We start from the raw sequence: 54,498 nt of genomic DNA, 5'->3' as shown, positions 1-54,498 counted from the left end.
GCGCCCGGCTTGCTGTCGTCACCGTTCCACAGGGCCTGGGCCACTTGCTTGTCGTACTGGTGCGGCTGGTCCTTGGGGTCATTGGCCGGCAGGGACTTGAGATAGCGGGCAATCGCCGTCAGGTCGGAATCGGACATGTACTGCATGCTGTGGACCACCACATCGCTCATGCCGCCGAACACCGCGCTGCGATCACTGCGACCGGTCTTGAGGAACTGCACCAGTTGCTCTTCGCTCCAGCTGCCCAGGCCATCCTTGTGATCGCCACGCAGGCTTTTGGCGATCCAGCCCTCCAGCGGCGCGCTGCCAGACAGGAAGTCGCTGCCATCGCTGGCGCTCAGGGCCTTCTCCTGCATGGTCAGGGCCCGTGGCGTGTGGCAGGCGCCGCAGTGGCCCAGGCCTTCCACCAGGTAGGCACCGCGGCTGATCACCGGATCGCTGCCAGCCACAGGTGCCGGGGTCTCCACGCTCGGGGCGAACATCCAGCGCCAGATGGACAACGGCCAGCGCATGCTCAGGGGCCAGGGAATGTCACTGTCCTGGTTGTCCCGGGCCACCGGTGCCACGCCCTTCATGAAGTAGGCATACAGCGCCTGCATGTCGGCGTCGCTGACTCGGGCGTAGGAAGGAAACGGCATGGCCGGGTACAGGGTGCTGCCGCCCTTGGCCACGCCATGGCGCACGGCTTTGTCGAAGTCCTCGAAGCTGTAGTCGCCGATGCCGGTCTTGTCCGGGGTGATGTTGGTGGAATAGATCACGCCGATGGGGGTCTCCATCGGCAGCCCGCCGGCGAACGGCTTGCCGTCCTTGGCGGTATGGCAGGCTACGCAGTCACCGGCGCGGGCCAGGTATTCGCCCTGTTGCACCAGGGCTTGCTGATCCGCTTCGGCAGCATTGGCGGCTGCGCTGCCCAGCAGCGCCAGGGTGGCGATAACGAGTGCTTTCATGGTCATCGCTCCTTATGCCTGAACCAGCGGGCCGGGGTTTTTCAGGTACTGCTCGCGGATCGCCCGGGCCGACCAGTAGGTCAACGCTGCCACCAGGCCGGTAGGGTTGTAGCCCAGGCCTTGAGGGAAGGCCGAAGCCCCGGGCACGAAGACGTTGTGCACGTCCCAGCTTTGCAGGTAGCGGTTCAGGGCGCTGGTCTTGGGGTCGGTGCCCATGATCGCGCCGCCGTTCAAGTGGGTGGTCTGGTAGGACGCAGTGTTGAAGTGCTCACCGACCTTCTTGCCCAGCAAGGCAATGGCCTTGGGGTTCATCGCCTCGGCGATCTTGCCCATTTTCTCCACCATGAAGCGGTTCATCTTGATGTCGTTTTCCTGCCAGTCGAAGGTCATCCGCAGCAGGGGCAAGCCGTAGGCATCGCGGTACACCGGGTCCAGATCCAGGTAGTTGCCACGGTAGGACTGATGCGCTCCGTGGGCGTCCATGGAGACCTGATGGGTGTAGTAGTCGGCGGTGGCTTTCTTCCAGGCACTGCCCCAGGCCGGGGTACCCGGCGGGTTGGAGGTGCCGGCGATGGGCCGGCTGCCGGCCTGGTTGACCCACATCGGCGAGCCGCCGACAAAGCCGTGGGGGCCGTGGTCGAAGTTGTCGGCGTTGAAGTCGTCCACCGCCACGCCGTTGCCGCCGGCGCCGATGAAGTTGTTGGTGTGCACGTCCTTGTCGAAGTAGGCCTTGATGGTGGCCATGTTCTGGTAGGCGAAGTTCTTGCCCACCACGCCTTCGCCGGTGATCGGGTCGTAGGGCTTGCCGATGCCCGACAGCAACATCAGGCGCACGTTGTGGAACTGGAAGGCGCCGAGGATCACCAGGTCCGCCGGCTGCTCGATCTCGCGGCCCTGGCCATCGACGTAGGTGACGCCAGTGGCGCGGGTCTTGCTGCTGTCGAGGTTGACCCTGAGCACGTGGGAATTGGGCCGCAGCTCGAAGTTCGGCAGCGGCTTGAGGGCCGGCAGGATGTTCACGTTGGGCGAGGCCTTGGAGTACATGTAGCAGACGTAGCCGCTGCAGAAGCCGCAAAAGTTGCACGGCCCCATCTGTGCGCCATAGGGGTTGGTGTAAGGCCCCGAGGTATTGGCCGACGGCAGGTTGTAGGGCTTGTAGCCCACCTCATTGGCCGCTTTCTGAAACAGCTGTGCGGAATAGGTGTTCTTCTGCGATTCCAGCGGGAAGTGGTCCGAGCGATCCGGCGCATAAGGGTTGCCGCCCTTGCCGTCGCCCACCAGTTGGCCCTTCACGGTCCAGGCCTGGCCCGAAGTGCCGAAGACCTTTTCCGCGTAGTCGAAGAACGGCTCCAGCTCTTCATAGCTGACGCCGAAGTCCTGGATGGTCATGTCCTTGGGGATGAAGTTCTTACCGTAGCGTTCTTCGTAGTGGCTGCGCATGCGCAGCTCGATGGGGTCGACCCGAAAGTGCACCCCGGACCAGTGCAGGCCGGCGCCGCCCACGCCATTGCCCGGCAGGAAGGCCCCCAGTTGCCGGTTGGGCAGGGCCACGTCGTTGACGCTGTGGCGGATGGTCACCGTCTCTTTGGAAATGTCCTGGAAGAGTTTCTTGCGCACGCTGTAGGTGAGTTCGTCGATCACCTGGGGATAGTTGCCATCCGGGTAGGTGTCCTGCATCGGCCCGCGTTCCAGCGCCAGCACATTGAGCCCGGCCTCGGTCAGTTCCTTGGCCATGATCGCGCCGGTCCAGCCGAAACCGACGATCACTGCGTCGACCTTCTTCATCACTGTTGCCATGCTCAAGCCCTCTCGCCGCGAATCGATACAGCCGGGAAGGGGTATTGCTCGTTGCGTTCCACCCAATCCATGAAATCGGCGCGAGCGCCGGGAAAGCCGATCAGGGTCCAGCCCACCAGGCCTTTATTGCCCCCGTGGATCGGATCGCTGAAGAAGCCTTCCTTGGTGTTCTGCAACAGCAGATTGAAGAAAAGCTTGGCCGGGACCGCGTCGAACTGCGGGGTTCCGGCCTCCAGTTGCTTGAGCAAGTCGTCTCGGGTAGCGCTGTCTTGCACAGCAAATGTTTGCCCCTTGAGCTCTTTGCACCACGCATCCGTGGCGGCAATGCCCAGGCGATAGATGTCCTTGGGCACCAGTTTGCTCTGCCAGCCCATCTCCGGTGCGGCATCGGCCTTGAACGGGCCTTGCATGTACCACAGGGCGCCAGCGGCGTAGGGGGTATTCATCTGCCGGTCGATGTATTCCGGCACGCCAGCTTCCAGGGCGCCCGGGCCCATTTCATCGGCCGGGATCAGGCGTTCCACCGCGGCCTTGATGAAGGCCCACTCCTCGGCGGTGAAATAGCCCGGCTCATAGCCCTGGCCGCTGCCGGCGGGCTGCTTGCCCGGCGTGGCCGGTGTGGCAGCGGCGGCCGTTTCAGGTGCAGCCGCCAGCAGGGAGCCGCCCAGGCCGGTGCTGGCGACGGTGACCACAGGGATCAAGGTCAGGGATTTACGCAAGAACTCACGCCGCGGGTTGTCTCGATCTTGATCAGACATGGGTGCACCTCATCAGGCATTGATGGATTGGTCAGCCGCGTCATGGCGCGACTTTGTGTTTTGGCAACGCAAAAGGCCGGGAAGACCCGGTTTTATGAACACATCAGCAAACTTTAGTTACAAATGGTAGCAGGCTAAGCATCCAGATGAATCGTTTCAGGCGGAAAAAAGATCAGAAACCGCCGGAAAAAGCGGATCAGCTTCACGATTCTTTGACAGAGGGCTCACGGGGCTTTGACCCCGGCAAATCGATACTGCGCGGCATTGAATCCCCTCATCGGTGATCCCGCGCATGTCGAGCATTCGTTTCATCCCGGCCCTTTGCCTGTCGTTGCTGGCGCTGCTGGCCGGGCCCCAGGTACAAGCCGCAGAGGCCCCCTCCAGCCGCCCGGACCAATGGGCGCAGCCAGTGGAAAAGCAGTACAACCTGTACCAGATGTCCCCGACCCTGTATCGCAGCGCCCTGCCGGACAAAGGCGCGGTGCCGCTGCTGCAGCAGCTCAAGGTGGCAACGGTGATCAACTTCCTGCCGGAATCCGACGCCAGCTGGCTGTCGGCACCGGGCATCAACCAGGTGCAGTTGCCTTATCGCACCAACCATGTGGACGACGCCGATGTGCTCAAGGCCCTGCGCGCAATCCAAAGCGCCGAAGCCCAGGGCCCGGTGCTGATGCACTGCAAGCATGGTTCGGACCGCACCGGCCTGATGTCGGCCATGTACCGGGTGGTGATCCAGGGTTGGAGCAAAGAAGAAGCGCTGAATGAAATGACCCAGGGTGGGTACGGCGACAGTTCACACTTCAAGGATGGCATTCGCTACATGATGCAGGCCGATGTCGACAAACTGCGCACCGCCCTGGCCAATGGCGATTGCAGCACCAGCGTATTCGCCACCTGTTCGGTGAAGAGCTGGTTCGAGACGGTGAGCGCGACCAAGCCGCTGAGCAACTGAGCGCCACACCCTGTGTAGGAGCGAGCCTGCTTGCGAAAACGCAGGGGGCGAGGGAAGGGCGGCGAAGCGCTTCGCCGGCAAGCCGGCTCCTACGGGGGAGCCGGCTTTTTACTGCGGGGTCAGTCAGTCTTTTTCTTCAACTTGGGGTTGGGGAAAAACTGCACCGATTGCACCTTGATGTCCGCCACCTTGGGCGTCGCGCTGTTGACCCGGGTCCCGAGTTCCTTGGGCACCGACAGCCCCTGTTCGTTGAGGGTGTCGGAGTAGCCACAGGCCACGCACTCGCGATGAGGCACATCGTCCTCACTCCACATCATCAGCTTGTCCTGCTCACTGCACGCCGGGCATACCGCCCCGGCGATAAAGCGTTTCTTGGTCTTCACGGGTGCGTCACTCATGCTGCCGCGTCCTCGCTGAGGCCGCTGTGGCGCAAGAGTGCGTCAATCGACGGCGCGCGTCCGCGGAAATCGACGAACAGCACCATAGGTTCCTGGGAGCCGCCACGGGCCAGGATCGCCTCGCGGAACGCACGCCCGGTGGCCGAATTGAGCACACCCTCTTCCTCGAACCTGGAGAAGGCGTCGGCCGACAGCACTTCCGCCCACTTGTAGCTGTAGTACCCCGCGGCGTAACCGCCGGCGAAGATGTGCGCGAAGCTGTTGGGGAAGCGGTTGTAGGCCGGCGGGCGCATCACCGAGACTTCGTCGCGCACGGTTTCCAGCACTTGCAGCACGCTGCGGCCGTCGCCGTGGGTGGCGTGCAGTTCGAAGTCGAACAGGGAAAATTCCAGCTGGCGCACCATCATCAGCCCGGACTGGAAGTTCTTCGCCGCCAGCATCTTCTGCAGCAGGTCCTGGGGCAGCGGTTCGCCGCTTTCATAGTGGCCGGAGATCAGTGCCAGGCCTTCCGGCTCCCAGCACCAGTTTTCCATGAACTGGCTCGGCAGCTCGACGGCGTCCCAGGCCACGCCGTTGATCCCGGACACTCCGGCGTGCTCGACCCGGGTCAGCAGGTGGTGCAGGCCGTGGCCGAATTCGTGGAACAGGGTGGTGACTTCATCGTGGGTCAGCAAGGCCGGCTTGCCGCTGACCGCCGGGGTGAAGTTGCACACCAGGTTGGCTACCGGGCTTTGCAATACCCCGTCCAGCGTGCGACGGCGATCGCGGGCACCGTCCATCCAGGCACCGCCGCGCTTGTTGGCGCGGGCATAGAGGTCGAAGAAGAAGCGGCCGACGTGCTGGCCGTTTTCCTTGATCTCGAACAGGCGCACGTCCGGGTGCCAGGTATCGAAACCTTTCTGCTCGGCGATCTCGATGCCGTACAGGCGCTGGACAATGGCGAACAGCCCGCTCAGCACCTTGTCGATGGGGAAATAGGCGCGCAGGGCTTCCTGGGAAACGCTGTAGCGCTGCTCACGCAGCTTCTCGCCGTAGAAACCGCTGTCCCAGCTTTGCAGGTCGGGGCAACCCTGTTCGGCGGCGTAGGCCTTGAGCTGCTCCAGGTCCTGGGCGGCAAACGGCTTGCTGCGCTTGGCCAGGTCCCGCAGGAAACTCAGCACCTGGTCGCTGGACTCGGCCATCTTGGTGGCCAGGCTCAACTCGGAGAAGCTGGCGAAACCCAGGAGCTTGGCCAACTCCTGACGCAGGTCGAGGATTTCTTCCATCACCGGACCGTTGTCGTTCTGACCGGCGTTAGGGCCCTGGTCCGACGCGCGGGTGCTGTAGGCGGCATAGACTTCTTCGCGCAGGGCACGGTCCTGGGCGTAGGTCATCACTGCGTAGTAGCTGGGGAATTCCAGGGTGATCAGCCAGCCTTCCAAGTCCTTGGCCTGGGCGGCGGCAGCCATTTGCGCCTTGGCCGAGTCGGTCAGGCCGGCCAGGGCGGCTTCGTCGGTGATGTGCTTGGTCCAGGCCTGGGTGGCATCCAGCAGCTGGTTGGAGAACCGGCTGCCCAGCTCGGAAAGCTTGCTCTGCACCTCGGCATAACGCTTTTGCTGCTCGGGCGGCAGGTCGATGCCCGACAGGCGGAAGTCCCGCAGGGAGTGTTCGAGGATAGTCTTCTGCGCCACGTCGAAACCGGCGGCTTCCGGGCTCTTGGCCAGGGCGTCGAAGGCCTGGAACAGCTCGCGGTTCTGGCCCATTTCCGTGGAATAGGCGCTCAGGGCCGGCAGGCAGGCCTCGTAGGCTTCACGCAGTTCGGCGCTGTTGCACACTGCGTTGAGGTGGCTGACCGGGCTCCAGGCAGCGCCCAGGCGATCATTGAGCTCGTCCATGGCCAGCACCAGGCCAGCCCAGGTCGGCTGGGTGGCTTGGGTCTTGAGGATGTCAGAGATGGCGGCGCGGTTGTCAGCCAGGATCTGTTCGATGGCCGGTTGCACATGCTCGGCGCGGATCGCCGAGAACGGCGGCAGGTCGTAGGGCTGCAGAAGAGGGTTGTTCACACTCACGGAGGGCACCTTGGCTGGAAGAAACATTGAGCCATCTTAATTACAATCGACGCCCACCGCAGCTATAGCCCCCATTAATAAATCTCAGAGAGGGATTCGCACTTGGCCATTCGCAGCTACCAGAACCACACCCCGAACCTGGGCGAGCGGGCCTTTGTCGACCACTCGGCGGTGGTCATCGGCGACGTGGAAATCGGCGCCGACAGCTCGGTCTGGCCGCTGACCGTGATCCGCGGCGACATGCACCGCATCCGCATCGGCGCGCGCACCAGCGTGCAGGACGCCAGCGTTCTGCACATCACCCACGCCGGCCCGTTCAACCCCGACGGCTTCCCGCTGCTGATCGGCGACGACGTGACCATCGCCCACAAGGTCATGCTCCACGGTTGCAGCATCGGCAGCCGGGTGCTGATCGGCATGGGCAGCATTGTCATGGACGGCGCGGTGGTGGAGGACGATGTGATAGTCGGCGCCGGCAGCCTGGTGCCGCCGGGCAAGCGCCTGGAAAGCGGCTTCCTGTATGTCGGCAGCCCGGTGAAGCAGGCGCGCCCGCTGACCGACAAGGAGCGCGCCTTCTTCACCTACAGCGCCGCCAACTACGTGAAGCTCAAGGACCTGCACCTGGCCGAAGGCTACGACCGGCCCTGACCCCCCTTGCACAGCCCAGGAATCCCCATGCATTACCAAACCGTACTGTTCGACCTCGACGGCACCCTCACCGACCCTCGCGAGGGCATCACCCGTTCGATCCAGTTCGCCCTGGGCAAACTGGGCATCGACGAGCCGGACCTGAGCAAACTGGAGCACTTCATCGGCCCACCGCTGTTGCAGGCCTTCATGCAGTTCTACGGCTTCGACGAGGCCCGGGCCTGGGAAGCGGTGAACTTCTATCGCGAACGCTTCAAGGTCACCGGCCTGTATGAAAACCGTGTCTTCGATGGCGTCACGCCGCTGCTGGAAACCCTCGGCGGGCAAGGGCGGCAACTGTACATCGCGACCTCCAAGCCCTGGGTCTTCGCCCGGGAGATCGCCCGTCACTTCGACTTCGCCAAGCACTTCAAGGTGATCTACGGCAGCGAACTGGACGGCACCCGCACCGACAAGGTGGAGCTGATCGCCCATCTGCTGGAGCAGGAGCAACTCGACCCTGCCAGCACATTGATGATCGGCGACCGCAAGCACGACCTGATCGGCGCCAGGCGCAACGGGCTGGATGCGGCGGCGGTGGGTTATGGCTTTGGCAGCCATGAGGAATTGACTGCCGAAGCCCCGGCCTATCACTTCCAGACCCTGGGCGAGCTGCACCAGGCGTTTTTGCCGCGTTAGGGCAGAGGCTTCGCCGGCAAGCCGGCTGCTACAGGCCCGAAGCAGGAGCCGGCGCCAGGGCGACGGTGTCCTGCAACCGGATCAGGGCCGCCTTGCGCTCCTCGGCCGGCAAACGTCCCAGCGTCTCCACGGCGGCGAAGAATGCCGGCCAGTCCCCCTTCACCTGCCTGAACAAGGCGGCAAACGCCGGCACCCATTGGTCATACAGGCCGAAGGGCAGCAGCCGGGCATTGTTCAGTGGGGCGTTGACCCAGGCGTCATAGCGCTTGGAACCGGCCCACTGGCTGTCGCGCAACTGCCGATACTCGCTGCGCATGCGCTCGAACTCCGCGGCCTTGCGCTGGCGCATCTGCTCGGCGGGCAAGGGCAGGGCATACAGCTGCTCCAGGCGCTTGCGGGTATCGAGCACCAACTGGGTGAACTGGTCACGCTGGCGCAACTCGCCGTCGCTCAATGGCGCCAGCCCGCGATAGGCGCGCCACTGGCGGGTGCCTTCCTGCTCGACGAAGGTGGCGTAGGACTCGTTGAACTCGGTGTCGTCCTTCACATAGAAGCGCTGGTGCGCCAGCTCGTGGAAGATCAGGGTCGCCAGGCGCTCGTCGCCCCAGTGCATCATCGAACTGATGATCGGGTCGTCGAACCAGCCCAGGGTGGAATAGGCCTCGACCCCGCCGATCGCCACGTCCATGCCCTTCAACTGCTGCAACGCCGCCTCGCCCCGGGCCGCGCCCTGGCTGTAATAGCCGCGGTAAGCCACGCAACCGGCAATGGGAAAGCAGTGGGTTTGCGGGTTCAGGGAAAACTCCGGGGTGGCGAACACGTTCCACACCACATAGGGCCGCCCGATGTCGACGTACAGCCGATAGCTGCGGTTGTCCGGCAGGTGCAGGTGCTCGCTGGCAAAGCGGCGTGCCTGCTGCGACTGGGCCAGATGGGCGCGCAGGCTCGCATCGCGGCTCGGGTCGGCGACGACTTGCGCCACCGGCACACGGGCTCGCAGCAGCTGCAATTGGCCACTGGCCAGCTGGCTGTAATAACCGACGCTGCTGCAACCGTTGAGCAGCAAAAGCATCAGTGCCGGAAACAAAAGCCGTAAAAGAGGATCAAGTAACCCATGGCTTGAACACGGCCTAGTCAAATCGAATCATCCACAGAGAGTCTGTCCGCAAGACTATCTCGCCAGCCTGGAGTTTCGCCATGCGCGTGTTGCTGTTGACCACCGGCCTGCTGACCCTCGGCGGTTGCGCCGGCCTGCCCGACCCCGACCCGGCCCAGGCCTGGGTCGACCTGGCTCCGCCCCGGGACACCCACCTGCAGGCATTGGAGGTGGACGCCAAGAACATCGATGATCCGCGCTATTTCCAGGTCCAGCCCGGCAGCCATGAACTGACCCTGCGCTACCAGTTCGCCGTGCAACCGAGCAACATCGGGCCAGACGCCGAGCCGCTGTGGCGCGATTGCCAGCTGAACGTGAAATTCAAGGATTTCGGTGCCGGCCAGCGCTACCAGGTACAGGCCGGGAACATCGGTTTCCACCCCTGGGCCAGGCTCTACGACGAGCAGCACACCCTGCTCGACAAAGCCCGGCCGGCAGGCTGCCAGCGCAGTTGAACGGCGCTATGCTGAGGGCCTCTCGCTCACTCGGCCCCAGTCATGCGTCCATTTCTACTGTTTCTCGCCCTTGGCACCCTCAGCGCCTGCACCACGCCCCTGCCGGGCGTCGATCCGCAACAGGCCTGGATCGACCTGGCCACCCCGACGCCCGGGGGCAAGCTGGTCATGGCCGAACGCCTGGACAACCAGCGCCTGGACGACGGGCGCTTCTTCCAGGTCAGCCCCGGCAGCCACGAATTGATGGTGCGCTTCGATTTCGAAGTGTTCGCCGGCGGCATGGGCATGAACAACGATCCCCAGGAGCGCCTGTGCTACCTGAGCCTGCGCTACGACCATTTCCAGGCCGGCCACCGCTATCGCCTGGAGGCGCGCAACCTGGGGTTCACCCCCAGCGCCCGGCTGTACAACGCCCAGCGCGAAATAGTCGCCGAGGAGCGCATGATCAACTGCGTGCCCTGAGTCGGGTCAGCGATCGTTCTTCTGATAGATGATCTTCCTGGTGCCGTTTTCACAGCTGCCGACCACCATGTTGTTGTCGTGGACCTCGTCGTTGGTGACGATTTCCAGGGTGTAGGAAGGTACGCCCTGGGCCTGGATCTTGGCTTCGATCTCGGCCTTGAGTTCCTCGCAGGGCTTGGGCGCGGCCAGGGCCGATGTGGCCAGCGCACAACTAACAACCGCCAAGGCAAAACGTTTCATGATCTAAAGCTCCCTTGCTGCGGTGCACACGGGGGTGCGCTGAAGCCGCAGTCGCGTATTCGACCACAGGTGCTTGTCCGCCGCACAGGCGCATTCGCCGGCAAGCCCGCTCCTACGGACCGGTGCAGGAGCCGGCTTGCCGGCCAAGCAGTTGCCTCAACTCAGCAGCGTCGCATCCAGGCTGATCTTGGCGTTGAGCACCTTGGACACCGGGCACCCTTCCTTGGCCTTCTTGCTCAGCTCATCGAACTGCTGCTGGCTGGCACCGGGGATCTTCGCCTTGAGGATCAGGTGCACCGCGGTAATGGCAAAGCCGCCATCGACCTGGTCCAGGGTCACTTCTGCCTGGGTGTCGATGCTGTCCGCCTTGAGCCCGGCCTCGCCAAGGATCATGGAAAAGGCCATGGAGAAACAGCCCGCGTGGGCCGCGCCAATCAGTTCCTCCGGGTTGGTCCCCTTGCCGCCTTCGAAACGCGCCTTGAAACCGTAGGGCGCCTCACGCAACACGCCGGTTTCGGTCGAGATCGAGCCAATGCCGGTTTTCAGGTCACCTTCCCAGTGCGCCGAGGCTTTCTTTTTGATGCTCATCGCTTTCTCCTCAAGAACCGGTGCGAAAGTTCGCACCCTGATGTTTTTTGTTGCCTAAGGGTTCTGAGGATAGATCCGATGGCAAAGTTCAGCCGTTGTCGCCGATGCCCGTTTACCCGACAAATTCACTCAGGCTATTGAAACTCGGGTATATGCCCACATTGCATAGATCTGACTTACAGACTTCGGCAGGTTTTGGCTCATGACAAAAGCCTGCGCACCCCAAGGAGAAGCAGGCTTATGAAACCGCTGTCCGCTGTTAAATACTCGACCCTCGACCTGGTGCCCGTGCGTGAAAACGGCAGCCCGGGGCAGTCCCTGCGCAACTCCCTGGACCTGGCGCAGCATGTGGAGAAGCTCGGTTACACGCGCTTCTGGGTCGCCGAGCACCACAACATGGACGGTATCGCCAGTTCCGCTACCTCGGTGCTGATCGGCTACCTGGCGGGTGGTACTTCGACCATTCGTGTCGGTTCCGGCGGGGTCATGCTGCCCAACCACGCGCCCCTGGTGATCGCCGAACAGTTCGGCACCCTGGAAAGCCTGTACCCGGGGCGCATCGACCTGGGACTGGGCCGCGCCCCTGGTTCCGACCAGATGACCGCCCGCGCCCTGCGCCGGGAACGTTCCGGCAGCGCCGACGATTTCCCTGAGGACGTGGCCGAACTGATGGCCTACCTGGGCCCGCGTACCCCCGAACAACGGGTGATCGCCATGCCGGGCACCGGCACCAACGTGCCGGTATGGCTGCTGGGCTCCAGCCTGTTCAGTGCACAACTGGCCGGGGAACGGGGCTTGCCTTACGCCTTCGCCTCGCATTTCGCACCGCGCTACCTGCACGAGGCGATTCGCGTCTACCGCAACCACTTCAAGCCTTCGGCGGTGCTCGACAAGCCTTATGTGATGCTTGGCGTGCCGCTGGTGGCAGCCGACACCGACGAACAGGCCGATTACCTGGCGACTTCGGTGTACCAGCGCATCCTGGCGCTGATGCGTGGCCAGAGCCTGGTCCAGCGCAAACCGGTGCAAAGCATGGACGGCCTGTGGCTACCCCATGAGAAGGAAGCGGTCGCCAGCTTCCTCGGCCTGGCGATGGTCGGCAGCCCGGCGAAAGTCCGCGCCAAGCTGCAGGTGCTGATCGAGCAGACCGGAGCCGATGAGCTGATCTTCACCTGCGATCTGTACGAACACGCCGATCGGCTGCACTCCTACGAGCTGCTGTCACAGGTGATGAAAGGCTGAAACGACAGGCATGAAAAAGCCGACGTTCTGCGTCGGCTTTTTTTTGACCATCCACAAGGCTCAACCGCGCTTGTAGACAATTTCCTTGGTACCGGCTTCGCAGGAGCCGACTACCTTGCCATCCGCCGCCGCGCCCTTGTCCACCACTTCCAGCGAGTAGTGCGTGGCGCCGTTGGCGTCGATCTTGGCGGCAATCTCGCTCTTGAGTTCTTCGCACGGCTTGCCAGCGGCAAGGGCTGTTCCCGCAAGACTCAACAAAGCAGCAGCTAATACTAGTTTTTTCATCGGTCACATTCCCTGGTCGGATCAAAAGAGGCGGCATTGACGCCTGCCTGACAGAGGCTCAAGACACTTGTAGCGCTTTGCCATTTCCTATGGCACTCGGCCAGCGCACAAGTTCCAGAGCCTAGCTCAAGCCTTCAACTATTGGCAATTCGGAAGCCCACCTTGAGCGTGACCTGAAAATGCGCCGCTTTGCCGTCCTTGATATGGCCCCGGGTTTCAGTCACTTCGAACCATTCCAGGTGCTTGATGCTCTTGTGCGCTTCCGCCAGCGCGTTGTTGATCGCATCTTCGATGCTGTTCGGCGACGAACCCACCAGTTCGACTTTCTTGTAAGTGTGATGATCAGTCATGGCGCTCTCCTTTTTAGCTGTGAATTACAGCCTAGCAGTGATTTTTCTTATTACTTGTGGCGCCTGCGCCCAAGGCTAAGTTCAGATTTTCTGCACTTTCCCAACACGCCGCAGTCGGAACCTACACAGCCCATTCACCACCCTGCAGGAGAGCCGACATGGCCAACACCTCGTTACGCAAAGCCTCACTGGAAAGTATGGAAGCCGAGATCTCCAGCCTGCTCAAATCGCTGGAAAGCCTGAAGGACGATGCGTCCGACGAGTCGCGCAAGACCCTCAAGGCGCTCAAGAGCAATGCCGAAAGCGCGCTGAAGCATTCGCGCAGCCTGCTCAGCGATGCCTATGAAGAAGTCAAAGTGAAAACCCGTGAAACCGGGATCGCGACCCGCGACTATGCCCAGGAACACCCCTGGACCACCGCCGGGGTTGCCGTGGGTGCCATCGGCCTGCTGGCCGCCTATCTGCTGTGCAAGCGCGGCGACTAAAGCTGCTGGCGCAGTTCGTTTTCCAGCCACTGCGCCAATTGCCGGGCGCGCCCATCAGCGGCGCGCTTGGGTAACCACAGCGCCAGTTGCCCCGGGGTGTCGGAAAAACCCCAGGGCGCAACCAGCCTGCCCGCCAGCAAGTCCTCGGCCACCAGCGGCTGCGGGGCAATTGCCACCCCCAGGCCCGCCACGGCCGCCTCCAGCAAATAATACAGATGCTCGAAACCCTGCCCGTACTTCAACGTTTCGGGATTCAGGTCGTTGCGCCGTGCCCAACTGGGCCAGGCCTGGGGGCGGGAAGTAGTGTGCAGCAGGGCCTCGCTGGCCAGGACGCCAGCCGGCGCCTGCCGCAGGCGTGGATAACCGGCATAGCGCGGGCTGAGCACCGGGCCGATGCGTTCGCTGGCCAGTTCATAGACCTGCATGTCCGCCGGCCAGGGCGGCTCGGCAAAGACCAGCAAGGCATCCAGGCCCGGGCGCCGGGGGTCGAGGTCGCCTTCACCGGCCGAAAGGTGCAGGCGCAGGTCCGGCAGGTCGGCGTTCAGGCGCCCCAGGCGCGGGATCAGCCAGCGCGCCAGCAGGCTTCCGGAACAGCCCAGGACAAAGGGCGCATCGGCGCTGCCCTGGGTCAGCTCGGCGCAGACATCCCGCAGGCGCTCGAAGGCCTCGCTGCTGGCATCGCGCAGGCGAATGCCGGCATCTGTGAGTTTAAGGCCACGGCCTTCCTTGACGAAAAGGCTCAGCCCCAGATGTTCTTCAAGCACCTTCAACTGCCGACTGACCGCGCCGTGGGTGACGTGCAGCTGTTCGGCCGCCTGGCTGACGCTATTGAGCCGGGCAGTGGCTTCGAAGGCCCGCAGGGCATTCAGGGGAGGCAGGTCGCGGCTCATTTTATCTGTGAGTTTTCCTGACAGGTTGCGGCGATCTTATCGGTTTTCAGCATCGGATGTCAGGGGTAGAGTGGGCTCCATTGTGTTTCTACGAAGCGGTCTTTCCACCAGGCCTTCTTTCTCCAAACTTCCCCCGGGAGCGCTGCAATGACCCAGTCCCAATTACGCAATGGCCCTGACGACAACGGCCTGTTCGGCGCATTCGGCGGCCGTTACGTGGCCGAAACCCTGATGCCGCTGATCCTCGACCTGGCCCGCGAATACGAAAAGGCCAAGGAAGATCCCGAATTCCTCAAGGAACTGGCCTACTTCCAGCGCGATTACGTGGGCCGCCCCAGCCCGCTGTACTTCGCCGAACGCCTGACCGAGCACTGCGGCGGCGCCAAGATCTACCTCAAGCGTGAAGAGCTGAACCACACCGGCGCGCACAAGATCAACAACTGCATCGGCCAGATCCTGCTGGCGCGGCGCATGGGCAAGAAACGCATCATCGCCGAGACCGGCGCCGGCATGCATGGCGTGGCCACCGCCACCGTGGCCGCGCGTTTTGGCCTGGATTGCGTGATCTACATGGGCACCACCGACATCGAGCGCCAACAGGCCAACGTATTTCGCATGAAGCTGCTGGGCGCCGAAGTGATCCCGGTGGTGGCCGGCACCGGCACCCTGAAGGACGCGATGAACGAAGCCCTGCGTGACTGGGTGACCAACGTCGACAGCACCTTCTACCTGATCGGCACCGTCGCCGGCCCGCACCCGTACCCGGCCATGGTCCGCGACTTCCAGGCGGTCATCGGCAAGGAGACCCGCGAGCAGATGCAAGCCCAGGAAGGCCGCCTGCCGGACAGCCTGGTGGCGTGCATCGGTGGCGGTTCCAACGCCATGGGCCTGTTTCACCCGTTCCTTGACGACAAGCGCGTCGAGATCATCGGCGTCGAAGCCGCCGGCTACGGCATCGAGACCGGCAAGCATGCCGCCAGCCTCAACGGCGGCGTACCCGGCGTACTGCACGGCAACCGCACCTTCCTGCTGCAGGACGACGATGGCCAGATCATCGACGCCCACTCGATTTCCGCCGGCCTCGACTACCCCGGCATCGGCCCGGAACACGCCTGGTTGCACGATATCGGCCGCGTCGAATACACCTCGGTGACCGACGACGAAGCCCTGGCCGCGTTCCACCAGTGCTGCCGCCTGGAGGGCATCATCCCGGCCCTGGAAAGCGCCCATGCCCTGGCCGAAGTCTTCAAGCGCGCGCCAACCCTGCCCAAGGATCACCTGATGGTGGTCAACCTCTCGGGCCGTGGCGACAAAGACATGCAAACCGTCATGCACCACATGCAACAGTCCCAGCAGGAGAAACACTGATGAGCCGCCTGCAAACCCGCTTCGCACAGCTTAAAGAACAGAATCGCGCCGCCCTGGTAACCTTCGTCACCGCCGGCGACCCGAACTACGACACCTCCATGGCGATCCTCAAGGGCCTGCCCGCAGCGGGCGCCGACGTGATCGAACTGGGCATGCCCTTCACCGACCCGATGGCCGACGGCCCGGCGATCCAGCTGGCCAACATCCGTGCCCTGGGGGCCAAGCAAAACCTGGCGAAAACCCTGCAGATGGTTCGCGAGTTCCGCGAAGGCAACAGCGACACCCCGCTGGTGCTCATGGGCTACTTCAACCCGATCCACCACTACGGCGTGCCGCGCTTCATCGCAGACGCCAAGGCCGCCGGTGTCGATGGCCTGATCGTGGTGGACATGCCGCCGGAACATAACAGCGAACTGTGCGACCCGGCCCAGGCCGCCGGCATCGACTTCATCCGCCTGACCACACCGACCACCGACGACGCCCGCCTGCCCAAGGTGCTCAACGGCAGCTCCGGTTTCGTCTACTACGTTTCCGTGGCCGGGGTCACCGGTGCCGGTGCCGCCACCCTGGAACACGTGGAAGAAGCCGTGGCCCGACTGCGTCGCCACACCGACCTGCCCATCAGCATCGGTTTCGGCATCCGTACTCCGGAGCAGGCAGCCGCCATCGCTCGCCTGGCCGACGGCGTGGTAGTGGGCTCGGCGCTGATCGACCACATCGCCAGCGCCGAGTCTGCCGAGCAGGCGGTGGATGGGGTGCTGAGCCTGTGTGCGGCGCTGTCCGAGGGCGTACGTAAGGCCCGCGTCAGCTGAGGGTAAAGTTCCTGATACAGAGGAATTAGCGCCTCGAGACACAGACTAAGCAGCAAGACCCGGGGGTTCGCGACCAAGGTGGCGAACCCCTTTTTGCTGTGTGTGTTGCGAGGAATACCTGATGAAAATGCCCAAACGTCTGATTGCCGGTGCCGCGGTGCTGATGCTCAGCGCCAGCCCGTTGCTGCAGGTCATGGCCGACGAGCGCGGCGGCTATGATCGTGGCGGGCCACAACAGGGCTATTGGGACAACCGTGGCAACGAGCACCGTGGCCCGGGGGATGATCGCCGCGGCGGCCCGCCACGGGATTTCGGCCCGGTGCGCCAGACCATCCGCGACAACCACGGCTACTTCGTCCGGGGCGCGCCGCCGCCTCCCGGCATCCACCTGGTGCGCGGCCAGCCACTGCCGCGCGGCTACTACGGCGAACGCCTGGAGCCCCGGGCCCTGTCGCGCCTGCCGGTGTACCCGGGGTACGAATGGCGACGCATGGGGGGCGACATCGTGCTGATCGCCGTGGGCACCGGCATCGTCTACGAGATCCTCGACGGCGTGCTCTACTGACCTCACCCGACCGGCCGGCCCCTGCAGGAGCCGGCTTGCCGGCGGTCCGTCGCCCTCAGAACCCCCTCAGGTCCAGTGGCCGCATAGCCCCCATCCAGATCGCATGGTTGGTGTGGTCCAGCAGGTCATCACCGGTATCCGGATGCAGGAACACCACCAGCCCCTGGCGATTGAGGGCCAGCCACGGCACCACCTGGGCAAACACCTCGGGGCCGAACGCCAACTGGCAGCTCCAGTCCGGATGCGGCCCCACCGGCCGCTCGTGGACCCGGCCCATTTTCAGTTCGAACAGCTGCGCCGCCCGCTCGCACAAGGCCCGGGCCTGGTCGATGGTGCTGGCGTCAAAGTAGACATGGGCGTGGTAGCCCTTGATCCGTTGCATGCAAACCCTCGCAATCAAGACGAACCCTCAAGGCTCGCCACAGGTCACAACCGGTACCTGTGGAAAATAAGGAAGCCAGGCCATGAAAAATGCCGAAACTCCGGTGGTCAAACTGGTGCTCTATGGTGCCATGAGCAGCCTGGGCAGTGCGTTGATGGCAGAGAGCCTGAGGCGCCAGCATGAGGTGATCGCCATTCTCGACGACCTCACCGCGCTGGCCCCGCGCCCAGGCCTGCGCGCCAAGGGCGGCGACCTGTTCGACCCGGACCGGGTCAAGCAGAGCGTAGCCGGTAGCTCGGCGGTGATCTGCCTGCTGGATGCCGCCGATCTGCCCGGCAGCACCACGCCCGGCCAGGCCCCCGACCCGGTGAACCAGGTACGGGCGGTGGATGCCCTGATCGAAGGCATGCAGGGCGCCGGCATCCGTAGGTTGATGCTGGTGGGGGAGTTCAGCGTTCTCGACAACCCGCCCTCCAGCACCAGCCTGCCTCACCATGCCGCGCAGGAAATCCTCGATGCACTGCGCAGCAGCGCGCTGGACTGGACCCTGATCAACGCGCCGCGGGGCGTGGCCGGGCTGGGTATCGAGCATTTCAACCAGGTTGGCGACAGCCTCGAGCCGGGGCTTGCCGAGCCGCTGCGACGGCTCAACGGCGTGGCAATCGGCATCAGCGACGAGCTGCGCCTGAATCTGCACCTGCGCGAGCATGTGAGTTTCATCGCCACCCAACCCCAGGCCGCCACCTAGCGGGCAATGGACGGCAGCGCCAGCCCCTTGAGGCTCTGGGCGCTGCCGGCCTGCTCGCTCATCAGCCAGTCGACGAAACGCTGGATCAGCGGGCCGCGGCGCTTGCGCTGGGGCAGCACCACGTAATAGCCGTAGGCGGACAGCGCGCTCTCGGCGATGGGCCGGCACAGCAGGCCCTGCTCCAGCAGGTCATCCACCAGGTGACGCCAGCCGATGGCCACGCCCTGGCCGCCGATGGCCGCCTGGATCAGCAGGGTGTAATTGTCGAAGCGCAATTGCCCTGGGGCCGGCGCACCCGCAAGGCCCAGCTCGCGAAATACCCCGCTCCAGTCGAACCAGTGGTTGCTGCCTTCACCCCGCAGGTGCAGCAGCGGCAGTTCCAGCAGGGAAGGGGCGGGCAGCGGCGCAGCACGGTGCTTGAGCAGCAGCGGGCTGCACACCGGAAACACTTCTTCGCTGAACAGCCAGTGGCTTTCCCCCTGCCTGAAACGCCCGTCGCCGAACAGCACCGCAACGTCGATATCGCTGCGCAGCATGCTGTGGCTGCGCTCGCTGGTGACCAGGCTCACATCCACCTGGGGGTTGGCCTCATGAAAGCGATGCAGGCGGGGCATCAGCCAATAGGCGGCGAAAGCGAAATCCGTGGCCACCTGCAACACCTCATGCTGATGCTGCTGGCTGAGGGCGCTGAGGCCGGCATCGATGCTCTGCAGGCCGGCCTGAACCTGATCCAGCAACAAGGCCGCAGACTCGGTCAGCTCGATGCCCCGGTAGATGCGGTCGAACAGGCGCACCCCCAGCTGTTCCTCCAGGCGCTTGATCTGCTGACTGATAGCCGGCTGGGTGGTGCCCAGCTCCACCGCCGCGGCGGTGAAGCTGCGCAGGCGCGCGGCTGCTTCGAACACTCGGAGCAGGTCCAGGGACAGGTCGCCAAGGGCTTCATACATAAGCAGTGCTTATCCTAGTCATTGCTGTACATGGGCTTTACCACCAACGGCATGGGATCCATGCTCGATTGCAGCACTTTCGCATAACCATCGACTATGGAATGCCGCGAATCCATGAAGCGCAAGAACATTCTTTTCATCATGGCCGATCAGATGGCCGCCCCCTTGCTGCCGTTCTACGGACCCTCGCCGATCAAGCTGCCTCACCTCAGCCGGCTGGCCGCCCAGGGCGTGGTCTTCGACGCCGCCTACTGCAACAGCCCCTTGTGCGCACCCTCGCGCTTCACTTTGGTCAGCGGCCAGTTGCCCAGCCGGATCGGTGCCTACGACAACGCCGCGGACTTCCCCGCCGACGTGCCCACCTACGCCCACTACCTGCGGCGCCTGGGCTACCGCACTGCGCTCTCGGGCAAGATGCACTTCTGCGGTCCGGACCAGTTGCACGGCTATGAAGAGCGCCTGACCAGCGATATCTACCCCGCCGACTACGGCTGGGCGGTGAACTGGGACCAGCCCGATGTGCGCCCCAGCTGGTACCACAATATGTCCTCGGTACTGCAGGCCGGCCCCTGTGTACGCACCAACCAGCTGGATTTCGACGAGGAGGTGGTGTTCAAGGCCCAGCAATACCTGTTCGACCATGTGCGCGAGGCCGGCGACCAGCCGTTCTGCCTCACCGTCTCCATGACCCACCCCCACGATCCGTACACCATTCCCAGGGCCTTCTGGGACCTGTACCGCGACGACCAGATTCCACTGCCGCAGACCCCGCCCCAAAGCGAGCTGGATCCGCATTCCCAGCGCCTGCTCAAGGTCTACGACCTGTGGGACAAGCCCTTGCCTGTGGATAAGATCCGCGACGCGCGCCGCGCCTACTTCGGCGCCTGCAGTTACATCGACAGCAACGTCGGCAAGCTGCTGCAGACCCTGGAAGACACCGGGCTGGCGGACGACACGCTGATCGTGTTTTCCGGCGACCACGGCGACATGCTCGGCGAGCGCGGCCTCTGGTACAAAATGCACTGGTTTGAAATGGCCGCCCGGGTACCGCTGCTGATCTGTGCACCGGGGCAGTTCACTGCCGGCCGGGTCAGCGCCGCTGTCTCCACCGCCGACCTGCTGCCGACCCTGGTGGAGCTGGCCGGCGGCCGGGTCGAGCCCGACCTGCCGCTGGATGGCCGCTCCCTGGTCCCGCACTTGCAAGGGCAGGGCGGGCACGACGAGGTGTTCGGCGAATACATGGCCGAAGGCACCATCGGCCCGCTGATGATGATTCGCCGCGGGGCCTACAAGTTCATCTACAGCGAAGACGACCCCTGCCTACTCTTCGACCTGCACCACGACCCGCAAGAGCGCTTCGACCTTGGCCAGTCGCCCGAGCATCGGCCGCTGTTCGCCGCGTTCCTGGCAGAGGCCCGGGCCAAGTGGAACATTCCGCGCATTCACCAACAGGTCCTGGCCAGCCAGCGCCGCCGCCGGCTGGTGGCCGAGGCGCTGAGCCGGGGCAAACTCAAGAGCTGGGACCACCAGCCGCTGGTAGACGCCAGCCAGCAGTACATGCGCAACCACATCGACCTCGATGACCTGGAGCGCAAGGCCCGTTATCCACAACCCTGCCAAAACCAATAAAACGTAAGGGGAAAAGCATGCAAAGGTTATCCACAGCACTGACGCTCGGGCTTCTGGCCCTGGGCAGCGCATCCGCTTGGGCCGACTCGTGCGAGACCGTGAAGATGGCCGACCCGGGGTGGAGCGATATCGCCGCCACCAATGCCATCACCGGCTTCCTGCTGGACGGCATGGGCTACAAGGCGAAGATCGACACCCTGGCCGTGCCCATCACCTTCGGTGGTCTGAAGGATGGCCGGGTGGATGTATTCCTGGGTAACTGGATGCCGGCGCAGCAAGGCTTCCATGACAAGTTCGTGGCCAATGGCGACGTCACCCAGCTGGCCAAGAACCTGGAAGGGACCGAGTTCACGCTGGCGGTGCCGGACTATGTGTGGGAGGCCGGAGTGCATGATTTTGCCGACCTGGACAAGTTCGCCGACAAGTTCGACAAAAAGCTCTACGGCATCGGCTCCGGCGCGCCGGCCAACCTGTCGCTGCAGGAAATCATCAAGAGCAACCAGTTCAACCTGGGCCAGTGGAAGCTGATCGAGTCCAGTGAACAGGCAATGCTCGCCGAAGTGTCCCGGGCCACGAAAAAGCAGCGCTTCATCACCTTCCTCGGCTGGACCCCACACCCGATGAACGTGCAGTTGAAGATGCGCTACCTGACCGGCGGCGAGAAGTACTTCGGCGCCAGCGGCAGCGTCTACACCCTGACCCGCAAGGGTTATGCACAGGCTTGCCCGAACGTCGGCAAACTGCTGGGCAACCTGCGGTTCACCCAGGAGATGGAGAACAGCATCATGGCCGCGGTGGTCAACAGCAAACTCAGCAACACCGAGGCCGCCAAGGCCTGGATCAAGGCCCACCCGGCAGTGCTGGAGCAATGGCTGGAGGGAGTGCGGACCATTGATGACAAAGAGGCCCTGGCAGCGGTGAAGAGCAGGTTGTAGCCCGAGGTGTGCCGGCCATTCGCCGGCAAGCCGGCTCCTGCACCCAAAGCCTGGCAATGCTTTACCCTGGCCCACCGAATCAACCCACCCGTGAGGAACCATGGCCTGGCCCGACCGCCAATCTCTCCTGCCTTTGCTGAGCTGGCTGCCGCGCCAGACCCGGGCCAGCGTCGGCCGTGACCTGCTGGTGGGCCTGAGCGGCGCGATCCTCGCTCTGCCGCAATCCATCGCCTATGCCCTGATCGCCGGCCTGCCCCCGGAGTACGGGCTATACGCGGCCATAGTCCCGGTGCTGATCGCCTGCCTGTGGGGTTCATCGTGGCACCTGATCTGCGGCCCCACGGCGGCGATTTCCATCGTTCTCTATGCCAGCGTCAGCCCCCTGGCAGTGCCGGCCTCCGAGGACTACATCACCCTGATCCTGCTCCTGACGCTGTTGGCCGGGGTCTTCCAGTGGCTGCTGGGAATGCTGCGCTTCGGCGCCCTGGTGAACTTCGTCTCGCACTCGGTGGTGCTGGGCTTCACCCTCGGCGCGGCGGTGGTCATCGCCCTGGGCCAGTTGCCCAACCTGCTGGGGCTGGAACTGCCGAACCAGGCCACCGCCCTCAACAGCCTGAGCCAGTTGCTGCAGCACCTGGGCGAGGTGGACCGGCCTTCGCTGCTGCTGGGACTGGGCACCCTGGCGCTGGGGGTCGCCTTCAAGCTGCTGGCGCCGCGCTGGCCCGGCCTGCTGCTGAGCCTGGTGTTCAGTGCCCTGGTGGTATGGCTGCTGCCAGGGGTGTTTGGCCATGTGCAACTGGTCAGCGCCTTCGTTGGCCGGCTGCCGCCGTTTAGCCCATTGCCCCTGGACCTGGAACTGATCCTGCGGTTGCTGCCCAGTGCAGTGGCGGTGGGCATGCTCGGGCTGGTCACCAGCCTGTCGATTGCCCGCTCGCTGTCAGCACGTTCGGAACAGTTGCTGGACGCCAACCAGGAAGTCCGCGCCCAGGGCCTGTCGAACATGGTCGGGGCGTTTTTCTCCGGCTACCTGTCCTCGGGCTCCTTCACCCGCTCCGGCTTGAGCTACGAGGCCGGCGCCTGCTCGCCCCTGGCCGGGGTGTTCTCGGCGCTGTGGGTGGCGCTGTTCGCCGTGGCCGGCGCCGGGCTGATCGCCCATATCCCGATCCCGGCCATGGCCGGCAGCATCCTGCTGATCTGCTGGGGGCTGGTGGACCACCGGGGCATTCGCGCGCTGTTCCGGGTCAGCCGCGCCGAGTTCGTGGTGATGAGCCTGACCTGCGTCGCCACCCTGCTCCTGGAGTTGCAGACCGCGATCTATGCCGGGGTCCTGGCGTCGCTGTTCTTCTACCTCAAGCGCACTTCGCAACCGCGGGTGCAGCAGTCCAGCGAAGGCGATGAAGACATCCTGCGGGTCGGCGGTTCGATTTTCTTCGGCGCCAGCCATTACCTGCAGGTGCGCATGCAGCGCTGCCACGCGCCCAGGCTGGTGATCGACGCACGGCAGATCAACTTTATCGACTACTCAGGGGTGGAAATGCTGCACCAAGAGGCGCGCCGGCTGAAACGCCAGGACCGTAGCCTGATCCTGCGCCGGGCACGGCAGACGGTGAAAGAAGAGTTGATCAAGCTCGAAGGCCCGGAACGCTGCCCGATCCACTTCGAAGACTGAACCCGCAGGCGCCTTGCCCACACCCGACGTGAGAGCCGGCTTGCCGGCGAATAAGCCCTTGAGCCTGGCCCAGCCTTGAAGCCGCCTTCGCTGGCAAGCCAGCTCCTAAGGGGGGTTACTGCGCCAGCTGACGACGCAGTTCAGCCAGCACCGGGGCACTGTCGGGGCGCACGCCGCGCCACAGGTAGAAGGCTTCCGCCGCTTGCTCGGCCAGCATGCCCAGGCCATCCAGCACCAGGGCCGCGCCCTGTTCACTGGCCCAGCGGCAGAATGGTGTCGGCTCCTTGGCGTACATCATGTCGTAGCACACGGTCTTGCCCGCCTCGATCAGGCTGCCGGCAATCGGCGGCAGCTCGCCCGAAAGGCTGGCGGAGGTGGCATTGATGATCAGGTCCACCGATTCCTGCAGCCAGTCGAAGCCGCTGGCCGATACCGGCCCCAGGTCGGCGAACAACTCCGCCAGCAGCTCAGCCTTTTCCACGGTGCGATTGGCGATTACCAAGGCCTCCGGCTGCTCGGCCAGCAACGGCTCCAGGGCACCACGGACCGCGCCGCCAGCCCCCAGCACAAGGATGCGCTTGCCCTTGAGGCTGACCCCGGCGTTCACCTTCAGGTCGCGCACCAGCCCGGCGCCGTCGGTGTTGTCCCCCAGCAGGCGGCCGTCGGCCTGCTTGCTCAGGGTGTTCACCGCGCCGGCGCGCTGGGCCCGTTCGGTCAGGCTGTCGCACAGGCGATAGGCCTCTTCCTTGAACGGCACCGTGACATTGGCCCCACGCCCGTGGGCGAAGAAACTGCGAGCGGTGCCGGCGAAATCATCCAGGGGCGCCAGCAGGGTGTTGTACTCCAGCTGCTGGCCGGTCTGCTGGGCGAACAGCCGATGGATCAGCGGCGACTTGCTGTGGCCGATCGGGTTACCAAAGACAACGTACTGATCCATCTCTCATCCCATTTGCTCAACACAGGGGTAGGAACCGCATCCGCCTTGAAGGCCTTTTCGCCGGCAAGCCGGCTTCTACACAGTGGGTACGGTTTAGTTGCTGGCTGCCAGCCAGTCGCGATCCTGCAGGAAGTATTCGGTCAGGCGCGCTTCTTCGCTGCCCGGCTCGGCCTTCCAGTCATAGCCCCAGCGCACTTGTGGCGGCAGCGACATGAGGATCGACTCGGTGCGCCCGCCCGATTGCAGGCCGAACAGGGTGCCACGGTCGTAGACCAGGTTGAACTCCACGTAGCGGCCCCGGCGGAACTCCTGGAATTCCCGCTGCTGCGCGGTGTAGGCCGCGGCCTTGCGGCGCTGGACGATGGGCAGGTAGGCCTCGATGTAGGCGTCGCCGATGGCGCGCATGAAGGCGAAACTGGTGTCGAAGTCCCATTCGTTCAGATCGTCGAAGAACAGGCCGCCGATGCCCCGCGGTTCATTGCGGTGCTTGATGTGGAAATAGCTGTCGCACCAGGCCTTGTAGCGCGGGTAGACGTCGGCACCGAAGGGCGCACAGGCCCGCTCGGCAACCCGGTGCCAGTGCACGCAGTCATCGATGTTGCCGTAGTAGGGGGTCAGGTCAAAACCGCCGCCGAACCACCAGACCGGCTCTTCGCCTTCCTTCTCGGCGATGAAGAACCGCACGTTGGCGTGGGAAGTCGGCACATGGGGGTTGTGCGGGTGGATCACCAGGGACACGCCCAGGGCCTCGAAGCCACGGCCGGCCAGCTCGGGCCGGTGGGCACTGGCCGATGGCGGCAGGCCGCTGCCGAATACATGGGAGAAGTTCACCCCACCCTTTTCGATCACTGCACCGTCGCCGATCACCCGGGTACGCCCGCCACCACCGGCAGGCCGGGTCCAGGCGTCCTCGATGAAGCGTGCGCCACCGTCTTCGGTTTCCAGTGCAGCGCAAATGCGGTCTTGCAGGTCGAGCAGGTAGGCTTTCACGGCCTCGGTGCGGGTAGTCATGGCATCACCTTGAATCGGGCAAAGCTACGCGGCGCTAGGGATGGAGCACGGGCCGGCGCAAATGGGCGCGTAGCATAACACCGCGCCGGGGCGCTCCGCAGTTGACGAAGGTCAAGCAGAGGAGTCCGATAGAGCACTTTCACGACACGTCCGAGGAGAGAATGCAGATGGCCAAACGTATCCAGTTCCGCGCCCATGGCGGCCCCGAAGTGCTCGAATATGTGGATTACCAACCGGCGGAACCGGGCCCGCAACAGGTTCGCGTCAGCAACAAGGCCATCGGCCTGAACTTCATCGACACCTATTTCCGCAGCGGTCTCTACGCACCGCCCGCCCTGCCTTCGGGCCTGGGGGCCGAAGGCGCGGGCGTGGTCGAGGCCGTAGGCAGTGCCGTGACCCGTTTCAAGGTCGGCGACCGCGTGGCTTACGGCAGCGGCCCACTGGGGGCCTACAGCGATGTGCATGTGCTGCCCGAAGCCAACCTGGTACGCCTGCCGGACGCCATCAGCTTCGAACAGGCCGCCGGGGTCATGCTCAAGGGCCTGACCGTGCAGTACCTGCTGCGCCAGACCTATGAACTCCAGGGCGGCGAAACCGTGCTGTTCCACGCCGCTGCCGGCGGTGTCGGCTCCCTGGCCTGCCAGTGGGCCAAGGCCCTCGGGGTAAAGCTGATCGGCACCGTCAGCTCGCCGGAAAAGGCCGCCATCGCCAAGGCCCTGGGCGCCTGGGAAACCATCGACTACAGCCATGAAGACGTGGCCCAGCGAGTGCTGGAACTGACCGGCGGGAGGAAGTGCCCGGTGGTCTACGACGGCGTGGGCAAGGACACCTGGCTGACCTCCCTGGATTGCCTGGCCCCACGCGGGCTGATGGTCAGCTTCGGCAACGCCTCTGGCGCAGTGGACGGGGTCAACCTTGGGATTCTCTCGGCCAAGGGCTCGCTGTACGTGACCCGGCCGACCCTGGCCAGCTATGCCAACAATGCCGAGAACCTGCAGCGCATGGCCGACGACCTGTTCGGCATGATTGCCAGCGGCAAGCTGAAGATCGAGATTGGCCAGCGCTTCGCCCTGGCGGATGCGGCCAAGGCCCATATCGAACTGTCGGCACGACGCACGACTGGCTCGACTGTGCTGCTGCCTTGAACGCCTTCGCCGGCAAGCCGGTTCCTACCGAGTATCGTAGGAGCCGGCTTGCCGGCGAAGCGCTTCAGGAAGGCCGAACTACCTTGCCGGTAGCCAGGTCACGGATCAGGCTCGGGTTCTTGCGCCCGCCCAGGCTGCCACTGAGGACCAGATCCAGTTGCCCACGGAAATACTGCTCGATGCGCAGCCGCGTGCGCGCCGCCGGGCGCCCCTGGGGGTTGGCCGAGGTGGAAATCAGCGGGCCCACCAGGGAGCACAGCTCACGCACCAGCGGATGGTCGCTGACCCGCAGCGCCACCGTGTCATGGACCCCGGTGACCCACTCGGGCAACAGGTTCTGATGGGGCACCAGCCAGGTATTGGGCCCCGGCCAGGTGCTGGACATGCGATCGATCCAGGTGTCCGGGAAGTCCTCGAAGAGGAAATCGAACTGATGGATGTTGTCAGCGATCAGGATCAGGCCCTTGTCCACCGACCGTGACTTGATCGCCAGCAGGCGATCCACCGCCTCTTCATTCCACGGATCGCACCCCAGGCCCCAGACCGCTTCGGTTGGATAGGCAATCACCGCCCCTGCGCGAATCTCTCGTGCGGCTTGCTGCACGCGCCAACTGCTGACCATTGCCGACTCTCCAGATAAAAGCTGTGCGCAGTTTACCCATCCTGCTTATAAAACCTAGCTCAGACGCGCATACCAACGCCCATTTTCATGGACCGCACGGCCTTCGATCTCCAGCTCGGTCAGGGCCGCCAGCACCCGGGGCAGGGGCCAGCCGCTGGCGCTGGCCAAGGCTTCGCTGCTGTGGGGCGCCGCATGCAGCAAGGCCAGCAACGGGTGGGTACAGGCCGCTGTCGGCAGCGAGGCGCTGGGCGGCAGGTTCTGCCAGCCGGCCAGGGTCTCCAGGATGTGCTGCACGCTTTCCACCAGCACCGCGCCGTCGCGGATCAACTGGTGGCAGCCCCGGGCACCGGGGTGGTGGATAGAACCGGGGATGGCATACACCTCGCGGCCTTGCTCCGCCGCCAGCCGCGCGGTAATCAGCGAACCGCTGGCGACGCTGGCCTCCACCACCAGCACGCCCAGGGCCAGGCCACTGATGATTCGATTGCGCCGGGGGAAGTGTTCCGCACGCGCCGGGGTGTCCAGCGGGAACTCGGAAACCACCGCGCTGCCCTGGTCGATCATGGCCCTGGCCAGGGCCCGGTGCCGCTGTGGATAAAAATTTTCCAGGCCAGTGCCCAGCACGCCCACGGTACGCCCGCCAACATCCAGGGCCGCCTGATGGGCAGCGCCATCGACGCCCAGGGCCAGACCGCTGGTGATGACAAAACCGGCACGGGCCAGGCTGCGGGAAAAGGCCCCGGCGGTGTCCAGCCCCGGTCGCGATGCGCGACGGCTGCCCACCATCGCCAACTGCGGCCGTTCGAGAATCGAGGGGTCGCCGGCCACGAACAGCAGCGGTGGCGCATCCTCGAGTTGCGCCAGCAAGGGCGGGTAGCCGGGCTGGTCCCACATCAGCAAATGCTGGGCCTGGCTATCTATCCAGGCCAATGCGCGACGGGCGCCGTCGCGCACCTGGGGGCTGCGCCGGGCCTCGCTGCAGGCCGGCGGCAGGTCTAGGGAACGCCAGGCACTGGCCGGGGCACTGAGTGCTTTAGAAGCGCAACCGAATGCCTGAAGCAGGCGCTGAAAACGCATCGGCCCGAGTTCGGGCAGGACGTGCAAGCGCAATCGAGCTTCCAGTTCTGCCGGGGAAATGCTGCCGCTCATCGAGTTCGACATGGATCATCCTTGATCGTCAGGGCTCCAGCCTGAGCTGGAACAAGCTGTGGATAACTCTGTTGGTAACTTGTTGAGGAAAGATCTCCCTCAGGGGTTGCGGACCTTGTCCAGCACCGCCAGCGAACGCGTGGCCTTGAGTACCAATCCGTAGCTGAGCCTGTCGTAGCTGCGGAACACCATCAGCCAGCCGGCCGCCTCGTCGGGGATTTTCAGCGGCTCGCCGGTTTGCCGGTCGCGCACGGTTTCACCGGTCTTGATCACCGCCAGTACGTTGCCCTCCAGCAGGCCGTCGCGGCGCCCGCGGTTGAGGGTCACCACATCCAGGGCGCCGATCTGGGTGACCCCTCGGGGCACGTCGATGATCAGTCCTTCCACCGGCCGTTGCGGGGCACTGGGGCTGAAGGAGCCCGGCAACCCCGAGGTATCGGCAGCCAGCAAGCGATCACCCAGGCGCACTTCCTGGTTGCTGCTCTGCAAGGCGAGGGTGGCCAGGTCACCTTCGCTCGCCACCACCCGGGCGCTGCCAATGGCGTCGGCGTTGACCCCCAGCAGTTCCTGGCTCAGGGGGTCGCGGTAGATCTTGCCCTGGCGGAACAGCTCATAGACCGGCTGCTCAGGGTCCAGCCGGCCACGGGCGAAAAGCCGGTCGCCCATGCCACCCAGCACCCGCTCGCCCTCGCCGGCCACGATATACGGCGCCCGCTCCAGGGCCCCGGGCTGATCGACGATGCGGTTGTCCAGCAAGAAGCTGCTGATCGCTTGCAGGGGAATGCTCGGAATCGGGGCAGGGGGCAAGCGCCGGGCCTGGGGCGCGAGCTTGACCGTCGGCGGCGCCGCTGGTCGCTCCAGCTGCAGGCGTGGCGGGCCGTCATTGCGCACCAGTTGCAGGCGGTCGCCGGGGAAGATCTGCCCGGCGAAGCCCGCCGGCCAGAGCTCGCGCCATTGCCAGGGCTGCTGCAGATACAGGCTGGCGACGCTCCACAGGGTATCGCCCGGCTGCACCCGATAGTGCTGTGGATAACTGTCCCGCAGTTGCACCTGGGCCTGGCCGATGGCGGTCCAGCCCGCCAGCAGCAGGGCGAACAGTGATTTCCTCATGGGCTGAATCCCTTTATTATGTGCGTTCGCGTGAAACGCCAGAGCCTGCACGGCTCGCTCCATCCCAGAGCACGTTTTGCACCGGCGGCCCAGGTCCAGAACCTGCGCGGACGCCGACTCCGCCCTTACTTCACACGTGTAGCAATTACGCTTATGGCCATTTTAAACATCCTCGAATTCCCTGATCCGCGCCTGCGCACTATCGCCAAACCAGTGGCCGTAGTGGACGACGAAGTGCGTCAGTTGGTCGACGACATGTTTGAAACAATGTATGAGGCCCCAGGCATCGGTCTGGCGGCGACCCAGGTCAACGTGCACAAACGCGTGGTGGTCATGGACCTGTCCGAAGACCGCAGCGAACCACGGGTGTTCATCAACCCCGAGTTCGAAGCCCTGACCGACGAGATGGACCAGTACCAGGAAGGCTGCCTTTCGGTACCGGGCTTCTACGAAAACGTCGACCGCCCGCAACGGGTCAAGATCAAGGCCCTGGACCGCGACGGCCAGCCCTACGAACTGATCGCCGAAGGTTTGCTCGCCGTGTGCATCCAGCACGAATGCGACCACCTGAACGGCAAGTTGTTCGTCGACTACCTGTCCACGCTCAAGCGTGACCGGATCAAGAAGAAGCTGGAAAAGCAGCATCGCCAGCAGGCTTGATGACCGTCTTGCAAAGGCTTGCTACGGCAAGCCTTTTTCTTTTCCGCATGTTTAACATCGAGAATTCCCATGACTGAGCCACTGCGCATCGTCTTTGCCGGCACCCCCGAATTCGCCGCCGAACACCTCAAGGCCCTGCTCGACAGCCCTTACCAGATCGTTGCGGTCTACACCCAGCCGGACCGTCCGGCGGGGCGCGGGCAGAAGCTGATGCCCAGTCCGGTCAAGCAGCTTGCTCTGGAAAACGACATCCCCGTGCTGCAACCGCCGACCTTGCGCAATGCCGAGGCTCAAGCCGAACTGGCAGCGCTCAAGCCGGACCTGATGGTGGTGGTGGCCTACGGCCTGATCCTGCCCCAGGCGGTGCTGGATATTCCGCGCCTGGGTTGCATCAACAGCCACGCTTCGCTGTTGCCACGCTGGCGCGGTGCCGCGCCGATCCAGCGTGCGGTGCAAGCCGGTGACGCGCAAAGCGGGGTGACCGTGATGCGCATGGAAGCCGGCCTGGATACCGGGCCGATGCTACTCAAGGTCAGCACCCCGATCAGCGCCGAAGATACCGGCGGCAGCCTCCACGACCGCCTGGCCGAGATGGGCCCGCCCGCAGTGCTGCAAGCCATCGAAGGCCTGGCCGCCGGCACCCTGGAAGGCGAAGTCCAGGACGACAGCCTGGCCACTTACGCCCACAAGCTGAACAAGGACGAGGCGCGCATCGACTGGAGCCGCCCGGCCGTGGAACTGGAGCGCCTGGTGCGGGCCTTCAACCCCTGGCCGATCTGCCACAGCAGCTTGAATGGCGAAGCGCTGAAAGTGCTGGCCGCCACCCTGGCCGAAGGCAAGGGCGCGCCGGGGGAAATCCTCGGCGCCAGCAAGGACGGCCTGATCGTTGCCTGCGGTGAGCAGGCGCTGTGCCTGACCCGCCTGCAACTGCCCGGGGGCAAGGCGCTGAACTTCAGCGACCTGTTCAACAGCCGCCGCGAGAAATTCGCCATCGGCACCGTCCTCGGCCAGACGGCGGACGCCCAATGAACCCGCGCCTGGCCGCCGCAAAGGCGCTGACTGCCGTGCTCAACGGCAAGGCCTCGCTCAACAGCTCGCTGCCGATCCAGCTGGACAAGGTCGAGGCCCGGGATCGCGGCTTCACCCAGGACCTGGCCTTCGGCACCGCACGCTGGCAGCCGCGGCTGTCGGCGCTGGCGGCCAAGCTGCTGCAGAAGCCGTTCAAGGCAGCCGACGCCGATGTCGAAGCATTGCTGCTGGTGGGCCTCTATCAGTTGCTCTACGCCCGGGTTCCGGCCCACGCCGCCATCGGTGAAACCGTGGGCTGCGCCGACAAGCTGAAAAAGCCCTGGGCCAAGGCCCTGCTCAATGCCGTGCTGCGGCGCGCCCAACGCGAAAGCGAAACGCTGCTGGCCGAGTTGGAGCACGACCCGGTGGTGCGCACCGCACACCCGCGCTGGTTGCAGAAATCCCTCAAGGCGTTCTGGCCCGAGCAGTGGGAAGCCATCTGCGCCGCCAACAACGCCCACCCGCCGATGATCCTGCGGGTCAACCGCCGGCATCACTCCCGCGATGCCTACCTGAAGCTGTTGAGCGAAGCGGGGGTTGCGGCCAAGGCTTGCGTCTATAGCCAGGACGGCATCGTCCTCGACGAAGCCTTGGATGTACGCAGCCTGCCGGGCTTTGCCGAAGGCTGGATCAGTGTGCAGGACGAGGCCGCGCAACTGGCCGCCGAGCTGCTGGAACTGGCGCCGGGGCAACGGGTGCTGGACGCCTGCTGCGCCCCGGGCGGCAAGACCTGCCACATCCTCGAAGTGCAACCGGCCCTGGCCGGCGTAGTGGCGGTGGACCTGGAGGCCAAGCGCCTGGTGCGGGTACGGGAAAACCTCGACCGCCTGGGGCTCGACGCCCAATTGATCGCCGCCGATGGCCGCGACACCCAGGCCTGGTGGGACGGCAAGCCGTTCCAGCGGATCCTGCTGGACGCGCCATGCTCGGCCACCGGGGTGATCCGCCGCCATCCGGATATCAAGCTGACCCGCCAGCCCGAAGACATCGCCGCCCTGGCGCAACTGCAAGGCGAACTGCTGGATGCCATGTGGCAGGCCCTGGAAGTGGGCGGCATCCTGCTCTACGCCACCTGCTCGACCCTGCCCACCGAGAACACCGAGGTCATCGAGGCCTTCCTGGCCCGCACCCCGGGGGCTCGTGAATTGGACATCGGCGGCCAACTGGGGCAGCCTGCCGCCGGCCTCAAGCAGCCCCACGGACGCCAGTTGCTGGCGCAAGAGGGCGGCCACGACGGCTTCTACTACGCCAAGCTGATCAAGATCGCCGCAGCTCGCGGCTAAACGGTTTTAAGGGAGTGACTGGATGAAAATCATCATCCTCGGCGCCGGGCAAGTGGGTGGCACGCTGGCGGAACACCTGGCCAGCGAAGCCAACGATATCACCGTGGTCGACACCGACGGCGAACGCCTGCGCGACCTCGGCGACCGCCTGGACATCCGCACCGTGCAGGGCCGCGCCTCGTTCCCGACGGTGCTGCGCCAGGCCGGCGCCGACGACGCCGACATGCTGGTGGCGGTAACCAACAGCGACGAGACCAACATGGTCGCCTGCCAGGTGGCCCACACCCTGTTCCACACCCCGACCAAGATCGCCCGGGTGCGCGAAGCCGCCTACCTGACCCGCGCCGGGCTGTTCGACAACGATGCGATCCCGGTGGACGTGCTGATCAGCCCCGAGCAGGTGGTGACCAACTACATCAAGCGCCTGATCGAGCACCCCGGTGCGCTGCAGGTGATCGACTTCGCCGAAGGCAAGGCGCAACTGGTGGCGGTCAAGGCCTACTACGGTGGCCCGCTGGTGGGCCAGCAACTGCGCCAGCTGCGCGAGCACATGCCCAACGTCGACACCCGGGTGGCGGCGATCTTCCGTCGCGACCGGCCGATCATGCCCAAGGGCGATACGGTGATCGAGGCCGACGACGAAGTGTTCTTCATCGCCGCCAAGGCCCACATCCGCGCGGTGATGAGCGAGATGCGCCGCCTGGAGGAATCCTACAAGCGCATCGTCATCGCCGGTGGCGGGCAGATCGGCGAGCGCCTGGCCGAGGCCATCGAAAGCCGCTACCAGGTGAAGATCATCGAGATGAACCCGGCCCGCTGCCGCTACCTCTCCGACACCCTGGACAGCACCGTGGTGCTGCAGGGCAGCGCCTCGGACCGCGACCTGCTGCTGGAAGAGAACATCGCCGACGCCGATATCTTCCTGGCCCTGACCAACGACGACGAAGCCAACATCATGTCCTCGCTGCTGGCCAAGCGCCTGGGAGCGAAGAAGGTGATGACCATCATCAACAACCCGGCCTACGTCGACCTGATCCAGGGTGGCGATATCGACATCGCCATCAGCCCGCAGCTGGCCACCATCGGCACGCTGCTGGCCCACGTGCGCCGCGGCGATATCGTCAGCGTGCACTCCCTGCGCCGGGGCGCGGCGGAAGCCATCGAGGCCATCGCCCACGGCGACGCCAAGTCGAGCAAGGTGATCGGCCGTGCCATCGAGAACATCGGCCTGCCGCCGGGCACCACCATCGGCGCGATCATTCGCGACGAAGAAGTGCTGATCGCCCACGACGACACGGTGATCGAAGCCGGCGACCACGTGATCCTGTTCCTTGTGGATAAAAAACACATCCGCGACGTGGAGAAACTGTTCCACGTCGGCCTGAGCTTCTTCTGATCAACAACTCTGTAGCCGCTGCCGAAGGCTGCGATCGACTGCGCAGCAGGCGCTGCCCTTGCGAAGGCTGTACGGGCCTGATCGCAGGCTACATGAGCCCACAGGAGTGACAACGATGCTTGAATCCCTGGAAAAAATGCTCGCCAAGGGTGTGGATAACGCCCTGCTGCGCTTCGGCCTGGGCAAGGGTTACCTGGATCAGGGCGATTTCGCCAAGGCCGCCGAGCACCTGCAACGTTGCGTGGCCTTCGACCCCAAGTATTCCGCGGCGTGGAAGTTGCTGGGCAAGGCCTGCCAGGGGCAGGGCGACCTGCCGGCAGCGCGCCAGGCCTGGGAACAGGGCCTGGAAGCGGCCCGGGGCCACGGCGACAAGCAGGCGGAAAAGGAAATGACGGTGTTCCTGAAAAAACTCGACCGCCAGTCTCAAGGCTGACCCCACCCCTCCTCGGTAGCCGCTGCTGCAGGCTGCGAACGAGCTGGGCGGCACTGCGCTGCACTGCACGCTAGCTCTGAAGACCCGCACAGGCTCGACAAGAGAGCGCCAAGCAAGGCCCTTCGGTCCTTTTCGCAGCCTCGCGGGCTCGGCAACGGCTACAGGGCTATTTCACAGGTAGCGCAGGGCGATCCCTTCCGCGTCCACTTGCACCACTTCCATGCGCACCCGCGGCGCCGTCACCGGCAGGCCCTGGACCTGGCCGTAGACCACCGCGCCCTTGGGCAGTCTTGCCAGGGCCGGGCTCTGTACATAGACGCCGCTGGCGGACAGGTTGCGGGTCTGCCCCAGGCATTCGCCGATGCTTTCGTGGGAAATCTTGATGCGGAACGACTTGCGATGATCGGACATCTTCTGCGCCCTTGTTCGGTGTGCTGTGGATAACTCCCGATGCGGGGTTATCCACAGATCGTGCCAGCTCCCTCAGTACCAGCGCGCCTCGCCAGGCGGGCGCTTCTTGAAGCGTTTCATGCTCCACATGTACTGGCTCGGATAGGCCCCCACATAACGCTCGACCACCTTGCTCATGGCCGCGCAGGAGGTTTCGGTATCGGTGCTGTACATGTCTTCCGGCGCCGCTTCGAGGATCACCTTGTAGCCCGAGCCGTCGGGCAGGCGCAGGGCATGGAGGAACACGCCGACCGCCTTGCCGCCGGCCAGCATGTTCGGCACGAACTTGCTGGTCAGGGCCTGGGTGGCGAAGAAGGGCACGAAGATCCCGGCGGATTCGGCCGGTTCCGGGTCGGCGGGGATGCCCACTGCCCCCCCTTTGCGCACTTCCTTGATGACGCTGAGGATGCCTTCCTTGGTGGAAGCCGCCACGCGGTTGCCCAGTTGCACCCGCTGCTTGCGCAGCAGTTCGTCCACTGCCTTGAGCTTGGGCGGACGGTAGAAAATGATCGGTTTGCACTGGCTGCAATAGAAGTGGTTGAGCACTTCCCAGTTGCCCAGGTGGCTGGTGATGCCAACCACGCCCTTGCCCGAGGCCAGGGCGTCCTTGAGCACTTCCAGGCCCTCGACTTCACGCACCAGGGCAATGGAACGCTCGGCCGGCCAGATCCAGGCGCAGGCGCTTTCAGTCAGGGACTTGCCGATGTCCTTCAGGCTCTGGCCCACCAGGCGCTCGCGTTCCGCCGGGTCCATCTGTGGAAAACATTTGGCCAGGTTGATACGCACCACCTCGCGGGAACGATTGGGCGTCTTCCACATGATCCAGCCGATGGCTGCGCCGACCGCCTGCACCGCGCGCCAGGGCAGCAGGGCAAACAACCGCAGAGCACCCACCAGCAGGGCGCCTTTGAACTTATCCACAAATGACTCCTGATCTTGGTCATGAAGCGTGTCGCCAGCCGGCTATTCTAACCGCGCATCGGCCAGGATGGCGTACCGATCACAGTCCAGGGTGTGGTCCATGACCATCCCCGAGGCCTGCATCAGCGCATAACAGATGGTCGGGCCGACGAAAGTGAAGCCGGCCTTGCGCAGGCCGCGGCTCATGGCTTCGGCCTCCGGCGTCACCGCCGGCACTTCGCTGCGGTCGTTGAAATGGTTGATCTTCGGCACGCCACCGACGAAGGCCCAGAGAAAGGCCACCGGGTCTTCCAGCTCCAGCCAGGCCTGGGCATTGCGCCGCGCGGCGTTGAGCTTGAGGCGGTTGCGGATGATGCCCGGGTCCTGCATCAGGTCGTCGATCTCGGCATCGCTCATCTGCGCCACACGCTGCACATCGAAGCCGAACAGCACCTGGCGATAATGCTCGCGCTTCTTCAGCACGGTGATCCATGACAGCCCGGCCTGGAACCCTTCGAGCAATAACAACTCGAACAAGCGCTGCCCATCGCGCAGCGGCACGCCCCACTCCTGATCGTGATAAGCCATGTACAGCGGATCTTCGGAACACCAAAAGCAGCGTGGCATAAGGCTCCAGGGGGCGTGCGCAGGACTGAATCGGGTATACTCCCGCTCCTTAAATCGCAGCCCAAGTAACAGGTGAATTTCGTGAGCCAGCCTACGCCAGCCGTGCGTACCTTCCAAGACTTGATCCTCGCCCTCCAGCAGTACTGGGCCGAGCAAGGTTGTGTGGTACTTCAGCCCTACGATATGGAAGTAGGCGCCGGCACTTTCCACACCGCTACCTTCCTGCGGGCCATCGGCCCGGAAACCTGGAACGCCGCTTATGTGCAGCCCAGTCGTCGCCCGACTGACGGCCGCTACGGCGAAAACCCCAACCGCCTGCAGCACTACTATCAGTTCCAGGTGGTCTTGAAGCCCAACCCGGAGAACTTCCAGGAGCTGTACCTGGGTTCCCTGAAGCACGTGGGCCTGGACCCGCTGGTGCACGACATCCGCTTCGTCGAGGACAACTGGGAATCGCCGACCCTGGGCGCCTGGGGCCTGGGCTGGGAAGTCTGGCTCAACGGCATGGAAGTGACTCAGTTCACCTACTTCCAGCAAGCCGGTGGCATCGAGTGCTACCCGGTGACCGGTGAAATCACCTACGGCCTGGAACGCCTGGCCATGTACCTGCAGGGCGTGGATTCGGTGTACGACCTGGTGTGGGCCGACGGCCCGTTCGGCAAGGTCACCTATGGCGATGTGTTCCACCAGAACGAAGTGGAGCAGTCGACCTACAACTTCGAACACGCCAACGTCGAGAAGCTGTTCGAACTGTTCGATTTCTACGAAAGCGAAGCCAAGCGCCTGATCGAGCTGGATCAGCCACTGCCGCTGCCGAGCTATGAAATGGTCCTCAAGGCCTCGCACACCTTCAACCTGCTGGATGCACGCCGGGCAATCTCGGTCACCGCACGCCAGCAGTACATCCTGCGTGTGCGCACCCTGGCGCGTTCCGTTGCGCAAGCCTACCTGCTGGCCCGTGCCAAGCTGGGCTTCCCGATGGCAACCCCGGACCTGCGTGATGAAGTGTTGGCTAAGTTGGAGGCGGCACAATGAGTGCGCAAGATTTTCTGGTTGAACTGGGCACTGAAGAACTGCCACCCAAAGCCCTGAACACCCTGGCCGAAGCCTTTCTGGCCGGCATCGAAAAAGGCCTGCAGAGCGCCGGCCTGAGCTTCCAGGCCAAGCACGTATACGCCGCGCCGCGGCGCCTGGCGGTGCTGATCACCCAACTGGCCACCCAGCAGCCGGATCGCAGCATCAACCTCGACGGCCCGCCACGCCAGGCAGCCTTCGACGCTGAAGGCAACCCGACCCAGGCGGCCCTGGGCTTTGCCAAGAAGTGCGGCGTCGAACTCAGCGAGATCGACCAGAGCGGCCCGAAACTGCGCTACAGCCAGAGCATCAAGGGCAAGCCGACCGCCAGCCTGCTGCCGACCATCGTCGAAGATTCGCTGAACGACCTGCCGATTCCCAAGCGCATGCGCTGGGCCGCGCGCAAGGAAGAGTTCGTGCGCCCGACTCAATGGCTGGTGATGCTGCTGGGCGATGAGGTCATCGACTGCACCATCCTCGCCCAGAAGGCCGGTCGCGACTCCCGCGGCCACCGCTTCCACCACCCGCAAAGCGTGCGCATCACCGCGCCGGCCAACTACCTGGCCGACCTGCGTGCCGCCTACGTGCTGGCCGACGCCAACGAGCGTCGCGAGCTGATCAGCAAGCGCACCGCGGAACTGGCGACCCTGCAGGAAGGCACGGCGATCGTCCCGGCGGACCTGCTGGACGAAGTGACTGCCCTGGTCGAATGGCCGGTGCCACTGGTGTGCTCGTTCGAGGAACGCTTCCTCGAAGTGCCCCAGGAAGCCCTGATCACCACCATGCAGGACAACCAGAAGTACTTCTGCCTGCTGGACGTGGACGGCAAGCTGCTGCCGCGCTTCATCACCGTGGCCAACATCGAGAGCAAGGACCCGCGCCAGATCATCGAGGGCAACGAGAAAGTCGTGCGCCCACGCCTGACCGACGCCGAGTTCTTCTTCAAGCAGGACAAGAAGCAGAAGCTCGAAGACTTCAACCTGCGCCTGCAGAACGTGGTCTTCCAGGAAAAACTCGGCAGCGTCTACGACAAGGCCGAGCGGATCTCCAAGCTGGCCGCCTTCATTGCCCCGCGCATCGGCGGCGATGCCCAGCGCGCCGCCCGCGCCGGCCTGCTGTCCAAGTGCGACCTGGCCACCGAGATGGTCGGCGAGTTCCCGGAGATGCAAGGTATCGCCGGCTACTACTACGCCCTCAATGACGGCGAGCCGGAAGATGTCGCCCTGGCCCTGAACGAGCAGTACATGCCACGTGGTGCCGGCGCCGAGCTGCCCAGCACCGTGACCGGTGCCGCCGTGGCCATCGCCGACAAGCTGGACACCCTGGTGGGGATCTTCGGCATCGGCATGCTGCCCACCGGCAGCAAGGACCCCTACGCCCTGCGTCGCGCGGCACTGGGCGTGCTGCGGATCCTGATCGAGAAGAAGTTCGACCTCGACCTGAACGACGCCGTGGCCTTCGCCGTCAGCGCCTTCGGCAGCAAGGTCAAGGCCGCCGGCCTGGCCGACCAGGTGCTGGAGTTCATCTTCGACCGCCTGCGTGCCCGTTACGAAGACGAAGGCGTGGATGTGGCCACCTACCTCTCGGTGCGTGCCCTGAAGCCGGGTTCGGCCCTGGACTTCGACCAGCGCGTGCAAGCCGTGCAGGCCTTCCGCAAGCTGCCGGAAGCCGCCGCCCTGGCTGCGGTGAACAAGCGCGTGTCGAACCTGCTGAGCAAGATCGAAGGCAATGTGCCGACCACCATCGAAGCCAAGTACTTCGACAACGCCAACGAGTTCTCCCTGTACTCGGCGATCCAGCAAGCGGACCAGGCTGTACAGCCCATGGCCGCTGCCCGCCAGTACAGCGAGACCCTGGCCCGCCTGGCTGCCCTGCGCGAGCCGGTGGACGCCTTCTTCGAGGCGGTGATGGTCAATGCTGAGGACGCCAATGTACGGGCCAACCGCTACGCGCTGCTGGCGCGGCTGCGGGGCCTGTTCTTGGGCGTGGCCGACATTTCGGTACTGAGCTGATCAGGTAAGGAACTGCTGTGAAACTGCTGATACTCGATCGTGACGGCGTGATCAATCACGACTCCGATGCCTACATCAAATCGGTGCAGGAGTGGATTCCGCTCCCCGGCGCGATCGAAGCCATTGCGCAGTTGAGCAAGGCCGGCTGGACGGTGGCGATCGCCACCAACCAGTCCGGCATCGCTCGCGGCTACTACGACCTGGCCACCCTCGATGCCATGCACGCGCGCCTGCGCGAACTGGTGGCGGAGCAGGGCGGCGAAGTCGGGCTGATCGTCTACTGCCCTCACGGGCCCGACGAAGGGTGCGCCTGCCGCAAACCGAAACCGGGCATGCTGCGAACCATTGCCGAGCATTACCAGGCAGAACTGACAGGTCTATGGTTTGTCGGTGACAGTCTCGGTGACCTGGAAGCCGCAAAAGCCGTCGACTCTCAGCCAGTATTGGTAAAGACCGGGAAAGGCGAAAAGACTCTGGGGAAAACCCTGCCGGTAGGCACCTTGATTTTTGACGACCTGGCGGCCGTTGCCGCTGAACTTATCCACAATTAGGCCCCTTCTGGCATCCTGACCAAGGACTGTTCGGGAGAGCGCTTTTTAACAGGCGGGCAATGCCCGCAATGGTAAATGCCGCTATGTCGATCCTGCAGGCCATCAGAACCTTTTTCTTTTACCTGCTACTGGGCACCAGTTCCTTGCTGTGGTGCTCCCTGAGCTTTTTTATCGCGCCGTTCCTCCCATTCAAGGCGCGCTATCGCTTTATCAACGTCTACTGGTGTCGCTGCGCGCTGTGGCTAACCAAGGTATTCCTCAATATCCGCGTGGAAGTGAAGGGCGCGGAAAACGTCCCCGAGCGGCCTTGCGTGATCGTTTCCAATCACCAGAGCACCTGGGAAACCTTCTTTCTCTCGGCCTACTTCGAGCCCCTGAGCCAGGTGCTCAAGCGCGAGCTGCTGTATGTGCCGTTTTTCGGCTGGGCCATGGCCATGCTGCGGCCCATCGCCATTGACCGGGACAACCCCAAGGCTGCCCTCAAGCAGGTGGCGAGCAAGGGCGACGAGTTGCTCAAGGACAATGTCTGGGTACTGATCTTCCCTGAAGGCACCCGCGTGCCTTACGGCCAGATCGGCAAGTTTTCCCGCAGCGGCAGCGCCCTGGCGGTGAATGCCGACCTGCCGGTGCTGCCGGTGGCCCACAACGCGGGCAAGTTCTGGCCGAAGACCGGCTGGGCCAAGCGCCCCGGCACCATCACCGTGACCATCGGCGCGCCGATGTATGCCGAAGTCAGCGGCCCGCGGGCCATCGCCGAGCTCAATGACCGGGTGGCGGCCTGGAATGAACAGGCTCAACGGGATATGGGCTCATTGCCACCATTGGCCACTTCTACGGATAAGGTTGCTGTATGAGCTTCTGTGGATAACCTGTGTACGACTTTTCCTACAAGGCTTGAAATCTAATTATAAATCACTGATTTATATATATATTTCCCAAGCTCATAAAATGTGGAAAAACGTGCATAAGTTTTTCAGCAGACAAAAAAACCGGCCTTGGAGCCGGTTTTTTTCACCTGGGATATTCCCGGCCCTTCATTCCTCCAGCAAAGGCAGTTCGAGGATGAAGCAAGAGCCCCGACCCACCACGCTCTGGCAACTGATACGGCCCTGATGCCGGTCCACCACCGCCTTGACCATGGACAAGCCCAGGCCCAGGCCATCAATGCCCTTGGCCGAAGCAAAACGCTGGTACTGGCCGAACAGCTGGGGCAGATCCGCGGCATCGATACCCCGGCCTTCATCGCTGATCTCGCAGCGCAGCCAGCCTGAGGTACAACTGACCCGCACACTCACCCTGGACTCCACCGGGCTGTACTTGATGGCGTTTTCCAGCAGGTTGAACAGCGCCCGGGTCAGTAGCGACTGGTCCGCCAGCACCAGGCCTTCGGCCTCGTCGTCCAGGTCATGCTCCAGGTGAATGTCCTTCAACTGGGCCAGGGTCGTGGCCTGATCGAAGGCGTCCAGCACCAGCATGGCGAACATGCTCGGTTCGAACTGGTAGGCCTCCGACTCGGCCTTGGCCAACTGCACGAAGGCCTCGGTCAGAGCCAGGGCCCGGCGTACCTGCTGCTCGATCTGGCCGTACACCTGCCGGGGCGTCGCCGGCTGATGGCGCTGCACATCCAGCAAGGCCAGGATCGCCGAATGGGGCGCGCGCAGATCATGGGACAGAAAGCGCAACAGCACGCTGCGTTGCTGTTCGGCGTCGCGCTCGACGCTGAGGTCGGTGAGGCTCAGCAGCCAGCCAATGGCGGTATCGCTGTCCACCGGCAGCAGCGGCGCCAGTTCCATGCGCAGGCTGCGCTGCTGAACATCACGGAACTCCACCGCCGGCAGTTGTTCCAGCCGGGGGTACAAGGCCGGTTCCGTCAGGCCCGGGTAACCCAGGGCAGCCAACTGGGCAATCAGCCCTTCACCCACCAGGGAATGGGCAAACACTTCCCGTGCATTGCGGTTGGCCAGCAGGATCTTGCCGTCGGGGTCGCTGATCAGGGTCGCCACCGGCAGGTACTCCAGGCCATCGGCGATAAAACGCCGGGTGTCCCGGGTGCGGCTCAGGGCCTGCTCCAGAGCGACGATCTGCCCCTGCAGCACATCCCCGGCCGGGGCCTGGCTGCGCCGGCGTTCCGGCAACACCTTGGGCTCGCTGTCCAGGCGCGCCAGTTCCCAGCCGAAGTAGGCCAGGATCACGCTCAGCCGGCGCCAGTTCCAGATCAGGTAGGCCAGCAGCATGCCCAGCAGGCTGGCCACCGGCGACCACCAGTAGCCCAGCCGCAGCATCAATACCGAGCCCGCCAGGCCCAGCCCCATGCAACCCAGGGTTATCCACAGCGCGTGGCGCGGCCGCCACAGCAACAGGCCCAGCAACACAGCGGTCAGGGCCATGGACAGCAGCATCCCCGACCACTGGCCCAGGGCAACCACGCTGCGATGCTGGAGCAGGCCGTTGAGCAGGTTGGCCTGGATCTCCACCCCCGGGGTGGTGCCCTGGCTGCCGGATTGGGGGGTCACGTAGCGGTCCCCCAGCCCCGGGGCCGTGGAGCCCACCAGGATCAGCCGGTCGCGCAGCAGCTCCGGCGGCACTTCGCCCCGCAGCACGCTGACATAGGGCACGCTGGGAAAGCCGGCGTCGGCGCTGATAAAGGGAATGCGCACCGGGTTGGACCGCAGCCACCCCTGGGCCACGCGAGGTTTACCGGGCCCGGGCATATGGGGGAATGCCGGCTCGGCTTCGGTCAGTTGGTACAGCAGCCACGTCAGTTGCGCCCGGGGAGCCAGCACCGGGCCTTCGCGCAGGTACACGCTGCGCACCGTGCCATCGGCATCCGCTTCGGCATTGATATGGCCCAGGCCGCGGGCGCAATTGCGCAGCAGCGGCACCGGCGGGATTTCCTCAATGTCCTGGCCATAGCGGGCAACGCCCTGGCGCAGCACCGGCAGGAACACATTGCCGGCCCGGCACAGGGCGGCAGCCAGGCGGGTGTCGTTTTCCACCGTGCTGCCGGGTTCACTGAGGATCACATCGAACAGCACCCCTTTGGCCTCGGCCGCGCTCAGCCGGTCCAGCAGTTGGCCATGAATGGCCCGCGGCCAGGGCCAGCGCCCCAGTTGCTGCAAGCTGTAGTCGTCGATGGTCACCAGCAGGATGCGCGGGTCCACCGGTAGCGGGGTGAAGCGCCGCAGGTTGTCGTAGAACAGATTGTTCAGGGCCAGGCCGTGGCTCAGGGACAACACCGCAGTCAGCGGCAGAAGAATCAGGCTGACCCACAGCCACTCCCGCACCAGCCCGCGGAACAGGCGCTGAGCCTGGGTCGGTTCACGGCCTTCGGCCCGACGGCGCCACACGCTCATGGACGGCCCACCGGAGCGTTATTCAACACGGGTGGTCCTGGGGTAATAAAAGATGTCATAGACCCCGGTTTCGCCTTCCAGGCCGTGCTCATCGAACGCCGAAAGACGCACGTGATAAAAAAATGCCTGCAAGCCGGTGAAGTTGACCTGCGGGATGCTGGAGAACTGCTCCTGCTTGATGTTCAGGAAGTCCTTGTCGGTGGCGACCTGGGCCCGGTAGCGGCTGGCCCCGGGCAAAGGTTGCAGGATCAGTTGCCAGACGGGCAGGGCACCGGTCTGCCCAGCCTGCCCCAGCAGCCTCGGTGCGGCCAGCAGTTCCACCGGCTTGAGCTCGCCCTGTTTCTGGATCCGCAGCCCCTGGCGCGCCATGACCTGGACTTCACCCGGCACCGGGCCTGCCGGTTTATCCACAGGGCGCTGACGCGTACGCCGCAGTCCCGGCTGCGGCGCGCCCTCTTCGCGATTCACCGCCACTTGGCCATTGAGCACCTCCACCAGGGATTGCTGATCGTCATTGCGTACCCGGAAGTGAGTACCGCGAACCCCCAGCACGCCCACCGGCGTAACGATCTGGAAACGGTCGTGATCACTGGTGCGCTTGATCACGTAGGACTCGATCTGGCCCTGCTCCAGCACAACCTGAGGGATGGCGTACTGGTTATTGAGTTGCAGGGTGACCTGGGAACTGGAAGGCAGCACCACCCGCGAACCGTCTCCCAGGGACAGGCTGACGAAGGCCGACGGCGAGGTCCTGACCCCTTCCTTCTCATCGATGCTCATGCCTTCCTGCAGGAGCACCTCGCGTCCCTTGGCGTCCAGTTTCCAGGCTTCGCCGGTCAGGTGTTCCACCGTCGCCGGCAGGGGCTGGCCACGGCACTGCTGGTTGTCATCGATATAGGGCAGCCGTGGCGCAGCCGCCTGTGCCGCACACAACGGCAGAATCAGCCCGGCCAACAGCAGGGCGACACGCGCGACCTGAGGCCGGCCGGTGGACGGAAAAGGGCAGAGGTCATTCATGGATGTGCTTAGAGCCTTTGGGAAAACCGCGGCGAAATCCTACGCACCATACCTGAGGCAGATCGTTGGCAGAAAGCCGAACGCTGCGGGATGTCGCCCAAAGACAGGAACCCGGTCGGGCGAGAGCGGAAACAGGGCAGGACGAGAAGAAAGTGACACGTCCCTGTGTCGGAACCGGAGCGACAGGTCGCCCGGCCCAAAGTCCTGAGGAGGCACTCCCTGTATTCCCCTTCAACGACGCACGCGAGCGCGCGTTGTCCCGCCAGCCTGGCGGTTGACACTCCCTGTGTCGGAGCACTTCCAGGTGCCCCCGTGTGCCACTCAGCGGGAAGCAATGTAACGCTGGCCGCAAAGCTGCGACGGATTTGCAATATTTGTTCAGAATCATTGCCTCGACCTCTAGAACACCCAGCGCGGGGCCGGTGGCTGCAGGTTCGTGGGTAGCGCTGTCCGACCGATCACGGGCTCGGCGTCCAGGGTCAGGTTGGAGTCACTGCCAGCGGGCAGGGCAGACGCCGGGTATTGCCCGATGCCGGAGGGCTGACAGCAGCCCGCTGTGGACGCTGGCACGGTACAGGCACTGATTCCCAGATAAGCCGCCAGCATCAAACTGAGAAGACGCACCGGATCATCGCCGCTGAATATTCTGACAAGCGCGACCTGGCCTTTCCTGAGCAGGTTCCCCATGGTTCTTTTCCTTGTTTGTACGAGCCGGTATCGTGCTGCTCAATAGCCCGACGGCCCGTGCTCCGGGCGCCTTACCGGCTATTTGATATCAGCGTACCGAGGGACCCGGGGCTCAAGAGCAATTCGCCACAATTGTTCAGATTCAGGCCAGGTGCCTAAACTTCCCCTCAGTCCGAGCCCGGCAGCCACGGCCTCGGGCGCTCTTGGAACCATAAGGAACTGCCTCGCATGCGTGTCGCGATACTGGATGACGAACCTGCGGAACTGGCGCGGGTGGAACAGACACTGCGAGAGATTCCCGGCCCCGGCGAACAGCCCTGGACCTTGCACAGCTTCGAGCGCGGAGAAGACCTGCTGCGCCAGTTGCGCCGGGAAACCTTCGACCTGCTGATCCTCGACTGGCAAGTGCCGGACCTCAGCGGCCTGTCCCTGTTGCGCTGGACCCGGGAACACATGGATTCGCCGCCCGCGGCCATCATGCTCACCAGCCGCGATGCCGAGAGCGATATCGTCCAGGCCCTGAACACCGGTGCCGACGACTACCTGAGCAAGCCGTTTCGCCCCAACGAACTCAAGGCCCGGGTCAACGCGGTACTGCGCCGCCATGGCTTGCAGCGCAACCACAGCGAAGAAGTGCAGAGTTTCAACGACCTGAGCTTCGATGATGCGGAACTGACCGTCACCCGCGCCGGCGCTCCCATCAGCCTTACCGAGCGCGAGTACCGCCTGGCCCGCTGCCTGTTCGCCAACCTGGGCCGGCCGCTGTCCCGGGAATACCTGTACGAACGGTTCTGGACCCATGAGGAAATCGTTTCCTCACGGCCCCTGGATACCCACATCTACCGCTTGCGCAACAAACTCGGGCTGACCGCGGATCGCGGCTGGCAACTGTTGACGATCTACGGCTATGGCTACCGCCTGGAAAGTGTCGCGTCGCCTGAAGAACAGGGCAGCTGACTGCTTGCCTTCAAAAGCGGCTTGATATCATTCCGAGTCCCGCCAGACATCTTCATAGCCGGCGCGGTCGATGATGAAACGCGTCCCGCTCGGCAGGTAAAGGTAATCGATCACCTCCGGCAACAGCTCGAGCAAATGCTCGGTGCACAGAGGCTGGTAGAAATCCACCGCAGTGGAATGTTCGCCGCAGTGGATAAACCAACTGACCGTGCCGTTTTCCGGCAACTCGACCCGGGTGCCATAGATGGGCGATTGCGCAAGCGAGCCTATGGCCAGTGCAATCATCGGCTCAGGGGCCTGGGGAGCAAGGTCGTAGCGTTCACAGATAAGCTGCTGTCTTTCGTTCATAGGGCCAGCCACCAATCGAGCAGGGTCTCGTCATCGGTGTCATCGAGGTTTTTATAGATGTTGGCGTAGTACCACTCGCTGCCTGTGGTCTCGCGAAAGCGGTTGAAGAACAGGGCGATGTTGTCCATGCCGTTTCGCGCCGGCACCGACAATGTCAGATTGCCCTTGTAGCGCCCGTCAAGCATGCCACCCAATTCGCTCGCCACATCCGCCGCCAGGGCAATGATGTGTTCTTCAGGGATGTGATCCGAATAGATATGGATGCAGAAGTTGCCGCCACGCTTGAGCACCACGGCGGGGGCCTGCGGATCCTTGATCGAGATGATATCGCCCTTGGCCAGGTTCAGCGCCAGCCCTGGTGAGTAGAGAATCTCGTAACTGTCCTCATCAATGAGCCGGACATGCAGCGGCTCATAGACCGGGCCGCGGCTGTTCTGCCCCGCGACAACCCGAATCGATATTTCCTGGTTTTCATCATCCATAACCCATTTCCGTGCGATTGCTGTTTCTACAAAGGGTGAAATGAGCCGAACCGGCTCAGCCGCGTAACGGGGTCAACCGATCGATAAACACATCTCGAACGCGCCTGTTCGATGACCGGATCGTCTCGCAGCTCAGGTGCCAGCACAGCACCTAGTGATCCCGCCAGGTGACGCACTCAAGTGAGGCCAGTGAAGAGCACTCGCTCAGGCGCGCAGGCTCAATGGCCTCGTGCTGTAAACAGGCATCTTCATAGGCGACATATTGGTCGTCGGTGATGGAGGCCAGGTATTGGTCGATCGCGGAAAAACTGACCTCGGGCGCGATGTCCACAGTGAACAGCGACAGGCCCCGGGTAACCGTGCACCTGGCGCCGAGGCTGCGCAGGTGCTGCACAATCCCCGAGCGCTCTGACTCGCGCTCGGCAAAAACCCGCAGCGTCGAGTGCCCGGATTGTCGCACCACGCGAGTCGCGATCCGCTCATGGGCATCGGCGCGAGTCAGCACCCAGTCCCCCTTGCTCACGCCATAGAGATAGTAGGGCGTGTTATCCAACTGGTAGACATCTGCCCCCCGCTGAACGCCCCACATCGACTCATACTCCACCGGTGGATAACCGTCAGCGTCGACGGTGAGCTTGAAAATGATCTTCTGAAACTGTGCTGTCGAGGTATCCATTCCATCTCACCGAGGCGCCGCCATGGGCCTCACAAACTGCCCGTAAAAGAAGTTTTCCTCGAAGGAAAATATGACCTCCGCACGGCCCCCGAAAGGGAAGCGTGCTTCATCGAATAGGTGGCTGCTTGTACCTGCCAAGGTCAACGTCCTTATTGTCCAGTTAACCTTCCACTTCCCAGGCCAGATCGGGATCAGCCGAGCCATAGGCCGAGAAATAAGCCAGGGCCTGTCTCGCTCGCTCTTTAGCCACACACTGATAGCGAGGGTAACTACCGGACTGGCCGCCCGCGACCAACTCAACCCGCTGATCATCAGGGGTGTCTGCGCTGAGCAGGGTCTGCAACGACTGGTCGACGTCCTGGGCGATAAAGACCACATACTGATCGGCCGCACCGCCCCCGATATGCATCAGGGTCTGATCACTGAAGAAAAAAACCGTCGAGCTGAAAGCCTTTCCGTCCAGGCGGTTGAACGCGGACAACACCTGCATCGAGTCGGGGTTTAACCACTCATGGGTGTGACAACGATTACCGGCATATTCATCTTCAACAATTTTCTTGAGCATTTGCCATGACTGCCTTGTCCGGATAAAAACGTAAATCGTTATGGATGAGGGATTGAACAATCTGCCAATAAAAAAGGCCAACGCAAGCGTCGGCCTTTTTATTTTCAGCTGTGTCGCTGGATCAGAAGTCCAGGTTGGACACCGCCAGGGCGTTGCTTTCGATGAAGTCGCGACGAGGCTCGACCGCATCACCCATCAGGGTGTTGAAGATCTGGTCGGCGCCAATGGCGTCTTCGATGGTCACCTTGAGCATGCGGCGCATGCTTGGGTCCATGGTGGTTTCCCACAGCTGGTCAGGGTTCATCTCGCCCAGACCTTTGTATCGCTGGATGGTGTGGCGCTTGGTGCTTTCCGCCATCAGCCAGTCCAGGGCCTCCTTGAACTCGGTGACGGCTTTCTTGCGTTCGCCGCGCTGAACATAAGCGCCTTCGTCCAGCAGGGTGCTCAGTTGAGCGCCGAGGGAGACGACGGTCTTGTAGTCGTTGCTGCCGAAGAAGTCGCGGTTGAAGGTGACGTAGTTGGACAGGCCGTGGGAGATCAGCTCGACCTCTGGCAGCCAGACATTGCGTTCACGGTCTTCGCGCAGGCTGGCCTTGTAGACCAGGCCGGACTTCTCGGAAGTGCGCAGACGGGCGTCGTACTTGGCCAGCCAATCCTGCATGGCGGCGTGGTCGGACAGTTGCTCCATGGTCACGGCCGGCAGGTAGATGAAGTGCTCGGTCAGCTCCTGCGGGTACAGGCGCGACAGGCGCTTGAGGGTCTTCATCACCATGCGGAAGTCGTTGACCAGGCGCTCCAGCGCCTCGCCGGAGATCCCCGGGGCTTCTTCGTTCAAGTGCAGGCTGGCATCTTCCAGAGCCGACTGGGTCATGTAGTCTTCCATGGCGTCGTCGTCTTTGATGTATTGCTCTTGCTTGCCTTTCTTGACCTTGTAAAGCGGCGGCTGGGCGATGTAGATGTAGCCACGCTCGATCAGCTCCGGCAACTGACGGAAGAAGAAGGTCAGCAGCAGGGTACGGATGTGCGAACCGTCGACGTCAGCATCGGTCATGATGATGATGTTGTGATAACGCAGCTTGTCGATGTTGTACTCTTCACGGCCGATGCCGCAGCCCAGCGCGGTGATCAGGGTGCCCACCTCTTGCGAGGAGATCATCTTGTCGAAGCGTGCCTTCTCGACGTTGAGGATCTTGCCCTTGAGCGGCAGGATCGCCTGGGTCTTGCGGTTGCGGCCCTGCTTGGCGGAACCGCCAGCAGAGTCACCTTCCACCAGGTAGAGTTCGGACAGGGCCGGGTCCTTTTCCTGGCAGTCCGCCAGTTTGCCCGGCAGGCCGGCGATATCCAGCGCGCCTTTGCGACGAGTCATTTCACGGGCTTTACGCGCCGCTTCACGAGCGCGGGCAGCGTCGATCATCTTGCCCACCACCAACTTGGCTTCGTTGGGGTTTTCCAGCAGGAAGTCGGAGAAGTACTTGCCCATTTCCTGTTCGACCGCGGTCTTCACTTCGGAAGAAACCAGCTTGTCCTTGGTCTGGGAGCTGAACTTCGGATCCGGCACCTTCACCGAGATGATCGCGGTCAGGCCTTCACGAGCGTCGTCACCAGTGGTGGCGACCTTGTGTTTCTTGGCCAGGCCTTCCTGCTCGATGTAGTTGTTCAGGTTACGGGTCAGGGCCGAACGGAAGCCCACCAGGTGGGTACCGCCGTCGCGCTGAGGAATGTTGTTGGTGAAGCACAACAGGTTCTCGTTGAAGCTGTCGTTCCACTGCAAGGCGATTTCCACGCCGATGCCGTCTTCACGCTGGATGTTGAAGTGGAACACCTGGTTGACCGCAGTCTTGTTGGTGTTCAGGTATTCAACGAATGCCCGCAGGCCGCCTTCGTACTTGAACAGCTCTTCCTTGCCGCTGCGCTCGTCCTTGAGGACGATGCCGACACCGGAGTTGAGGAAGGACAGTTCACGGATCCGCTTGGCCAGGACGTCCCAGCTGAAGTGGATGTTCTTGAAGGTTTCAGCCGAAGGCTTGAAGTGGATCTGGGTACCGGTGGTTTCGCTGTCACCAACGATTTTCATCCGCTCTTGCGGAACACCGTGGACATAGGTCTGTTCCCAGATCTTGCCGCTACGGCGCACGGTGAGGATCAGCTCCTCGGACAGGGCGTTCACTACCGATACACCTACGCCGTGCAGACCGCCGGAGACCTTGTAGGAGTTGTCGTCGAACTTACCGCCGGCGTGGAGCACGGTCATGATGACCTCTGCCGCGGAGACGCCTTCTTCTTTATGCACATCGACCGGGATGCCGCGACCGTTGTCGCGCACGGTGATGGATTCATCCGGATGGATGATGATGCTGATGTCGTCGCAATGACCGGCCAGCGCTTCGTCGATGGAGTTATCGACCACCTCGAACACCATGTGGTGCAGACCGCTGCCGTCATCGGTGTCGCCAATGTACATACCGGGACGTTTGCGTACGGCATCCAAACCTTTCAGCACCTTGATGCTGGTCGAGTCGTACGTATTTTCTTCGCTCATGCCTTCACTCCCGATGGTCGTGGGTCTGGGTGATACGGCCTTGTTCCACGTGGAACAAAGCGACTGGCGTTTCCGTCTGCCAGCCTTCCCTCAATAATTCGTGGTCTACACAGGTGATAAACACCTGGCAGCGTAAGTCTTCCAACAAGCGACAAAGTGCGCGGCGGTGCTGCTCGTCCAGCTCGGACGGCAAGTCATCCACCAGATAAATACACTGACCGCGGCGGGCCTGGCTCACCAGATGCCCCTGGGCAATGCGCAAGGCACAGACCACCAACTTCTGCTGGCCACGGGACAAGATGTCCGCGGCGTTGTGTCCGCCTAAGCGCAGACGCAAATCAGCACGTTGTGGGCCGGCCTGGGTATGACCCATTTGCTGGTCACGGTGGAGGGCGGTCGCGAGCACTTCACTGAGCTCCCGGTCCTTGTCCCAACCACGGTAATAGCTAAGCGTCAGGCCCTCGAGCTGCAACAGTTCGCCCAAGGTCCGCTCAAAGACTGGTTTCAAGGCTTTGATATAAGCGCGGCGGTATTCATCGATTTCAGCGCTGGCCTGACACAGTTCCCGGTCCCAGGCCGCTTGCGAAGCGGCGTCAAGTGTACCATGCCGCAGCCATGAGTTCCGCTGCCGCAGGGCCTTCTGCAAGCGCTGCCAGGTGGACATGAAGCGTGGTTCCACATGGAACACTCCCCAATCCAGGAACTGCCGACGGATCTTCGGTGCGCCCTCCAGCAGGCGGAAGCTGTCCGGGTTGATCAACTGCAGCGGCAGGATCTCGGCCAACTGCGCCGCGCTGCGGGCATTCTGACCGTCGATGCGGATCTGGAATTCCCCCTGGCGATCACGGGATATCCCCAGGCTGCTATGGCCGCCCTGAGCCAACTCCACCTGGCCGAACACCGTGCAAGCCAGCTGCTCGTACTGGATCACCGGCAACAGGCGGGCACTGCGGAACGAGCGGGCAAGCCCCAGCAGGTGGATGGCTTCCAGCACACTGGTCTTGCCACTGCCGTTGGCGCCGTAGAGAAGGTTGATGCGGGGGGAGGGGGAGAAGGTCACCGGGTGCAGATTGCGCACCGCGGTGACCGAGACGCGACTGAGGGACATCTAGCTTCTGCTGAGCATGATTACAGGCGCATCGGCATGACAACGTAAGCCGAGTCGTCGTTGTCGGATTCCTGCACCAGCGCACTGCTGTTGGAATCGGACAGGATCAGGCGAACCTGTTCGGTGGTCATCACGCCCAGAACGTCCAGCAGGTAGCTGACGTTGAAGCCGATTTCCAGGGAACCGCCGTTGTATTCCACGCCCACTTCTTCTTCCGCTTCTTCCTGCTCCGGGTTGTTGGCCTGGATCTTCAGCTGACCATTGGCCAGTTGCAGACGGATGCCGCGGTACTTCTCGTTGGACAGGATCGCGGTACGGCTGAAGGCTTCGCGCAGCGCCTGGCGATCACCCAGTACCAGCTTGTCACCGCCTTTTGGCAGCACGCGCTCGTAATCCGGGAACTTGCCGTCCACCAGCTTGGAGGTGAAGGTGAATTCGCCGGTGGTGGCACGAATGTGGTGCTGGCCCAGGACAATGCTGACGTTGCCATCGGGCTCGGTGAGCAGGCGCGCCAGTTCCAGGATGCCTTTGCGCGGCACGATCACCTGGTGGCGATCCGGCTGGCCGATGTCCGCCTGCATCGAGCACATGGCCAGACGGTGACCGTCGGTGGCCACGGCGCGGATGATCCCGGCGGACACTTCCAGCAGCATGCCATTGAGGTAGTAGCGCACATCCTGCTGGGCCATGGCGAAGCTGGTGCGTTCGATCAGGCGGCGCAGTCGGCTCTGCTCCAGCTGGCAGGTCAACGAGCCCGGGCCTTCTTCCACAGTCGGGAAGTCGTTGGCCGGCAGGGTCGACAGGGTGAAGCGGCTACGCCCGGCCTTCACCACCAGCTTCTGCTCGTCGACCTTGATGTCGATCAGGGCATCGTTGGGCAGGCTCTTGCAGATGTCCATCAGCTTGCGCGCGGGAACGGTGATTTCCCCCGGCTCGGCTGGCTCTTCAAGTTGCACACGACCGACCAGCTCGACTTCCAGGTCGGTACCGGTCAGCGAAAGTTGCTGGCCTTCGACAACCAGCAGCACGTTGGAAAGCACCGGCAAGGTCTGGCGGCGTTCGACGACGCCGGCGACCAGTTGCAGGGGTTTCAACAGGGCTTCGCGTTGAATGGTGAAATGCATGGTCTAGTCCCTTGCCTTAATAAGCTGCGTTGGAGTCATCAAGTGGTCAGAGTACGCAGCAGGTTCTTGTAGTCCTCGCGGATGTCCGCGTCGGATTCCTTAAGTTCATTGATCTTGCGGCAGGCGTGCAGAACCGTGGTGTGGTCGCGACCGCCGAACACATCGCCGATTTCCGGCAGGCTGTGGTTGGTCAGTTCCTTGGACAGGGCCATGGCCACCTGACGCGGGCGGGCCACCGAACGGGAACGCCGCTTGGACAGCAGATCGGAAATCTTGATCTTGTAGTACTCGGCGACGGTGCGCTGGATGTTATCCACAGACACCAGCTTGTCCTGCAGCGCCAGCAGGTCCTTCAAGGATTCGCGAATCAGCTCGATGGTGATATCGCGGCCCATGAAGTGCGAGTGGGCGATGACCCGTTTCAGGGCACCTTCCAGTTCACGGACGTTGGAGCGAATGCGCTGGGCAATGAAGAACGCTGCATCATGAGGCAGCTCGACCTTGGCCTGGTCGGCCTTCTTCATCAGGATCGCCACCCGGGTTTCCAGCTCAGGCGGTTCGACGGCCACCGTCAGGCCCCAGCCGAAGCGCGACTTGAGGCGCTCTTCCAGGCCTTCGATCTCCTTCGGGTAGCGGTCACTGGTGAGAATCACCTGCTGGCCGCCTTCGAGGAGGGCGTTGAAGGTGTGGAAAAACTCTTCCTGGGAACGCTCCTTGCGGGCGAAGAATTGAATGTCATCGATCAGCAGCGCATCGACCGAACGGTAGAAACGCTTGAATTCGTTGATGGCGTTGAGCTGCAACGCCTTGACCATGTCCGCCACGAAGCGCTCGGAATGCAGGTACACGACCTTGGCATTCGGGTTCTTCTTTAATAGGTGGTTACCCACAGCGTGCATCAAGTGGGTCTTACCCAGGCCGACGCCGCCATAAAGGAACAGCGGGTTGTAGCCATGCTTGGGGTTGTCCGCCACCTGCCAGGCCGCTGCGCGGGCCAGCTGGTTGGATTTACCCTCGACGAAATTCTCAAAGGTGAAAGTGCGGTTCAGGTAGCTGGTGTGCTTGAGCGCGCCTTCTACCTGGACGGTACGCTGTTCGGCGCGTACCGGTGCCTGCTGCGAGCTGGCGCCCGCCATCGGGTCGAAGCTGTCACGAGAGGGTTCTTCGCTGACTTCGGCAGCCTTCTGTGCGGCGGCTTTCTTGGCCGGGGCAGAAGTGGGTGCCGGAGCGGGCGCGGGAGCAGCAGCCGGGGCAGCATTGGCTGCTGCGGCTTGCAGGGCTTGCGAAGCGGCAGCGGCCAGTGGCGCGTTAGGTGCGGCGCGAGGCGCCGAACTGCGTTTGCTGCCTATTAATAAGGAAAGGACCGGTGCCACGCCGTTGCCGTGTTCATCCAGCAGCTCGAGCACGCGCCCCAGGTACTTTTCATTGACCCAATCGAGAACAAAACGATTCGGTGCGTATACACGCAACTCGTCGCCTTCGGCTTCGACCTGTAGCGGACGGATCCAAGTGTTGAATTGCTGGGCAGGCAGCTCATCACGCAGAAGCTCCACGCACTGCTGCCAAAGTTCCACTGACACGGATATCCCCTAAGTTGAAAGCCGGTGAGGCAAAAACAAGCGGCCATTGTAGCGATCAGCCGCCCACTTATCCACATGTAGCGTGTCCTCAGGACACTAAGAATCAACGCCTTACCCCGAATAAACACGACCAGCGGTATGTGCATAAGCTCTGTGGATAACCCCACTTGAGGCCATTGCACAACTCGGGGCGAAACTCT

Annotated in this window: 57 protein-coding genes (1 of these 57 only partly in view); 25 read left to right on the top strand and 32 right to left on the bottom strand. The window is 63.5% G+C overall.

Annotated features, from left to right (window positions below; translation table 11 throughout):
• The 3 genes in view from KI242_RS00285 to KI242_RS00275 are tightly spaced (at most 12 nt apart) and all read right to left on the bottom strand, a layout consistent with a single transcriptional unit that may run on beyond the window.
• A protein-coding gene (locus tag KI242_RS00285) for a cytochrome c (protein WP_123431158.1) crosses the window boundary here: on the bottom strand, positions 1 to 947 show its 5' portion. 358 nt of this gene lie to the left of the window's left edge; 947 of the gene's 1,305 nt are visible here — the first part of the coding sequence; the start codon lies at positions 945 to 947; its stop codon lies off the left edge, out of view.
• A 12-nt stretch (positions 948 to 959) separates the two neighbouring features.
• On the bottom strand, positions 960 to 2,744 hold the full coding sequence (locus tag KI242_RS00280) for a GMC family oxidoreductase (protein WP_015633637.1): 1,785 nt from the start codon (positions 2,742 to 2,744) through the stop codon (positions 960 to 962).
• 2 nt (positions 2,745 to 2,746) lie between these two features.
• On the bottom strand, positions 2,747 to 3,502 hold the full coding sequence (locus tag KI242_RS00275; protein ID WP_019095606.1) for a gluconate 2-dehydrogenase subunit 3 family protein: 756 nt from the start codon (positions 3,500 to 3,502) through the stop codon (positions 2,747 to 2,749).
• Between the two features lie 292 nt (positions 3,503 to 3,794).
• Between KI242_RS00275 and KI242_RS00270 the strand changes: the two genes are divergently transcribed.
• The gene (locus KI242_RS00270) at positions 3,795 to 4,454 is read left to right on the top strand and encodes a tyrosine-protein phosphatase (RefSeq protein ID WP_019095605.1); all 660 of its coding nucleotides are present in this window, start codon (positions 3,795 to 3,797) and stop codon (positions 4,452 to 4,454) included.
• A 119-nt stretch (positions 4,455 to 4,573) separates the two neighbouring features.
• Here the strand turns inward: KI242_RS00270 and KI242_RS00265 are convergent, their stop codons facing one another.
• The gene (locus tag KI242_RS00265; protein ID WP_011058440.1) at positions 4,574 to 4,852 is read right to left on the bottom strand and encodes a YheV family putative zinc ribbon protein; all 279 of its coding nucleotides are present in this window, start codon (positions 4,850 to 4,852) and stop codon (positions 4,574 to 4,576) included.
• Positions 4,849 to 6,927, bottom strand: a complete 2,079-nt coding sequence (prlC, locus tag KI242_RS00260; RefSeq protein ID WP_212805820.1) for an oligopeptidase A — start codon at positions 6,925 to 6,927, stop codon at positions 4,849 to 4,851. The genes KI242_RS00265 and prlC overlap by 4 nt, the downstream gene beginning before the upstream one ends.
• A gap of 75 nt (positions 6,928 to 7,002) precedes the next feature.
• Between prlC and KI242_RS00255 the strand changes: the two genes are divergently transcribed.
• A complete protein-coding gene (locus KI242_RS00255) occupies positions 7,003 to 7,548 on the top strand; it encodes a gamma carbonic anhydrase family protein (RefSeq protein ID WP_041114965.1) in 546 nt (181 codons plus the stop codon).
• Positions 7,549 to 7,575: 27 nt separating this feature from the next.
• On the top strand, positions 7,576 to 8,226 hold the full coding sequence (locus KI242_RS00250; RefSeq protein ID WP_011058437.1) for an HAD family hydrolase: 651 nt from the start codon (positions 7,576 to 7,578) through the stop codon (positions 8,224 to 8,226).
• A 28-nt stretch (positions 8,227 to 8,254) separates the two neighbouring features.
• Here KI242_RS00250 and KI242_RS00245 read toward each other — a convergent pair whose 3' ends face one another.
• Positions 8,255 to 9,364 carry an aminopeptidase gene (locus tag KI242_RS00245; protein ID WP_125062513.1) on the bottom strand — a complete coding sequence of 370 codons (1,110 nt, stop codon included), beginning with the start codon at positions 9,362 to 9,364 and terminating at the stop codon, positions 8,255 to 8,257.
• A 59-nt stretch (positions 9,365 to 9,423) separates the two neighbouring features.
• Here KI242_RS00245 and KI242_RS00240 point away from each other — a divergent pair, with 59 nt between their 5' ends.
• Together KI242_RS00240 and KI242_RS00235 are read left to right on the top strand one after the other, a co-directional pair.
• A complete protein-coding gene (locus tag KI242_RS00240; RefSeq protein WP_011058435.1) occupies positions 9,424 to 9,837 on the top strand; it encodes a hypothetical protein in 414 nt (137 codons plus the stop codon).
• A gap of 42 nt (positions 9,838 to 9,879) precedes the next feature.
• Positions 9,880 to 10,299: a hypothetical protein gene (locus tag KI242_RS00235; protein WP_077933151.1), complete on the top strand. Its 420-nt coding sequence runs from the start codon at positions 9,880 to 9,882 to the stop codon at positions 10,297 to 10,299.
• 6 nt (positions 10,300 to 10,305) lie between these two features.
• Here the strand turns inward: KI242_RS00235 and KI242_RS00230 are convergent, their stop codons facing one another.
• Positions 10,306 to 10,539, bottom strand: coding sequence for a DUF1161 domain-containing protein (locus KI242_RS00230; protein ID WP_011058433.1), 234 nt, complete (start codon positions 10,537 to 10,539; stop codon positions 10,306 to 10,308).
• Between the two features lie 156 nt (positions 10,540 to 10,695).
• The gene (locus tag KI242_RS00225; RefSeq protein ID WP_011058432.1) at positions 10,696 to 11,127 is read right to left on the bottom strand and encodes an OsmC family protein; all 432 of its coding nucleotides are present in this window, start codon (positions 11,125 to 11,127) and stop codon (positions 10,696 to 10,698) included.
• Positions 11,128 to 11,367: 240 nt separating this feature from the next.
• Between KI242_RS00225 and KI242_RS00220 the strand changes: the two genes are divergently transcribed.
• Positions 11,368 to 12,369: an LLM class flavin-dependent oxidoreductase gene (locus KI242_RS00220; RefSeq protein WP_077933150.1), complete on the top strand. Its 1,002-nt coding sequence runs from the start codon at positions 11,368 to 11,370 to the stop codon at positions 12,367 to 12,369.
• A 60-nt stretch (positions 12,370 to 12,429) separates the two neighbouring features.
• Here KI242_RS00220 and KI242_RS00215 read toward each other — a convergent pair whose 3' ends face one another.
• Both KI242_RS00215 and KI242_RS00210 read right to left on the bottom strand, forming a co-directional pair.
• Positions 12,430 to 12,654 (bottom strand): DUF1161 domain-containing protein, encoded by a 225-nt coding sequence (locus KI242_RS00215; RefSeq protein WP_011058430.1) that lies wholly within the window; start codon positions 12,652 to 12,654, stop codon positions 12,430 to 12,432.
• Between the two features lie 134 nt (positions 12,655 to 12,788).
• Positions 12,789 to 13,004 (bottom strand): dodecin, encoded by a 216-nt coding sequence (locus KI242_RS00210; protein WP_011058429.1) that lies wholly within the window; start codon positions 13,002 to 13,004, stop codon positions 12,789 to 12,791.
• Positions 13,005 to 13,162: 158 nt separating this feature from the next.
• On the opposite strand from KI242_RS00210, the gene KI242_RS00205 reads away from it, so the two are divergent.
• Positions 13,163 to 13,489, top strand: coding sequence for a DUF883 family protein (locus tag KI242_RS00205; RefSeq protein ID WP_011058428.1), 327 nt, complete (start codon positions 13,163 to 13,165; stop codon positions 13,487 to 13,489).
• Here the strand turns inward: KI242_RS00205 and KI242_RS00200 are convergent.
• On the bottom strand, positions 13,486 to 14,379 hold the full coding sequence (locus tag KI242_RS00200; RefSeq protein ID WP_011058427.1) for a LysR family transcriptional regulator: 894 nt from the start codon (positions 14,377 to 14,379) through the stop codon (positions 13,486 to 13,488). The genes KI242_RS00205 and KI242_RS00200 overlap by 4 nt on opposite strands.
• Positions 14,380 to 14,526: 147 nt before the next feature.
• On the opposite strand from KI242_RS00200, the gene trpB reads away from it, so the two are divergent.
• The 3 genes from trpB (at position 14,527) to KI242_RS00185 (ending at position 17,124) form a co-directional block, all read left to right on the top strand.
• Positions 14,527 to 15,747: a tryptophan synthase subunit beta gene (trpB, locus tag KI242_RS00195; RefSeq protein WP_161466469.1), complete on the top strand. Its 1,221-nt coding sequence runs from the start codon at positions 14,527 to 14,529 to the stop codon at positions 15,745 to 15,747.
• Positions 15,747 to 16,559 (top strand): tryptophan synthase subunit alpha, encoded by an 813-nt coding sequence (gene trpA, locus KI242_RS00190; RefSeq protein ID WP_123431153.1) that lies wholly within the window; start codon positions 15,747 to 15,749, stop codon positions 16,557 to 16,559. The genes trpB and trpA overlap by 1 nt, the downstream gene beginning before the upstream one ends.
• A gap of 121 nt (positions 16,560 to 16,680) precedes the next feature.
• Positions 16,681 to 17,124 (top strand): anti-virulence regulator CigR family protein, encoded by a 444-nt coding sequence (locus KI242_RS00185; RefSeq protein ID WP_015633626.1) that lies wholly within the window; start codon positions 16,681 to 16,683, stop codon positions 17,122 to 17,124.
• Between the two features lie 55 nt (positions 17,125 to 17,179).
• Here KI242_RS00185 and KI242_RS00180 read toward each other — a convergent pair whose 3' ends face one another.
• Positions 17,180 to 17,506 (bottom strand): DOPA 4,5-dioxygenase family protein, encoded by a 327-nt coding sequence (locus tag KI242_RS00180; RefSeq protein WP_053154807.1) that lies wholly within the window; start codon positions 17,504 to 17,506, stop codon positions 17,180 to 17,182.
• Positions 17,507 to 17,588: 82 nt separating this feature from the next.
• Between KI242_RS00180 and KI242_RS00175 the strand changes: the two genes are divergently transcribed.
• Positions 17,589 to 18,254, top strand: coding sequence for an NAD(P)H-binding protein (locus KI242_RS00175; RefSeq protein WP_015633624.1), 666 nt, complete (start codon positions 17,589 to 17,591; stop codon positions 18,252 to 18,254).
• Here KI242_RS00175 and KI242_RS00170 read toward each other — a convergent pair.
• Positions 18,251 to 19,201, bottom strand: a complete 951-nt coding sequence (locus KI242_RS00170) for a LysR family transcriptional regulator (protein ID WP_212805819.1) — start codon at positions 19,199 to 19,201, stop codon at positions 18,251 to 18,253. The genes KI242_RS00175 and KI242_RS00170 overlap by 4 nt on opposite strands.
• A 114-nt stretch (positions 19,202 to 19,315) precedes the next feature.
• Here KI242_RS00170 and betC point away from each other — a divergent pair, with 114 nt between their 5' ends.
• The 3 genes from betC to KI242_RS00155 all read left to right on the top strand — a co-directional run bounded on the left by betC (position 19,316) and on the right by KI242_RS00155 (position 23,434).
• Positions 19,316 to 20,830, top strand: a complete 1,515-nt coding sequence (gene betC / locus KI242_RS00165; protein ID WP_212805818.1) for a choline-sulfatase — start codon at positions 19,316 to 19,318, stop codon at positions 20,828 to 20,830.
• A 17-nt stretch (positions 20,831 to 20,847) separates the two neighbouring features.
• Entirely contained in the window at positions 20,848 to 21,765 is a 918-nt protein-coding gene (gene choX, locus KI242_RS00160; RefSeq protein WP_011058419.1) for a choline ABC transporter substrate-binding protein, read from the top strand.
• A 100-nt stretch (positions 21,766 to 21,865) separates the two neighbouring features.
• Entirely contained in the window at positions 21,866 to 23,434 is a 1,569-nt protein-coding gene (locus KI242_RS00155; protein WP_123472569.1) for a SulP family inorganic anion transporter, read from the top strand.
• Positions 23,435 to 23,549: 115 nt separating this feature from the next.
• Here the strand turns inward: KI242_RS00155 and aroE are convergent, their stop codons facing one another.
• Positions 23,550 to 24,371 (bottom strand): shikimate dehydrogenase, encoded by an 822-nt coding sequence (gene aroE, locus KI242_RS00150; protein WP_015633620.1) that lies wholly within the window; start codon positions 24,369 to 24,371, stop codon positions 23,550 to 23,552.
• Positions 24,372 to 24,464: 93 nt separating this feature from the next.
• Positions 24,465 to 25,382, bottom strand: a complete 918-nt coding sequence (gene hemF, locus KI242_RS00145) for an oxygen-dependent coproporphyrinogen oxidase (RefSeq protein ID WP_011058416.1) — start codon at positions 25,380 to 25,382, stop codon at positions 24,465 to 24,467.
• 167 nt (positions 25,383 to 25,549) lie between these two features.
• Here hemF and KI242_RS00140 point away from each other — a divergent pair, with 167 nt between their 5' ends.
• Positions 25,550 to 26,527, top strand: a complete 978-nt coding sequence (locus KI242_RS00140) for an NADPH:quinone reductase (RefSeq protein WP_053154888.1) — start codon at positions 25,550 to 25,552, stop codon at positions 26,525 to 26,527.
• A gap of 64 nt (positions 26,528 to 26,591) precedes the next feature.
• On the opposite strand, the gene KI242_RS00135 is transcribed toward KI242_RS00140, so the two are convergent.
• The 3 genes from KI242_RS00135 to KI242_RS00125 all read right to left on the bottom strand — a co-directional run bounded on the left by KI242_RS00135 (position 26,592) and on the right by KI242_RS00125 (position 29,408).
• Complete coding sequence (locus tag KI242_RS00135; RefSeq protein ID WP_011058414.1) at positions 26,592 to 27,149, bottom strand: L-threonylcarbamoyladenylate synthase; 558 nt, start codon at positions 27,147 to 27,149, stop codon at positions 26,592 to 26,594.
• Positions 27,150 to 27,203: 54 nt separating this feature from the next.
• Positions 27,204 to 28,310 (bottom strand): DNA-processing protein DprA, encoded by a 1,107-nt coding sequence (gene dprA, locus KI242_RS00130; protein ID WP_103290868.1) that lies wholly within the window; start codon positions 28,308 to 28,310, stop codon positions 27,204 to 27,206.
• An 87-nt stretch (positions 28,311 to 28,397) separates the two neighbouring features.
• A complete protein-coding gene (locus KI242_RS00125) occupies positions 28,398 to 29,408 on the bottom strand; it encodes a LysM domain-containing protein (RefSeq protein WP_212805817.1) in 1,011 nt (336 codons plus the stop codon).
• A 153-nt stretch (positions 29,409 to 29,561) separates the two neighbouring features.
• Here KI242_RS00125 and def point away from each other — a divergent pair, with 153 nt between their 5' ends.
• The 5 genes from def to KI242_RS00100 all read left to right on the top strand — a co-directional run bounded on the left by def (position 29,562) and on the right by KI242_RS00100 (position 34,248).
• Complete coding sequence (gene def / locus KI242_RS00120; protein ID WP_011058411.1) at positions 29,562 to 30,068, top strand: peptide deformylase; 507 nt, start codon at positions 29,562 to 29,564, stop codon at positions 30,066 to 30,068.
• A 69-nt stretch (positions 30,069 to 30,137) separates the two neighbouring features.
• Entirely contained in the window at positions 30,138 to 31,097 is a 960-nt protein-coding gene (fmt, locus tag KI242_RS00115) for a methionyl-tRNA formyltransferase (RefSeq protein ID WP_011058410.1), read from the top strand.
• Positions 31,094 to 32,419, top strand: coding sequence for a 16S rRNA (cytosine(967)-C(5))-methyltransferase RsmB (rsmB, locus tag KI242_RS00110; protein WP_011058409.1), 1,326 nt, complete (start codon positions 31,094 to 31,096; stop codon positions 32,417 to 32,419). Before fmt ends, rsmB begins: the two co-directional genes overlap by 4 nt.
• A gap of 22 nt (positions 32,420 to 32,441) precedes the next feature.
• A complete protein-coding gene (gene trkA / locus KI242_RS00105) occupies positions 32,442 to 33,815 on the top strand; it encodes a Trk system potassium transporter TrkA (RefSeq protein WP_011058408.1) in 1,374 nt (457 codons plus the stop codon).
• Positions 33,816 to 33,930: 115 nt separating this feature from the next.
• Complete coding sequence (locus KI242_RS00100) at positions 33,931 to 34,248, top strand: tetratricopeptide repeat protein (RefSeq protein ID WP_011058407.1); 318 nt, start codon at positions 33,931 to 33,933, stop codon at positions 34,246 to 34,248.
• Positions 34,249 to 34,419: 171 nt separating this feature from the next.
• On the opposite strand, the gene KI242_RS00095 is transcribed toward KI242_RS00100, so the two are convergent.
• The 3 genes from KI242_RS00095 to tag form a co-directional block, all read right to left on the bottom strand.
• The gene (locus KI242_RS00095; RefSeq protein WP_011058406.1) at positions 34,420 to 34,659 is read right to left on the bottom strand and encodes a PilZ domain-containing protein; all 240 of its coding nucleotides are present in this window, start codon (positions 34,657 to 34,659) and stop codon (positions 34,420 to 34,422) included.
• Positions 34,660 to 34,731: 72 nt separating this feature from the next.
• The gene (locus tag KI242_RS00090; protein WP_011058405.1) at positions 34,732 to 35,619 is read right to left on the bottom strand and encodes a lysophospholipid acyltransferase; all 888 of its coding nucleotides are present in this window, start codon (positions 35,617 to 35,619) and stop codon (positions 34,732 to 34,734) included.
• 42 nt (positions 35,620 to 35,661) lie between these two features.
• Positions 35,662 to 36,225: a DNA-3-methyladenine glycosylase I gene (tag, locus tag KI242_RS00085; protein WP_011058404.1), complete on the bottom strand. Its 564-nt coding sequence runs from the start codon at positions 36,223 to 36,225 to the stop codon at positions 35,662 to 35,664.
• Positions 36,226 to 36,306: 81 nt separating this feature from the next.
• On the opposite strand from tag, the gene glyQ reads away from it, so the two are divergent.
• From glyQ to KI242_RS00065, 4 genes are all read left to right on the top strand, one after another.
• Positions 36,307 to 37,260 (top strand): glycine--tRNA ligase subunit alpha, encoded by a 954-nt coding sequence (gene glyQ / locus KI242_RS00080; RefSeq protein ID WP_003177094.1) that lies wholly within the window; start codon positions 36,307 to 36,309, stop codon positions 37,258 to 37,260.
• A complete protein-coding gene (glyS, locus tag KI242_RS00075) occupies positions 37,257 to 39,311 on the top strand; it encodes a glycine--tRNA ligase subunit beta (protein ID WP_015633612.1) in 2,055 nt (684 codons plus the stop codon). Before glyQ ends, glyS begins: the two co-directional genes overlap by 4 nt.
• 17 nt (positions 39,312 to 39,328) lie before the next feature.
• Entirely contained in the window at positions 39,329 to 39,862 is a 534-nt protein-coding gene (gene gmhB, locus KI242_RS00070; RefSeq protein WP_011058402.1) for a D-glycero-beta-D-manno-heptose 1,7-bisphosphate 7-phosphatase, read from the top strand.
• Between the two features lie 83 nt (positions 39,863 to 39,945).
• The gene (locus KI242_RS00065) at positions 39,946 to 40,716 is read left to right on the top strand and encodes a lysophospholipid acyltransferase family protein (RefSeq protein ID WP_212805816.1); all 771 of its coding nucleotides are present in this window, start codon (positions 39,946 to 39,948) and stop codon (positions 40,714 to 40,716) included.
• Positions 40,717 to 40,896: 180 nt separating this feature from the next.
• Here the strand turns inward: KI242_RS00065 and KI242_RS00060 are convergent, their stop codons facing one another.
• The 3 genes from KI242_RS00060 to KI242_RS00050 all read right to left on the bottom strand — a co-directional run bounded on the left by KI242_RS00060 (position 40,897) and on the right by KI242_RS00050 (position 44,919).
• Positions 40,897 to 43,215: a CHASE2 domain-containing protein gene (locus tag KI242_RS00060; RefSeq protein WP_123431150.1), complete on the bottom strand. Its 2,319-nt coding sequence runs from the start codon at positions 43,213 to 43,215 to the stop codon at positions 40,897 to 40,899.
• 18 nt (positions 43,216 to 43,233) lie between these two features.
• Positions 43,234 to 44,232 (bottom strand): FecR domain-containing protein, encoded by a 999-nt coding sequence (locus KI242_RS00055; RefSeq protein WP_212805815.1) that lies wholly within the window; start codon positions 44,230 to 44,232, stop codon positions 43,234 to 43,236.
• Positions 44,233 to 44,631: 399 nt separating this feature from the next.
• Entirely contained in the window at positions 44,632 to 44,919 is a 288-nt protein-coding gene (locus tag KI242_RS00050; RefSeq protein WP_041114921.1) for a hypothetical protein, read from the bottom strand.
• Positions 44,920 to 45,147: 228 nt separating this feature from the next.
• Here KI242_RS00050 and KI242_RS00045 point away from each other — a divergent pair, with 228 nt between their 5' ends.
• Entirely contained in the window at positions 45,148 to 45,876 is a 729-nt protein-coding gene (locus KI242_RS00045; RefSeq protein ID WP_011058398.1) for a response regulator transcription factor, read from the top strand.
• A 27-nt stretch (positions 45,877 to 45,903) separates the two neighbouring features.
• Here the strand turns inward: KI242_RS00045 and KI242_RS00040 are convergent, their stop codons facing one another.
• From KI242_RS00040 to dnaA, 8 genes are all read right to left on the bottom strand, one after another.
• Positions 45,904 to 46,224, bottom strand: coding sequence for a hypothetical protein (locus tag KI242_RS00040; protein WP_015633607.1), 321 nt, complete (start codon positions 46,222 to 46,224; stop codon positions 45,904 to 45,906).
• Positions 46,221 to 46,706: a DUF4265 domain-containing protein gene (locus KI242_RS00035; RefSeq protein ID WP_212805814.1), complete on the bottom strand. Its 486-nt coding sequence runs from the start codon at positions 46,704 to 46,706 to the stop codon at positions 46,221 to 46,223. Before KI242_RS00035 ends, KI242_RS00040 begins: the two co-directional genes overlap by 4 nt.
• Positions 46,707 to 46,857: 151 nt before the next feature.
• A complete protein-coding gene (locus KI242_RS00030; protein WP_077933138.1) occupies positions 46,858 to 47,382 on the bottom strand; it encodes a DUF4265 domain-containing protein in 525 nt (174 codons plus the stop codon).
• 160 nt (positions 47,383 to 47,542) lie between these two features.
• Positions 47,543 to 47,947: an Imm1 family immunity protein gene (locus KI242_RS00025; RefSeq protein ID WP_015633604.1), complete on the bottom strand. Its 405-nt coding sequence runs from the start codon at positions 47,945 to 47,947 to the stop codon at positions 47,543 to 47,545.
• Between the two features lie 121 nt (positions 47,948 to 48,068).
• Positions 48,069 to 50,486, bottom strand: coding sequence for a DNA topoisomerase (ATP-hydrolyzing) subunit B (gyrB, locus tag KI242_RS00020; protein WP_011058394.1), 2,418 nt, complete (start codon positions 50,484 to 50,486; stop codon positions 48,069 to 48,071).
• A 4-nt stretch (positions 50,487 to 50,490) separates the two neighbouring features.
• The gene (gene recF, locus KI242_RS00015) at positions 50,491 to 51,594 is read right to left on the bottom strand and encodes a DNA replication/repair protein RecF (RefSeq protein ID WP_011058393.1); all 1,104 of its coding nucleotides are present in this window, start codon (positions 51,592 to 51,594) and stop codon (positions 50,491 to 50,493) included.
• 20 nt (positions 51,595 to 51,614) lie between these two features.
• On the bottom strand, positions 51,615 to 52,718 hold the full coding sequence (gene dnaN / locus KI242_RS00010; protein WP_011058392.1) for a DNA polymerase III subunit beta: 1,104 nt from the start codon (positions 52,716 to 52,718) through the stop codon (positions 51,615 to 51,617).
• 38 nt (positions 52,719 to 52,756) lie between these two features.
• Positions 52,757 to 54,298: a chromosomal replication initiator protein DnaA gene (dnaA, locus tag KI242_RS00005; RefSeq protein WP_077933137.1), complete on the bottom strand. Its 1,542-nt coding sequence runs from the start codon at positions 54,296 to 54,298 to the stop codon at positions 52,757 to 52,759.
• Positions 54,299 to 54,498: the final 200 nt, after the last annotated feature.

Source organism: Pseudomonas sp. Eqa60 (assembly GCF_018326405.1).
GTDB lineage: Bacteria > Pseudomonadota > Gammaproteobacteria > Pseudomonadales > Pseudomonadaceae > Aquipseudomonas > Aquipseudomonas protegens.
The sequence above is the reverse complement of the archived record's forward strand: the minus strand, read 5'-3'. Positions and strand labels throughout refer to the sequence as shown.

What these genes read in the sequence shown, in the direction of transcription:
- KI242_RS00280 (WP_015633637.1), bottom strand. Translation starts at nt 2,744, where the DNA reads ATGGCAACAGTGATGAAGAAGGTCGACGCAGTGATCGTCGGTTTCGGC.
- KI242_RS00275 (WP_019095606.1), bottom strand. Translation starts at nt 3,502, where the DNA reads ATGTCTGATCAAGATCGAGACAACCCGCGGCGTGAGTTCTTGCGTAAA.
- KI242_RS00270 (WP_019095605.1), top strand. Translation starts at nt 3,795, where the DNA reads ATGTCGAGCATTCGTTTCATCCCGGCCCTTTGCCTGTCGTTGCTGGCG.
- KI242_RS00265 (WP_011058440.1), bottom strand. Translation starts at nt 4,852, where the DNA reads ATGAGTGACGCACCCGTGAAGACCAAGAAACGCTTTATCGCCGGGGCG.
- prlC (WP_212805820.1), bottom strand. Translation starts at nt 6,927, where the DNA reads ATGTTTCTTCCAGCCAAGGTGCCCTCCGTGAGTGTGAACAACCCTCTT.
- KI242_RS00250 (WP_011058437.1), top strand. Translation starts at nt 7,576, where the DNA reads ATGCATTACCAAACCGTACTGTTCGACCTCGACGGCACCCTCACCGAC.
- KI242_RS00240 (WP_011058435.1), top strand. Translation starts at nt 9,424, where the DNA reads ATGCGCGTGTTGCTGTTGACCACCGGCCTGCTGACCCTCGGCGGTTGC.
- KI242_RS00235 (WP_077933151.1), top strand. Translation starts at nt 9,880, where the DNA reads ATGCGTCCATTTCTACTGTTTCTCGCCCTTGGCACCCTCAGCGCCTGC.
- KI242_RS00230 (WP_011058433.1), bottom strand. Translation starts at nt 10,539, where the DNA reads ATGAAACGTTTTGCCTTGGCGGTTGTTAGTTGTGCGCTGGCCACATCG.
- KI242_RS00225 (WP_011058432.1), bottom strand. Translation starts at nt 11,127, where the DNA reads ATGAGCATCAAAAAGAAAGCCTCGGCGCACTGGGAAGGTGACCTGAAA.
- KI242_RS00220 (WP_077933150.1), top strand. Translation starts at nt 11,368, where the DNA reads ATGAAACCGCTGTCCGCTGTTAAATACTCGACCCTCGACCTGGTGCCC.
- KI242_RS00215 (WP_011058430.1), bottom strand. Translation starts at nt 12,654, where the DNA reads ATGAAAAAACTAGTATTAGCTGCTGCTTTGTTGAGTCTTGCGGGAACA.
- KI242_RS00210 (WP_011058429.1), bottom strand. Translation starts at nt 13,004, where the DNA reads ATGACTGATCATCACACTTACAAGAAAGTCGAACTGGTGGGTTCGTCG.
- KI242_RS00205 (WP_011058428.1), top strand. Translation starts at nt 13,163, where the DNA reads ATGGCCAACACCTCGTTACGCAAAGCCTCACTGGAAAGTATGGAAGCC.
- KI242_RS00200 (WP_011058427.1), bottom strand. Translation starts at nt 14,379, where the DNA reads ATGAGCCGCGACCTGCCTCCCCTGAATGCCCTGCGGGCCTTCGAAGCC.
- trpB (WP_161466469.1), top strand. Translation starts at nt 14,527, where the DNA reads ATGACCCAGTCCCAATTACGCAATGGCCCTGACGACAACGGCCTGTTC.
- trpA (WP_123431153.1), top strand. Translation starts at nt 15,747, where the DNA reads ATGAGCCGCCTGCAAACCCGCTTCGCACAGCTTAAAGAACAGAATCGC.
- KI242_RS00185 (WP_015633626.1), top strand. Translation starts at nt 16,681, where the DNA reads ATGAAAATGCCCAAACGTCTGATTGCCGGTGCCGCGGTGCTGATGCTC.
- KI242_RS00180 (WP_053154807.1), bottom strand. Translation starts at nt 17,506, where the DNA reads ATGCAACGGATCAAGGGCTACCACGCCCATGTCTACTTTGACGCCAGC.
- KI242_RS00175 (WP_015633624.1), top strand. Translation starts at nt 17,589, where the DNA reads ATGAAAAATGCCGAAACTCCGGTGGTCAAACTGGTGCTCTATGGTGCC.
- KI242_RS00170 (WP_212805819.1), bottom strand. Translation starts at nt 19,201, where the DNA reads ATGTATGAAGCCCTTGGCGACCTGTCCCTGGACCTGCTCCGAGTGTTC.
- betC (WP_212805818.1), top strand. Translation starts at nt 19,316, where the DNA reads ATGAAGCGCAAGAACATTCTTTTCATCATGGCCGATCAGATGGCCGCC.
- choX (WP_011058419.1), top strand. Translation starts at nt 20,848, where the DNA reads ATGCAAAGGTTATCCACAGCACTGACGCTCGGGCTTCTGGCCCTGGGC.
- KI242_RS00155 (WP_123472569.1), top strand. Translation starts at nt 21,866, where the DNA reads ATGGCCTGGCCCGACCGCCAATCTCTCCTGCCTTTGCTGAGCTGGCTG.
- aroE (WP_015633620.1), bottom strand. Translation starts at nt 24,371, where the DNA reads ATGGATCAGTACGTTGTCTTTGGTAACCCGATCGGCCACAGCAAGTCG.
- hemF (WP_011058416.1), bottom strand. Translation starts at nt 25,382, where the DNA reads ATGACTACCCGCACCGAGGCCGTGAAAGCCTACCTGCTCGACCTGCAA.
- KI242_RS00140 (WP_053154888.1), top strand. Translation starts at nt 25,550, where the DNA reads ATGGCCAAACGTATCCAGTTCCGCGCCCATGGCGGCCCCGAAGTGCTC.
- KI242_RS00135 (WP_011058414.1), bottom strand. Translation starts at nt 27,149, where the DNA reads ATGGTCAGCAGTTGGCGCGTGCAGCAAGCCGCACGAGAGATTCGCGCA.
- dprA (WP_103290868.1), bottom strand. Translation starts at nt 28,310, where the DNA reads ATGTCGAACTCGATGAGCGGCAGCATTTCCCCGGCAGAACTGGAAGCT.
- KI242_RS00125 (WP_212805817.1), bottom strand. Translation starts at nt 29,408, where the DNA reads ATGAGGAAATCACTGTTCGCCCTGCTGCTGGCGGGCTGGACCGCCATC.
- def (WP_011058411.1), top strand. Translation starts at nt 29,562, where the DNA reads ATGGCCATTTTAAACATCCTCGAATTCCCTGATCCGCGCCTGCGCACT.
- fmt (WP_011058410.1), top strand. Translation starts at nt 30,138, where the DNA reads ATGACTGAGCCACTGCGCATCGTCTTTGCCGGCACCCCCGAATTCGCC.
- rsmB (WP_011058409.1), top strand. Translation starts at nt 31,094, where the DNA reads ATGAACCCGCGCCTGGCCGCCGCAAAGGCGCTGACTGCCGTGCTCAAC.
- trkA (WP_011058408.1), top strand. Translation starts at nt 32,442, where the DNA reads ATGAAAATCATCATCCTCGGCGCCGGGCAAGTGGGTGGCACGCTGGCG.
- KI242_RS00100 (WP_011058407.1), top strand. Translation starts at nt 33,931, where the DNA reads ATGCTTGAATCCCTGGAAAAAATGCTCGCCAAGGGTGTGGATAACGCC.
- KI242_RS00095 (WP_011058406.1), bottom strand. Translation starts at nt 34,659, where the DNA reads ATGTCCGATCATCGCAAGTCGTTCCGCATCAAGATTTCCCACGAAAGC.
- tag (WP_011058404.1), bottom strand. Translation starts at nt 36,225, where the DNA reads ATGCCACGCTGCTTTTGGTGTTCCGAAGATCCGCTGTACATGGCTTAT.
- glyS (WP_015633612.1), top strand. Translation starts at nt 37,257, where the DNA reads ATGAGTGCGCAAGATTTTCTGGTTGAACTGGGCACTGAAGAACTGCCA.
- KI242_RS00065 (WP_212805816.1), top strand. Translation starts at nt 39,946, where the DNA reads ATGTCGATCCTGCAGGCCATCAGAACCTTTTTCTTTTACCTGCTACTG.
- KI242_RS00060 (WP_123431150.1), bottom strand. Translation starts at nt 43,215, where the DNA reads ATGAGCGTGTGGCGCCGTCGGGCCGAAGGCCGTGAACCGACCCAGGCT.
- KI242_RS00055 (WP_212805815.1), bottom strand. Translation starts at nt 44,232, where the DNA reads ATGAATGACCTCTGCCCTTTTCCGTCCACCGGCCGGCCTCAGGTCGCG.
- KI242_RS00050 (WP_041114921.1), bottom strand. Translation starts at nt 44,919, where the DNA reads ATGGGGAACCTGCTCAGGAAAGGCCAGGTCGCGCTTGTCAGAATATTC.
- KI242_RS00045 (WP_011058398.1), top strand. Translation starts at nt 45,148, where the DNA reads ATGCGTGTCGCGATACTGGATGACGAACCTGCGGAACTGGCGCGGGTG.
- KI242_RS00040 (WP_015633607.1), bottom strand. Translation starts at nt 46,224, where the DNA reads ATGAACGAAAGACAGCAGCTTATCTGTGAACGCTACGACCTTGCTCCC.
- KI242_RS00035 (WP_212805814.1), bottom strand. Translation starts at nt 46,706, where the DNA reads ATGGATGATGAAAACCAGGAAATATCGATTCGGGTTGTCGCGGGGCAG.
- KI242_RS00030 (WP_077933138.1), bottom strand. Translation starts at nt 47,382, where the DNA reads ATGGATACCTCGACAGCACAGTTTCAGAAGATCATTTTCAAGCTCACC.
- KI242_RS00025 (WP_015633604.1), bottom strand. Translation starts at nt 47,947, where the DNA reads ATGCTCAAGAAAATTGTTGAAGATGAATATGCCGGTAATCGTTGTCAC.
- gyrB (WP_011058394.1), bottom strand. Translation starts at nt 50,486, where the DNA reads ATGAGCGAAGAAAATACGTACGACTCGACCAGCATCAAGGTGCTGAAA.
- recF (WP_011058393.1), bottom strand. Translation starts at nt 51,594, where the DNA reads ATGTCCCTCAGTCGCGTCTCGGTCACCGCGGTGCGCAATCTGCACCCG.
- dnaN (WP_011058392.1), bottom strand. Translation starts at nt 52,718, where the DNA reads ATGCATTTCACCATTCAACGCGAAGCCCTGTTGAAACCCCTGCAACTG.